We start from the raw sequence: 57671 nt of genomic DNA on the forward strand, positions 1-57671 counted from the left end.
GAATTATATTGGCATGTTTCTTGTTAACTATTTGATTGTGAATACTGCATATGATGAGGCAGTAGCACGAACACTGCCACCAAAATATGCCTATATACCAATAGGGGGCATGGATAAATTATTCCCTAGATCATCATTAAATATAGGAATCATAATTGCGGTGATTGTAGCAATCCTTATTTATATCATTTTAAATAAGACAACCTTTGGGTATGAACTGCGGGCTGTTGGATTGAACAGACATGCAGGTAAATATGCAGGAATTAATGAGAAAAAAGCAATAATATCCTCCATGTTGATTGCAGGGGCCTTAGCTGGACTTGGTGGCGGTCTTTTGTATTTGTCAGATGTAGGGAAATATATGTCAACTCAAAATGTTTTGTTAGGGGAAGGATTTGATGGAATATCCGTTGCTTTACTTGCACAAAGTAATCCTATTGGAATTATATTTTCTTCTCTATTTATTTCACATATAAGTTATGGTGGAAATAATTTACAGGTTTTTGGAATGGAACCTGAAATTATCCAAGTCATTACGGCAGCAATAATATATATGTCAGCTTTATCATTGCTATTAAGAAAATTAATAGAATGGATTCTTAAAAAAACGAATAAGAAAGGGGAGAAATCAATATGACTCTAAATATTTTGTTTCATATATTCCAACAAATGCTTTATATAGCAATTCCTCTTTTAATTGTTGCTTTGGGAGGGCTTTTCTCAGAGCGTGGTGGAGTTGTTAATATTGCCCTTGAGGGAATCATGGTGTTTGGACAATTCTTTGGTGTATTAACAATGTTCTTACTGCAAGATACTCTAAGTGGGCAGCCATTATATTTTGTTGCGATGTTGGTTGCTTCTTTGGCGGGAATGGTTATTTCGATTGTTCATGCCTATGCATCAATCAATATGAATGCGGACCAAACTATTTCAGGGACTGCGATTAATATGTTTGCACCGGCATTTACAGTCTTTGTTGCAAGATTGTTTTATAGTGTCAAAGAAATCCCTTTTAAAAATACTTTTTTGATTCGTAAGATTCCTGTGTTAGGAGATATCCCTATTATTGGTCCAATGTTTTTCCAACGAGTTTATCTCTCTACTTTTGTTGGCTTAGGAATTTTGGTAGCTGCAATTTTTGTAATCTATAAAACGCGTTTTGGACTACGTCTTAGGGCGGCTGGTGAAAATCCACAGGCTCTTGATGCGGCTGGAGTTAATGTTTATAAAATTAGATGGATCGGTGTGTTAATCTCTGGGGCTTTGGCAGGACTTGGTGGCATTATGATTCTAGTTCCAATTAGCATTGCGTTTTCTGGAACAGCGAACGGATATGGTTTCTTGGCACTTGCTATTTTGATATTTGGTCAATGGAAGCCGTTGAATCTGTTATTCACATCATTATTCTTTGCGTTTGCATTAACCATCGCGAATACATATTCAGTAATTCCTGTTTTAGTAAAATTAGGAATTCCTGATCAATTCTTTAAAATGTTGCCTTACATTGCAACTCTTGTTGTTTTAGTCTTTACATCCAAAAAGACGGTTGCACCACGAGCAGCAGGTAAACCTTATGATAAGGGACAACGATAATAAAATAAAACCAACGATCATAAACGATTGTTGGTCTTTTTTTATCTTAATCTTGGCCCAAGTCATGAAGTAAACTTAGTTTTAAATCATAAAGTTCTTGTGATAAATCAACATAGTATTGATGAGGGTAGTGAAGTCGTTTGACTTCTTCCCATATGGAATCCATTTCTTTCTTTGAATAATCACTGACTTCGGCGAGGGTAGGTGTTTCATAAACAGCTTCTCCCTTGATGAATATTGGAACTTGTAATTCTCTCACACGATAATTTGTGAGAGTTTTTCGTTTCCATGGTGCGTTTGATGAAAAAATTGTAATTTCGTCTTCTGGAATAATTTCATGAGCTAAAGCAATATAATCGGCTAAGGCTTTGTTTGTGTCCTTGTCATAGAAGCGATAGAGTCGTTTGTAGGATGGGTTGGTGATTTTCTCAATGTTATCACTAACTTTAATTTTTGGTGTAATGATACCGTCATGTTCTTGGGCAACAAGTTTGTAAACTCCTCCTAGAACAGGATCTGATTTGGAGGTGATGAGATTTTCACCGACTCCAAATTGATCGATTGCAGCTCCTTGGTAAATTAAATCATCGATGAGATGTTCATCTAATGAATTAGAAGCCATGATTTTACAATCCTTTAATCCAGCTTCATCAAGCATTTTTCGTGCTTCTTTGGATAAGTAAGCTAAGTCACCTGAATCTAATCGAATTGCTTTTAAACGGTGTCCGTTGGGAATGAGAAACTCTTTCGCGATTTTAATTGCGTTTGGAACACCTGACTTTAAGGTATCGTATGTATCGACCAGCAAAACAGAATTATCGGGGTTGTGTTTACAGAATGCTTGGAAGGCTTCGTATTCACTGTCGTGGAGTTGTATGTAGGAGTGAGCCATTGTACCAGACACTTGAGCCCCATATTTTTCGCCTGTTAGGGTATGAGATGTTCCATAACAACCGGCAATGATAGCAGCTCTTGCGCCATCTAAGGAAGCATCGTAGCCATGAGCACGACGTGCACCGAATTCTAAAACAGCACGGCCTCTAGCGGCATTCACGATACGACTTGCTTTACTTGTAACAAGTGTCGAATAGTTAACCGATAACAAAATAAGTGTTTCGACTAATTGAGCTTCAATTACAGTCCCTTTGACTGTAATAAGGGGTTCATGAGGAAAGACAACTGTGCCATCGGGAACAGCCCAGACATCTAAGTTTAAGGTCATGTTGAGTAAATAATCTAAAAAATCTTCATCGTCAAACCCTTGAGTTCTCAAGTAATCGATGTGCTTTTGCTCGAATTTAAAAAGTTTTAAGGATTCAATCATTTTTTCTAAACCGTTGAAAATTAAATACCCCCCTTGATTGGGTACTTTACGGGTAAACATATCAAAATAGACAATTTCTTCATGTCTATTTTCTTTAAAATAAGTATACGCCATCGTAAATTCATAAAGGTCTGTTAAAAAAACTAAATCATTTGTTTTTATCATTTTATCATTCTTTCTATTTTTAATTGTATGATGTACAATAGTATCACTTGATATTATATCACAATAAAGGTGGAGGTACATAATGCAACAACATGAATCAATTAACGTACAATGGATTGAGGATGAGAAATTTAATGACACACTCATCAACCTTAGACTCGCCATTCCAATGAAAGAAAAAGATCGGACAATGGTTAATTTACTCAGTAAAATGATGGGTGATCGTCTTGAAAACACAAAAACGAAAGAAGCAATGACACGTCGTTTAGATTATCTTTATGGTTTCAAGGTGAGATCAAGTACCTATGTTTTGGGGAAATATCTAATCTTGGATTTGCAAGGCTATGGGATTAGTCAACAATTTGTGGATGAGCCTTTATTGGAAAAACAAATTAAAATGCTTGTTGATATGCTAACTCAACCTTTATTAACTCATGAGTTACTCAATGAGGCAAAAAAGAAATTAATCATTCAACACCAACGACTTAAAGAAAATCATGCACGCCAAGCGGTTCAAAATGCCCTTGCTCATGCTGGAAAAGGTCAAGTTTTTTCTCTTTCAAGTATGGGTGATCTCAGTGATTTGGATTCGATTGACTTAGAAGAAATTAAAGAATTTCATCAAACAATGCTGAAAAATCATGCGAAAGTATTGACGATTGTTGGGAATGTTGAGCCGTTTGATTTAAGTGATTTGTTGGCAGGTTTAGGTACCAGTTCATTAGTGCCATCTTATCAACCAACTAAAATAGAACCATTAAAAATTGAAGAAACTCATAGTGGTTCGCAAACAGAGCTTATTTTACTGTATGAAGTTGATATCATTCCTAATTCAAAAGAATCAGTTGCAATGATGTTATATACCTCACAACTTGGGCAATTACCCACATCACTTCTCTTTCAAGAGTTGCGTGAAAAACACAGTTTATGCTATTCGATTTATGCCAATCGTTATGTCTTTGATGGTGTCTTAATGATTCATACTGGCATTGACCAGAAAAATATCGACCAAGCGCTAACTTTAATTGATGTCCAAATTGAAACGATGAAAAATGGCATTGAGAATCTTGAAGGATTGAAACAAACAATTATCACTCAATTGAACGGTAACACTGAAGAATTACAATCCCAAAGTGTGCGTGAATTCACAGGGCTTTTGAAAAATGAAGACCAAAGCATTGATGAATTGATAACAATTATTGAATCCATTGAAAATGACGATATCATTGCGGTAGCTAACAAAATAAACAATCCATTTATCTATATCTATAAAGGAGGTCACGATGAAGAAAATTAACAATGAATTTAATGAAGATATCTATCGTTTTCAAACTGATTCAGGACTGGATGTCATTTATCTTCACCGAGAAGGGTTTAAAAAATCAACAGGGGTTTTAGCGGTCCCTTTTGGAGCCATTCACTTGAATCAATCTCTTGATGGAAAACAAGTTAATCATCCTTCAGGGATTGCTCATTTTTTAGAGCATAAACTATTTGAAGATGAAGGCATTGATGTGTTTCAAATCTTTACAGACCTAGGAGCAAGCTCAAATGCTTTCACATCCTATGATTACACGATGTATTATTTTACACAAAATCACAAGTTACTAGAGAGTCTCGACGTATTATTAAAATTTGTCCGTCAATTTTCTATTTCCAACGCCAGTGTTGAAAAAGAAAAACCGATTATTGTCGAAGAAATCAAAATGTATGAGCAAATGCCTGATATGAAGTTGTTGATGGAAACGTATCGGAATGTTTTTCATACATATCCTTTTATTTATGATATTGCCGGAACAAAGGAGTCAGTCAATGCGAGTACATTGGATGATTTAGATACGGCGTTTGCATTGAATTATCATGATTCACGATTATTACTGGTGGTCATCGGACCTGAGGATCCGATGTTAATTAAGGAATTAGTCGATAAGCATCCTCAAAACTCGACCTCTGAGTTAGGGGTGGTTGAAAACATTGGCGTGAACGAACCTTTAACCGTAGTTCATAAAGAACGACACATTGAAGGGGATATTGCAATGGAAAAGATGTCTTACGCATTTAAATTTGCTTATGAAGGACAAGACAAGATGAAGGATCAATTTTTAATTCGTCGAATCCTAGACATGAATTTTTCAGAATTGAACCCTGATTATCAAAAATGGCTTGATGATGACATCATCACTGATTTTTTCTCATACGATGTTGACTTACGTGAAAATTTCGGAGTGGTTTATTTCTTTAATCAGTCAGATAAACAGGAAGAGTTTAAGTCTTTAATTTTTAAAATGATGAACAATTTGATTATTGATGCTGATCTTTTCGAACAAATTATGAAACGTAGTTATGGAGAAATTATTTTATCACTGTCTCAGTTTGATCGTTTAGCGTTCTCAATTGCTCAAGCAGAGTTTAATAACCAAGACTATTTCGAATCTGTGGCAAATCTTAGAAGGCTTACACTCGATGATGTTTTGACGATAAAATCAGTCCTTCAAGATTTTGATGATAGTTTCTTATTGATGAAAGGACAAGCCTAAAAACAAGTGTATCTAATAAAGATGCACTTTTTCCTTGTCAAAAAGGAAACTTGGGTTCATGATATTAGTAGGGGGTGTAAGTGTGAATCACGTAACTATCTATGGGAAAGTCATGTTGGTTTCCAATGATAATTGTAGTCAAACAGGTCGATATGATACATATATTACCGTTGAAAGTGATAACAATATTCTTAATCCATTTAGTAAACATGAGACAATTAAACTCAGAGTTTATTTATGGAAAGGCTTAAAGTCACTGGTTACAAATGCAAATGTGGTTGGATCATATGCTTTAATTCAAGGCAGAATTGACGTATCGAAGGGTGAAAATATTATCCTTGCCGAACAATTTAAACTAATCTAGAAAAGCGCTACTCAAGTAGCGCTTTCTTTAGTATAATAAACATAGGTGAGAAAATGAAAAACTATTTAGAAATGTGTCAATATGTCTTAGACCATGGTCAAGATAAAGATGATCGAACTGGAACAGGAACCATTAGTACCTTTGGATATCAACTTCGTTTTAATTTAGAAGAAGGATTTCCGCTTTTAACAACTAAAAAAGTTTACTTTCCAGCAGTCGCAAAAGAGCTGCTTTGGTTTATAAGCGGAGATACTAACATTCGTCCTTTAGTTCTTAATAATGTTAGAATATGGAATGAATGGCCTTATCAAACGTATCAGAAAAGCACGGATTATAAAGGCGAAACACTGGACGAATTTGTTGAGAAAATTAAGAATGATGAAGTGTTTGCTTTGAAACATGGTGATCTTGGTCCGGTTTATGGTAAACAATGGCGTGATTTTAATGGGGTGGATCAATTGCAAGAGGTTATTGATCAAATTAAATCCAATCCTTATTCACGTCGTCATATTGTGAGCGCTTGGAATCCTGTTGATGTGCCCAATATGGCATTACCACCATGTCATGCGTTTATGCAATTCTATGTTAGTCCTGATAATAAACTGAGTTTGCAGCTCTATCAACGCTCAGCCGATGTGTTTTTAGGCGTTCCGTTTAATATAGCGTCCTATGCTCTTTTAACTCATTTAGTTGCGGATGTCTGTGGTTTAGGGGTTGGTGAATTTGTGCATAGTTTTGGGGATGTTCATATTTACAAGGACCACCTAGAACAAGTTCATGAGCAACTTAGCCGAACATGTTTTGAACTGCCTATTATCAATATCAAAAAAACATATGCTAACATCGAAGATTACCGTTATGAAGATATAGAGTTGATTGATTACAAGTCACACCCGACGATTAAAGCGAAGGTCAGTGTGTAATGTTTAAAATAATTGTGGCTGTCAATAAAAAGAATGTCATTGGGAAAGATGGCAGTATGCCTTGGCATAATCCTGAAGATTTAAGTCATTTTAGAAAAACGACCTTAAATCAAACATTAATTATGGGAAGAAAAACACTTGAAGGTTTGCCTAAAAAACTAGATAAGCGTTCAATTTATGCGGTGAGTAGAAATCCACTTATTGAGAATAGAATTGCTGATATTTCAACGTTTTTAAAAGAACATGAAGATGACGAGCAAGTTTATTATGTTGCAGGGGGTGCGGAAATCTACCGATTAGCGTTACCCTATGTTCAAACAATTATTTTATCGAGAATCAATGATGAAAGTGATGGGGATACATATTTTCCTGCATCGTGGCTTGATGGTTTTAGTTTAGATAAGGTTGTTGAACATGAGACATTTGCGGTTGAATACTATAGTAGAAAGGAAGAGAAAGAATGAACATTGTAGAAATTATTGAAAAAAAACGAGACAATCAAAACTTAAGTTCTGATGAAATACAATTTTGGATTGAGGGGGTCACAGACTCATCAATTCCTGACTATCAAACATCTGCTTTATTAATGGCGATTGTGCTTAATGGTATGACACAAGATGAAACCAATGCCTTAACCAAAAGTATGTTGCATAGCGGTGATATCATTAATTTAGATGATATTGTTGGTAAAAAAGTTGATAAACACTCAACAGGTGGTGTCGGTGATAAAACAACGATGATTCTATCGCCTTTGGTTGCCGCATGTGGTGCAAAGGTTGCTAAGATGAGTGGTCGTGGCCTAGGTCATACAGGTGGGACACTTGATAAACTCGAATCCATTCCAAACTTTAACATTAATCTTGAAAGTCAAGCATTTATTGATCAAGTCAATGATATTAATGTTGCTGTGGTTGGACAAACTGGTAATTTAGTGTACGCAGATAAAGTCTTGTATTCTTTACGAGATGTCACTGGAACGGTTAATGCGATTCCGTTAATCGCATCATCGATTATGTCGAAAAAATTAGCCGGCGGTGCAAACTGTATTTTACTTGATGTAAAATATGGTGAAGGAGCTTTCATGAAAACGGTGGACGAAGCCAAAGAACTGGCCCAATCCATGATCTTAATTGGTGAAAGTATGGATCTAGAAATGAACGCAATGATTAGTAATATGAATCAACCCCTTGGGAAAACAATTGGGAATGCTTTGGAGGTTTACGAAGCTGTCTTAACCTTGAAAAATCAAGGTCCTAAAGAATTGGAAGAACTGTGTTTAATTGCATCGGGTATTATGCTACGCCAAGCAGGACTTGCGACGTCTGATGAGCAGGGTTATGAAATTGCACTTGAAAACTTACGAAATGGCAATGCTTATCGAACATTTTTAGAATGGATCGCAGCTCAAGGTGGCGATGTAACTATGTTTGATGATTTAGATCAATTTATTGAATCCAACCATGCAAAACAAGTGATTGCAAAGCAAGATGGTTTTATTCATGACATCCATGCTCTTGAACTGGGGATGGTATCCATGCATTTAGGTGCTGGACGACAAAAAGTTGAAGATACAATTGATTATAAAGCGGGTATAATTATTCAAAAAGAAATTGGCGACTCAGTAAAAAAGGGCGATGTTTTGTGTGAACTACTAAGCAGTAATCCTATAAAAATAAAAGAGGTTGACGATGCTGAAGCGTGCTTTATTATAACAAGTGATGAAAGAGAAAAACCACAGCTCATTGCAGATGTGTTATAATTGTTAATTGGGAGATACAAAAAATGAAATTTCAAGTTAGTATTGAGGAGTTTAATGGTCCATTGGACTTAATGTTATACCTTATCAAGGATCAAAAACTTGATCTTTTTGACTTGAATATTGTTGAATTGGCCGATCAATACATTGCCTTTATTAATCAAGCCCAAGATCAAAAATTTGAGGTTGCCACTGAATATCTAAGTGAGTTAGCTGGATTGATTGAATATAAATCAAAAAAATTACTTCCACGTGATAAAAGTGAATTTGATGCGAATGAGGTTGAAGATGAACAAGATCTTGTTCAACGACTCATTGAATATCAACGTTATAAAGAAGTGAGTATTGATTTAGCCCATCGTTTTGAAGAACGAATGCAGAGTTTTTCAAAACCGATTGAAACATCGTTATTTAAAGAAATACAAAGTGATTTGAAGCAACACGTTGTCTTTGAACACAATCCCTACGATTTAATGAAAGCAATGGATAAAGTGCTTAATCGCTATCGGTTAGCCAATCCGCAAGATGTTTCTTTTGAAAAAGTTGAATTATCAGTTGATGATATTATCGATGATTTACGAATAAGATTTACCCCTGATTATACGGTTAGTTTAGACAATCTGTTACTCGACTCGAGAAGTCTTCACCATTTAATTATTACTTTTTTAGCAATCCTTGATTTGTTACGGATGAATGAGATTGCAATGAGTGTCCAAGGGGAGATTGTCTACTTGAAAGGGGTTTTTTAACAGATGAAAAGTATTGCTAAGCTTGAAGGCCTTTTGTTTGCTTTTGGAGACGAAGGCTTGGATGCTGAACAAATTACAAAAGCGCTTGATTTGAATAATGAATCATTTGAACAGTTGATTTTGGATTATCAACAGCATTTAAAAGCAGATGATCGTGGATTAAAACTTGTTGACTATGGTGAAGTTTATAAATTGGTTACGAAACATGAACTTCACGATTTAATTGCAGAGATGATTGAATTTAATAAAACAAGAAACCTATCTCAAGCTGCTTTAGAGACGTTGGCGATTATTGCTTACAAACAACCGATCACACGCCTAGAAATTGAGGATATTAGAGGCGTTAACTCTGATATGATGTGTCGACGATTAGAAGCGATGGACTTAATTAAAGAAACAGGACGTGCTGAAACAGTGGGTCGTCCTAAATTATACGAGGTGACACCTTCCTTTATGGATGTGTTTAAACTCACGACATTAAAAGAATTACCAGAAATTAAACTAGAAATGATGGATGAAAAACATGACCTATTCGAATAAAAATAAAATGAGATTACAAAAATACATAGCACATGCAGGGTACTGCTCACGACGTAAAGCTGAAGAATTAATTGATCAAGGTAAAGTTAGTGTGAATGGCAACGTTATTAAAGAACAAGGAGTTCAAGTGGGTTCACAGGATGAAGTGAGAATTCATGGACAATTAATAGAGTTAAAGACAGAATTTGTTTATTATTTGATCAACAAACCTAAAGGTGTTTTATCAACCGTAGAAGATGGCTTTGATCGACAAACTGTTGTTGATCATATCAAGACATCCGAACGAGTCTATCCAGTTGGTCGATTAGATAAAGAAACCACAGGAGCACTCATTGTAACCAATGATGGTGAATTTACACATACCATGACACACCCTTCCTTCGATTTAGAAAAACAATACCGAGTTAGTTTGGATGGGATTATTTCGTATGATGTCATCAATGAACTCAAAGAAGGAGTAACCATTGATGGCGTTGAATATCAAGGTGTTGATATAAAGAATGTTAAAAAAGATGAAACTAAAAAACGAACACAGTTAACCATTACGTTATATGAAGGTAAAAACAGACAAATACGAAAAATGTTTGAACATTATAAATTACCAGTTCTAAAATTACACCGTTTTGCTCTTGGGCCTTTGGTCATGGACGACTTAAAAATTGGTCAATACCGTGAGTTAAAACCGTTTGAAATTAAGAAGTTAACATTGGCAGCTAAAGGGTTGTTATAATGCAACAGTTTTTTATTGAGTCGCTGGATGATCCACGCTTGAGTAAAGAACAGATTCATCAGTGTCAAAAAGTTTTGAGAATGAAGCCAGGGGATCGTGTTCGCCTCGTTGATAAGCAAGAACAGGGTCAAGTTGTCGAGTTTAAAGATGATACATACCAAAATTTCGAAGTGATCGAAACCCTGCAATTTCCTAAGAAAAAAATAAACAAAGTATTAATTGCATCACTAATTCGCTCAGAACGGTTAGAATGGCTGATTCAAAAAGCCTGTGAGTTGGGTGTTGATGCCATTTATCTCTATAAGTCTGATCATGGTGTTGTGCGTGATTTTGGCCAACGAACAGATCGCAAATTACAACGATTTAATGAGATTGCGAAAGAAGCGTCTGAACAATCATATCGCGAAAAAGCAGTGCCAGTCATTGGAATTCTTGATAAAGATACGATTACACAAGCAATGCAAAAAGCGAATTTCATCTTAGACATTGGAAAGCATCCGAATCTCTATGATGACTTAACAAAAGAGATGGAAAGCGTTAGTGTATTGATTGGTCCAGAGGGTGGTTTTTCAGATGATGAAAGACATCATTTTTGTGCAATGGGCTTTGAAAGTAAAAGCTTGTTACCAACAATTTTGAGAGCAGAAACAGCTGGTTTGACAGCCGTTACGTACTTATCGTTATTTGAGGTGATAGAATGATTAAGTTGGAAAAGTATCATAAACAAAAATGGTCAAAGAAACAGATTAATGAGTTAATGGTCTTGAATAAACGTTTCAAACTACCGTATAAAAAAACTGAGGTTTTTGATCTTTTATGCTTACAAGTGTTTCAAACTTCCCTTTACAATAAAGAAAAGTTTGAAACAAGTTATGATTTATTCAGGCGCGAACACTTAGATATGTGGGAGAACATGACCTTTAATGAACGGAATTTTTTCATTAGTCAAGACCTAAACAAAACAAAACAATCGTTGAAATCGTTTGAGTTTGAAGGGGCTAGGATTTATATTCCTTTTTTTAATCGTTTAATGAATGTCTTGTATGATCAAGAAACAGCGATTTTAGAGTTACCGCAATTTTTAAAACTGTATGAAAATTTTGAGTCTGAATTAGTACCGATCACCACTTATGGTACCTTGCCATTTAAAGCAAACATGAGTTTTGCGCATTTTGTCTATGAATCAAACGATCAGATTGTTCTGTTTGATTCAACCATTAAAACTTTTTTTAAACTTGATGCCAACCAATCAGTTGAATCGATTCCACTCTTTGTAAAAAGTCAGATTGATGCTGAAAAAATTGATGCGGTTGCGAAAGAGATTGCACAAAACAATCAAGGTGCAGTTTATCAAATCATGCATGATGAAGATTTAATGGCACCACGACTCAAGAAAAAATACTTAAAAATGATGAAAAGAGGAAAGTTATGAAATTAAACCAACTCATAGACAATGAAAGTTCACGTGATATTCAATCTATTATGCTTGATTCTAGAGAAAAACAAGCCAATAGTATTTTCTTTTGTCTTGAAGGCTTAAGTCATGATGCCCATGGTTTTGTTCAACAAGCGATTGAAAATGGTGCGGTTGCGATTGTACACCGACATGATGATATTTATCGGGATGATGCTGTAGTCTATCATCAAGTAAACGATGTGATGAGTACCTTACATGATGTCTCAAATCGTTTTTATGATTATCCTTCACAAAAATTAACGATGATTGGTATAACAGGGACTAATGGTAAAAGTACCGTTATGAAAACCGTTCGTAATATTTTATTGAGGTTTGGTGTCAATGCTGGTTATATTGGAACGATTTCGGTTGAATATGGGGATAAAGTTTTAGCGCCCAGTTTGACCACACCTGATATCGTGGAATTGAATGCTTATCTAAAAGATATGGTTGATAGTGGCGTGAGTGATGTGTGTTTAGAGGTATCCAGTCAAGGCTTAGCCTTGCGCCGTGTTGAAGGGATTGAATTTGATAGTGCAAGTTTTACAAACTTGAGTCATGATCATCTTGATTATCACAAAACAATGGAAGATTACTTTGCGGCAAAGGAAATTCTCTTTGATTCATTGAAAAAAGATGCACCCTTTTACATCAACCAAGACGATCCCTATGGAAAACGATTGTTAAATAAACATGCACAACGATCAGTGACCTATGGACTGCAAGGAGATGCTGATTATCGTGCAAAAGATATCGAACTTTATTCCGATAAGACGGAATTTATCTTAGTTCATAAAGGAATTGAATATCCTGTGGTGACTAATTTCGTTGCGATGTTCAATGTTTATAATTGTTTAAATGTGATTGCAATCCTTCATGGACAAGGGTATGCTCTTGAAAGCATTATTGCACAACTTGTTGACATTGAGCATGTTGATGGTCGTTTAACTCGAATTGAAGAAGGTCAAGACTTTGATGTCTATGTTGATTTTGGTCATGCACCTGATAGCATGGAAAAAGTCTACCAATTTGTTCGTTCGACACTTCCCAAAGAGGGGCGTTTGATCACAGTTTTTGGGGCAGCGGGTGCTCGTGACCATTTAAAAAGACCCATCATGGGAAAAGTGAGCAGTCAAAACTGTGATTGGGTTATTTTAACAGAACATGATAACCGTAACGAAAAAGTTATTGATATTACTCAAGATATTATTTCTGGTATGCCAGAAGATAATTATGAATTTGTACCCATTCGGATCGATGCCATTACAAAGGCATTGTCCATGGCCAAGTCAGGCGATGCGGTTGTATTAATTGGTAAAGGTGAAGAAAAGTTCATTTATCGTGAATTTGGAAAAGAAGAGTGGATGGGCGATGATGAAGCAGCACGTAAGGTGCTTAGGAGGATGAAATGAAAATTAATAAATTAATTGATCATACATTACTAAAACAAGATGCACGTTTAGAGCAAATTCAAGAGCTTTGTAAGGAAGCAATTACTTATGACTTTATGTCGGTTTGCATTAATCCAGGATTTGTTAAAGCGGCAGCAGATGCATTAAAAGGAAGTGGTGTCCTAGTTTGTACAGTGATTGGCTTTCCTTTGGGTGCTAACACTGAGAGTGTTAAAGTGTTTGAAGCACAACAAGCCATCGCTGATGGTGCGGATGAATTAGATATGGTTATCAATGTCAGTGATTTAAAAGATGGCCGTTATGAGACGATTCTTCATGAGATTAAGGCATTGAAACAGGTTGCAGGTGAGAAAACTTTAAAGGTGATCATTGAAACGTGTTTATTAACAGATGATGAGATCGTGAAGGCTTGCGAACTTTCAAAAGAAGCAGGAGCCGATTTTGTTAAAACATCAACTGGTTTTTCTAGCGGTGGGGCAACACCAGAAGATGTCGCGCTAATGAGACAAACTGTCGGTTTAGATATGGGTGTAAAAGCTTCAGGTGGGGTTCGTTCACTTGCAGATTTACAAACGATGGTTGATCGTGGTGCGACACGCATTGGTGCATCATCTGGCGTTGCAATCATGGAAGGATTAAGTTCTAAGGAAGATTATTAATCTTGCGTAGGAAGCGTGTTTACGTTGAAATAGCATTGTGAAAAATAATTGAAGAAATGTTAAATTTTTTCTTGCTATTTAGTCTTACTTTGGTATAATTATAATGCTTGCATCAGAAGGGAGGTTTGTCATGTCGAAAGTCGTATTAAAAGATAACGAAGGTTTAGATGACGCACTACGTCGATTTAAACGCCAAGTATCGCGAAATGGTACCCTTGCTGAGGCTCGCAAAAGAGAGTATTATGTAAAACCAGGCGTCCGTAAAAAATTAAAACAGGAAGCAGCGAGAAAAGCTCGTAATAAAAAACGTCGTTAATCGATTATAACCAACAGAGAGAAATCTCTGTTTTTTTTTATCCAAAATCTTGCATGTTTAATAAATTACGTTATGATTATGAGTAGGTAGGAGGGATGAGTTTGGAAGAGATTATGATTCAACTCAATCAATTAGAAACAAACCTACAAGATTTAGTAGGTGTTAACAATGAAAATTTTTTATATTTAGAAGAAAAGTATGGCGTTGAAATTCGTTACCGAGATAATACCTTGCTGATTAAAGGTGAGCACAACGGTGAGAAAGTCAAATCAGTCATTGAATTAATGGACAAAAGTATGAAGCAATATGGTCGTTTATCAAAAAATGATTTGCCACATTTAGTTGCATCAGTCAACTCAAATCGAGAAGAACGCTATCTAGAAATGATGAGTGATGTTTTAACACGGACATTTTCAGGGAAACCGATTAAAGCAAGGACATTTGGACAGAAAATGTTGATTGATGAAATCAAAAATCATGATCTTTGTTTTGCAATCGGCCCTGCTGGAACAGGAAAAACATTTTTAGCGGTTGCATATGCTGTAGACCTCTTGAAAAAAAATGAAATTAGTAAAATTATTTTAACAAGACCTGCCGTTGAAGCGGGCGAGAATTTAGGTTTTTTACCCGGTGATTTAAAAGAGAAGGTGGATCCATATTTAAGACCGTTATATGACGCATTGGATGACTTGTTGTCACAAGAAAGAACCGAACGATATATTGAAAAGGGAATTATAGAAATTGCTCCTTTAGCCTATATGCGTGGTCGAACACTAGACAATGCCGTTGTAATTTTAGATGAAGCCCAAAATACCACTAAATCACAAATGATGATGTTTTTATCACGCTTAGGTGAGAACTCTAAAATGATTGTGAATGGTGATATTCAACAGATTGACCTACCATATAATCAAGAATCAGGCCTAGTCATTGCAAAAAGATATTTGAAAGATATTAAAGAAATATCATTTGTACAATTATCAACATCAGATATTGTAAGACACCCATTGGTCAGTAAAATATTAAAAGGGTTTGAAAAAGGAGCGATCGAAGATGAGAAAAATTCTAATAATCGAAGATGAGGACGGTATTCGACGTTTACTTCGATATGATCTACGTCAACTAGGGTTTGAAGTCGATTCAGCAAAAGATGGTGCCGAAGCGATTGAGTACGTTAATGAAAACGACTATGATGTGATTGTTATTGATTGGATGTTACCAGTTTATGATGGTATTACACTTGTTGAACGATTTAGAAATGATGGAAATATGGCGATCATTGTGATGTTAACAGCCAAAGATGAAGAAAGTGATATTTTAGAAGCGTTTGAAGCAGGTGTGGATGACTATCTGAGTAAACCCTTTTCTCCTAGAGAATTAACAGCAAGAATCAATGCTCACCTAAAACGTGTTGTGCCCAAAGAAAACAATGACAAGGTTGTCGTTGGAAATGTTGTCTTGTTCCCTCAACAACATAAAGTAGAAGTCGATGAGCTTGAAGTTGAATTAACAAAAAAAGAGTATGATTTGCTTGTGTATTTTATGGATAATTTAAATCTTGTGTTATCAAGAGATCAAATTCTAACTGAAATTTGGAATTTTGATTATGACGGTGATACCCGTATTGTTGATGTGCATGTCTTCAAATTAAGACAAAAATTAAAGTACGCTGATATAAAAATAGACTCGTTAAGGGGGGTTGGCTATGTCGCAAAAGGATAATAAGGTTTTTTATGTCGTTGCCATTATTATTGCAAGCTTAGGTATTTATTTCCAAAACGCCTACATGATTCTTGTGTTGCTTGTCTTTTCAATGGGGTCATGGTTTATGCGTGATTATAAAATAAAATTAGAATTAAAAGATGCGAAACAAGCCTTACACACCAAACGCAAGGAAGCTGACGGATTGGTAGAGGATGCCTCAAGCAAATTAACGCAACTCATCGATGCGATCCCATCACCACTTGTGTATATTAATCAACGCGGTGATTTTGAGGTTATTAACGTTTATTTTAAACAAATGATTGAAGTCATGCCTGATAATGTTTATGATGTTTCAATTGATTCGCCGCTACGTCAAATAATGTTGGATGCATTTTTAAATGAAAAACAATTTATTCGTCAATTTAGTTATCATGGTCAAGATTTTCAAGTTCATTCAATTCCAATCATCAACGATAACCGTTATACAGGTTGCATGCTCATTTTCCAAGATGTGACACGAGTGACTGAAGGCGAAAAAATGCAAAAACGCTTTATTGCAGATGCAAGTCATGAACTTAGAACACCCATTGCTTCTATTAAAGGCATGGCCGAAATTCTCAACCGTCCAGGGTTTAATGATCCTGAAACATTGAAAGAATTCTTGGAGCAAATTGAAAAAGAAACCGGACGTCTTGATCTTATTGTCAAAGACCTCTTATTACAATCAAGATTAAAAGCAAATAAAGTCTATCTTGAAAAATCAGTCTTTAATCTACGACAATTCTTTGACGGCCTAGTTTATGAACGTCGACAAGAACTTCATCAAGCTAATATTAAAGTGAAAATTAATTGTCCTTCTGATATCACCGTCTTTGCTGATCAGTTTAGGTTGAGTCAAGTGTATTTAAACCTCATTAACAATTCAATTAATTATGCTAAAAACGGAACCATTGAAATTGATTGCAGTAAAAAACGTGATGAAGTCACGATTAGTTTTAGTGATGATGGCAAAGGAATTAAAAAGGAACTCTTACCTCATATTTTTGACAGGTTCTATCGAGGTGAAAGTGATCGTAATCGTGAACAAGGTGGCAGTGGATTAGGTTTAGCAATCTCCAAGTCAATTATTGAAGCGCACAACGGAAGCTTAGAAGTTGATAGTATTTATGGCAAAGGTACAACATTTATAACAAAGTTAACACAGATTTAACATTCTATTATTAGTTTCTTTATTTAAATCTCTTATGATAGCACTACAGAAGGTAAGTTCTGTGTGGAGGAGAATTTAAATGAAGAAACTTTTTTCAAGTTTATTAATCTTAGGTTTACTTGTTGCTTGTTCACCAGCAGGTGGAAGTGGCGATGAAACAATTAAAGTTTATACCCGTGATGGCGCATCAGGGACACGTGAAGCATTTGAATCAATTATTGGTTTAGAAAGTCTTACAGATGAAAGTGCTGAAACAAGTGGTAATGGCGATATGGCCAAACAAGTTGGTGCTAACAAAAATGCAATTGGTTATGTATCATTAACAACTGATTTTGAAGCCAATAACTTAAAAGCACTTCAGTACGAAGGGGTTGAAGCAACGATTGATTCAGTCAATAAATCAGACTATCAACTTGCCCGTCCATTTTCATATGTAACACGTGCTCAAGGAGATTTTGGTAGTCAAGAAAAAGAAGACTTAGTGCTTGCGCTTATCGATTACATTGAAAACTCTAAAGAAGGACGTGAAGTAGTCTTAGCAGCTGGTGGAATTGTTGATGTTGATGCAGGAACACCTTGGGATGAATTAAAGAAAAACCATCCAATCGTTGATCAAGATAATTCAGCAATTGTTATTAAAACTGGCGGATCAACCTCTGTTGAAAAAACACTCAATGAAGCTGTCGCATCATTTATTCCAATGGCAGGAAATTTCAAGTTTGAACCAAATCATACCGGTTCAGGTGATGGGTTTAAGCGAACTTTAGGTAGTGAAAAAGATGGTGCCAATACAATTGATATCGGATTTGCATCTCGAGAATTTAAAGCGGAAGAAACCGTGGATGCTGGATTAAAAACTGGTGTATACAGTAAAGATGCGGTTGTCGTTGTTGCTCATAAAGACAATGAAGCAGTTACTAATTTAACAGCATCACAACTCGTTGATATCTTCGGTGGTAAATTAACCAAATGGTCTGATATTAAATAATGATGATTGAAGCTTAGCTTTTGCTAAGCTTTTAAAGCTTGGAGGAAATGATTATGGATTATCAAAAAAGAAAAAAACTGAATGATAGTTTTTTTCATGTCTTATTTACATTGGCGGCAATCATTGCAGCGTCAATGATATTTTTTATCTTTGTGTTCATTATTAAAAGAGGGGTCTCAGTTTTCATGCCATCATACCCTGGTCGATTGAATTTAGGTGAGTTTTTAACCGGCTTAACATGGCGTGCTGACCAAGGGAAATACGGTGTATTTTTTATTGTTGTTAATACATTATTCACGGCATTCTTCGCAATTTTAATCTCGTTCCCTGTCTCAGTTCTTACCGCACTTTTTATTGTTAAAATTGCACCGAAACCAATTCGAAATGTTTTAACAACCGTTATAGAGTTACTGGCTGCAGTTCCTTCGGTTGTCTATGGTGTCTTTGCATCTGGAGTGATTGTTCAAGGTGTTGATAAATTAGCGGCAGCTTTTAATTATTCAACCTTTGGGGGACGCTCTGTGATGGCCGTAAGTATTTTGCTGGCAATTATGATCTTACCAACAATGACCTCATTGAGCATTGTTGCCATTAAATCAGTGAAACAAGATTTGGAACACGCTAGCTTAGCACTCGGTGCTTCTCAAACACAAACAAATTTTAAAGTGGTTTTAACCGCTGCAAAGTCTGGAATTTTTGCAGGATTAATATTAGGTTTAGCCCGTGCATTTGGTGAGGCAACTGCGGTTTCAATGGTCGCTGGGAACCGACCAATCGGACCCTCTTTCCATCCCTTTGATATCACTCGAACCCTAACTTCAACCATGTTGTCGGGGCTCAATGAAACAAGTGGTGTTGATTATGATGTTCGATACTCAGTTGGGATTGTATTGATGATTACCATTTTGATTTCAAATCTAGCAATCCATTTTATTAAAAAGAAAGTGGGGAATGAAGGAAAATGACAAAGGAAAGAAAAATTAAAGACTTTATATATAATGCGATCACTTATATTGCCTCGTCATTTTCAATATTGATTTTGATCGCAATCTTTTCATTTGTTGTGGTGAAAGGAAAAGACAGTTTGAGTTTTGATATGATTCGAAATGATTATTGGTCACAAAATTATTTAGTTAGTTTTGATTCCAAGAGTCCTCATGAATTCCCGGCACCAGACAATATGAGTGAAGGGCATGCTTATTCATCTCAATACGGAATTGAAGTTAAAGACTTCATTAATCATGAAAAACAAAAACAGGTTGTTATTGTTAAGGTTGAAGAAGATTCTATTTTCAATCATTCAGTTAATGCCAGTGCGGGTCCTGATAAAGGAAAAACACAACGTGTTCAAGCAGGGGACCAAATCGAAAAAATGACGTTAGTGAATGACGATGGAAGCAAAAAAAATATCGGTATGATTTATAAATCGAATGCTGAAGATGTCGTCAATGCACTTGAAGAAAGTCAATCGGTTGAAAGTCTCTATTATAAAACGCCAGGAGGTGGTATATGGGGGTCATTAGTCGCAACCCTAATGTTAATCGCCATTTCCTTGCTTATTGCCTTACCGTTAGGAATGTTTGCGGCAATTTATCTTAATGAAATTTCAAACAAAGGTAAAATTGCTCGATTGATTGAATATTCCATTGACTTATTGGCAGGTGTTCCAAGTATTATTTTTGGTTTAATGGGTGTCATTGTTCTTTATCCCATTACATCATTATTTAAAATTGAGGGATTAAGCATTTTGTTAGGAGCCTTAACAATGTCGGTTATTTTGTTACCGGTGATTATTCGTTCCATTCAAGAGTCTTTGAAAGTTGTACCAGATGGTCTTCGCATGGCTTCTTTATCCTTAGGTGCAACAAAAACACAGACAATCTTTAAAATTATCTTACCTTCAGCACTTCCTGGCATTTTATCAGCAGTACTTTTAGCAATATCACGTGTAATTGGTGAATCAGCTGCTTTAATTTATACAATGGGAACCTTTGTAAACGATGCTCCACAAATCGGACAAGGTGCAACAAGTTTAGCGGTTCATATTTGGTCAGTCATGAGTCAAGAACAACCAAATTTTGAATTGGCTTCAGCCATATCCATCATTATTTTAGCGATTGTCTTAGTGCTGAATTTAAGCGTTAAGTTTTTCTCGAATCGATTAGAAAGAAAGTTAGGTCATTAGAAATGAAAACATTTAAAATAGAAGATTTGAATTTATATTACGGTGATAACCACGCATTAAAAGACATAAATTTAGAGATTAAACAGCAAAAAGTGACAGCGCTTATCGGTCCATCTGGTTGTGGGAAATCAACATTTTTACGATGCTTTAATCGAATGAACGATTTAGTAGCAAATTGTAAGATTGAAGGAACAATGACGTTTGAAGGCAGTGATATCTATGCGAAAGATACCGATGTTGTTGATTTGAGAACGAAAGTTGGAATGGTCTTTCAAAATCCCAACCCATTTCCAATGTCCATCTTTGACAATGTTGCTTATGGATTACGTGTGCAAGGGATTAAAGATAAAAAGTTGATTGAAGAAACAGTTGTTGAATCGTTAAAATCAGCAGCATTGTATGAGGAAGTGGCGGATCGTTTACATACATCTGCACTACGCTTATCGGGTGGTCAGCAACAAAGACTGTGTATTGCACGTGCGATTGCCCTTAAACCTAAAGTGATTCTGATGGATGAGCCAACATCGGCCCTTGATCCAATTGCAACAGCAAAGATCGAAGAGTTAATTTTGGAATTAAAGAAAGATTATACAATTATTATTGTCACTCACTCAATGCAACAAGCTGCACGTATTAGTGATATGACAGCGTACTTTCTTTTAGGTGAATTAATTGAGTATTCTGAAACAAAGGTCTTATTCCACACACCTAAAGATAAACGTACTGAAGATTACATTACCGGACGATTCGGATAGGAGGATATCACAATGATGAGAATAGAAAATAGAATGCAATCCTTTGACAAAGAATTACAAGATATGGGCCTTAGAACTCGACACGCCATGGCCAAAGCGATGGAAGCATTCATGAAAGATGACAAAGAATTAGCGTTAGCGGTTGTTGAAGGAGATGACTTCATTAACTATGCTGATGAAAGCATCAATGATCAAGCGATTGAAATATTGACCTTAATGCAGCCCGTTGCAAAAGATTTACGGATGTTGATTGGCGGTATAAAAATTGCAAATGACTTAGAACGGATTGGTGACTATGCAAAAAATATCGGCCGTTTTGTTATTAAATCAAAAACTGTGGATCCGCGATTCAGAGAAGAAATTGTTAATTTAACCAATATATTTCTTAATAATTTTGATGAAGTTTTGGATGTTATGGAGAAAAGAAATGTGAAAGAAGCCTATCGAGTCGCATCATTAGATGATGATCTGGATATGGAGTTTAAAGCATTTACACATTTATTAGCAGATAATGCAGAGAAAAATGATGGATTTCCTTTCGAATTAACGACAATTGCTCGAAATATTGAACGAGCAGGGGACCACTCAAAAAATATCTGTGAACAAATCATTTATATCGTAAAAGGACAACATATTGATTTTGGATAAGAGCAAGACCTTGCTCTTTTTTATTCGTTCAAATATGGGAATTGATATGATATAATGATATCGGATGTGATAAGATGCAAATAAATTTTATAAACGAGATTGAGCCAGCGTTTGAAGCCTATGAAATAGATCTCAAAACTATTTTAGAAAAGACGCTAAGTCACCTCAATCAAAGTATGGAAGTTTCTGTCAATGTTGTCATGGTCGATGATGAAACAATGCAAAACTACAATCGCGATTATCGAGATATTGACAAAACAACAGATGTCCTAAGTTTTGTGGATGGTGAAACAATGGATGGCTTGACCCATCTTGGTGATTTGCTTATTTCAACAGGTGCTGTTGTTCGTCAAGCTGAAGAATATGGTCATTCAATTCGCCGAGAATTTTGTTTTTTAGTGACACATGGTTATCTTCATTTACTAGGGTATGACCATATGACACCAGATGATGAAAAGGAAATGTTTGGACTTCAAAACGAAATCCTTTCTGGCATTGCTGAAAGACTATGATAACGCAAATAATTCAAAAGTTTGCAAATGCTTTTGAAGGCTTAAAAACAGCGTTGAAAAACGACCCTAGTATCATTTTACAATTTATCATTGCATCAATTACAATGATATTTTTTGTTTTTATAAAGATATCGTGGTTAGAATGGCTCTTTGTATTAACTGCAATTTTTATTGTATTGATTACTGAATTTATTAATTCAACCTTAGAAGATATGTGTGACTTGCTTGTTAATCGTTATGATCTACAAGTCAAAGGGATTAAAGATATGGCGGCAGCTGCAGTACTGTTAGCAGCTGTTTATGCACTTATCGTTGCAGGAGTTATAATTTTAAGGAGACTACTATGAAAGAAAAACTATTAGAAAAAGCTTTTGAAGCGATGGGGAATGCCTATGCACCGTATTCAAATTATCATGTTGGATCAGCGTTTTTATTAAATGATGGAACAATCGTGATTGGTGCAAACATTGAAAATGCATCGTTTGGCGCGACAAACTGTGCCGAACGTTCTGCAGTTTACGCAGCCTACTCACAAGGATATCGTCAAAACGATATTCAAGCCGTCGCAATCGTAACGGATGGAAAAATTTTAGCGGGACCTTGCGGAATATGTCGTCAAGTGTTGAGTGAGTTAATTCCAGGCGATTGCCCCATATATCTATCAAATAAAAAAGAAAGCAAAGATACAACAATTAATGAATTGATGCCATTTCAATTTGGAAAGAAGGACTTAGATGAGCTTTAAATCAGGATTTATATCAATTGTTGGCCGACCCAATGCTGGTAAGTCAACCCTTATTAACCAATTAGTAAAACAAAAAGTTGCGATTATTAGTGACAAACCACAAACAACTCGTGATGCAATTATCGCGGTACGGACAACGCCAAATGATCAAATGATTTTTATTGATACACCAGGAATTCATAAACCTAAACATCGTTTAGGTGATCGAATGAATCAAACGTCTTTTTCTCACTTTAAAGGGGTCGATGTCATTTATTATGTCATGGATGGAAGTGAAGAGATTGGTAAAGGTGACGAATTTGTCATCAAACGTTTAGAAAGTACTAAGCTTCCCGTTTTTCTAATAATCAACAAAATCGATAAAATGAGTCAAGATGAGCTCTTGCTGAGAATTGAAACACTAAAAGATCGCGGGTTTAAAGAAATCATTCCAATTTCAGCAAGCGATCATAAAAACCTTGATACCTTGGTTGATGTGACGCTTCAATATTTAGAAGAAGGACCGATGTATTATCCAGAAGATCAAGTCAGTGCTTATCCAGAGCAATTTATCATGGCAGAAATTATTCGAGAAAAAGTGATTCGATTGACTGAAGAGGAAATTCCCCATTCAGTCGCTGTTGCCATTGAAAAAATAGTACGCAAAAAAAATACAACGGTGGTCTCAGCGGTCATTATGGTTGAAAGACCATCACAAAAAGGAATTATCATTGGTAAGCAAGGCCAAATGATTCGAAAAATTGGTCAATACGCTCGCGAGGAACTTGAGACGTTATTACAAATGCCAATATTCTTAGAGACCCATGTTAAAGTTGAAAAAGATTGGCGAAACAAAGCGAAGATGTTGAATCAACTTGGATACATCGAACCTGAAGATGAATAATGAGGTAACTGGTTATGTATTAAGTGTTCAAGAGTATAAAGAACATGATGCAATGATAAAGTTCTTGTCTTATGATTTAGGTCTCTTGAATCTTGTCTTGCCAGGTTATTACAAAGCAAATACGAAACAATCTCGATTAGGTTTGGAATTTTCAAATGTAACGTATACAATGAATTATCGAGAAAATCGCTTGAATCGAATTGTCGGCGGACAGTTAAACGAAGGTTTTTTTAAACAAAGAGATGATTATGATTGGTTGATTGAGGCTTCAATTCTAAGTGAGTTGGTGATTAAACTCTATCACCAGGATAATGCTCATGGTATTTATGATTGGTATGAAGCCATAATCAATGAAAAATATAGAGCGAAAGAACTATGTAAAATGATATACTATTTTTCGAAGGTTCATGGAATAACACCGAATTTATCAGGGTGTAGCATTTGTGATTCAAAAGCAATCAATAGTTTTTCAATCAGAGATGCTGGTTTTCTATGTCAAATTCATAGTCGAGTGAAAGACGACAAAGATGAATTAGCCTTTCTATATAGTTTAGCGCTTGATAAAGATGTAAAAATGTCACAAGAGGTCTATGAAAATGTGTTGAATCGTTTAATTCAGTACATTTCATACTATGCGGATCTAAATATCCATAGTTGGAAATTGAAAACTCGTGTATAATAGAAAGAGTTATGAAAGGTGATTGAATGAAAAAGTTTGAATTTGAGACGATTGTAAGTCATGTTAGAGTAAGTGGTTTTGTTTATCAGGGATCTGAAATTTACGGAGGCCTTGCGAACACATGGGACTTTGGTCCTTTAGGGGTAGAATTAAAAGAAAATGTTAAACGATTATGGTGGGATGCATTTGTTTCACGCAACCCTTATAATGTTGGGATTCAATCAGCAATTTTAATGAATCCAAAGGTGTGGGAAGCAAGTGGGCACCTTGATACATTTAATGATCCATTGATGGATTGTCGTCAATGTAAAACTCGTCATCGCGCAGATAAATTAATTGAAGCGTTTGATGCAAGTGTTAATGCTGGTGCAATGTCAATTGAAGCAATGCAAGATTATATTAAAGAAAAAGAAATCAAGTGTCCAAATTGTGGGTCTGGTGATTTTACGGATATCCGTCAATTCAACTTAATGTTTAAAACATTTCAAGGTGTAATTGAAGATAAAGCTAATGCTGTTTACTTAAGACCAGAAACAGCACAAGGGATGTTTGTGAATTATCGTAATGTCCAACGCTCAATGCGTAAAAAATTACCATTTGGAATTGCACAAATTGGAAAATCATTTAGAAATGAGATTACACCAGGTAATTTTATTTTTAGAACCCGTGAATTTGAACAAATGGAATTAGAGTTCTTTGTTAAGCCGGGTGAAGATTTAAAATGGTACAACTATTGGAAAGAATTTAGTATGGATTTCCTCTATGATTTAGGTTTATCGAAAGAAAATTTAATGTTTAGAGACCATGATGAGGAAGAGTTATCTCACTATTCTGTTGCGACTGCGGATATAGAATATCAATTCCCTTGGGGCTTTGATGAATTATGGGGAATTGCTGATCGAACTGATTTTGATCTAAAACAACATCAAGAGCATTCCAAAGTTAATATGGAGTATCACGATCCTGAAACAAATGAAAAATACATTCCGTATTGTGTTGAACCTTCTTTAGGTGTTGAACGTCTCATGCTCGCACTGATTTGTGAGGCATATGATGAAGAAGAATTAGAAAAAGGTAAACGAATTGTGATGCGATTCTCACCGAAAGTGGCTCCAATTAAGGTTGCTGTTTTACCACTTTCCAAAAAACTTGGCGATACAGCGCATGACATATTGGGCGAATTCATGAAAGAATTCACCAGTGATTATGATGAAACGGGTTCAATAGGTAAACGTTACCGTCGTCAAGATGAAGTCGGAACACCATTTTGTGTTACAGTTGATTTTGATACACTAGAAGATCAACAAGTTACATTAAGATACCGTGATTCAATGGAACAAGTTCGTGTATCTGTAGAAGAAGCAAAAGAAATCATAAGAAAAGAAATTAATGGGTGATTAGATGAAAAGGATTCCTGAATCCTTAATTCAAGATATTAGAAATAAGACTGACATTGTTGATTTTATTTCTCGTTATCTTCCTTTAAATCGAAAGGGCAAAAATTATTGGGGTGTTTGCCCTTTTCATGATGACAATGACCCTTCAATGTCTGTCTCACAAGATAAGCAAATCTATAAGTGTTTTGTTTGTAACCATGGTGGCAATGTTTTTCAATTTGTTCAAGACTATGAAAAAATTAATTTTATTGATGCTGTGATTAAAGTAGGGGAATCAATCAACCTTGATTTGTCGGAATATCAAGGAAGCACACCTGAAGTCGACCCTAAACTTGCACAATACTACACGATTATGGAAGAAGCACAAAGTTTTTTACAATATCAATTAAGAAGTGAGCAAGGCAAAGAAGCTCTTAATCTTCTTTATGAGCGGGGTTATAATGATGACATTCTTGAACATTTTGGTGTTGGTGTCGCTTTAACATCGGTTTCATTAAGTAAGTTTTTACTTGCGAAATCATATACTAGCGATGATCTTGTTGATGTGAACTTAAGTCGATGGATGGATGAAGATTTAAGAGATGTATTTTTTGATCGTTTGATGTTTCCAATTCACAATAAGCATGGAAAAATTGTCGCTTATTCTGGACGAGCGATTGCTCGTGAATCAACGATAAAATACATTAATACAAGCAATACACCCATTTATGTCAAGGGTGAGGTTGTTTACAATAGTCACCGTGCTAAAAATCCTGCTCGCCATCAACAATCAATTATTGTTTGTGAAGGGGTAACGGATGTATTTGCTTTCACAATCGCTGGACATGATAATGTTGTTTCGTTGCTTGGTGTCGCTGGCACAGACCAACAGATTCAAGAGGTCTCTCAACTGAATAAATCGGTTATTTTAGCCTTTGATGGTGATGGAGCGGGTCAAGCGGCGACATTTGCGATTGGTAAGAAATTCAAAAGAATGCACTGTGAAGTGCATATATGGTATAATGACAGTGGATTGGATCCTGATGATTTACTTAGAGAACATGGTCAATCTGCGATAAGTGATGGTCTTGAAAATAAGATTGCTTGGCTAGATTATGTTATGTACTACGCCATTGGGACCTATGGTTTAAATTCTTTTGAAAATAAAAAGAAAGTCGCTGAATTTGTTTTAGAAGAATTAAAACATGAAGATCACTTAGCTCAAGATTATTATATGAATCTCATCGCAGATAAAACCAATTTAGATGTTAGCATTTTATCAGGTATGCTCCATAACAAGCAACAAAAACAAGAACGAAAAATTAGCGTTGTTCAAACGCATAAACAACGTCGAATCAGTGCGACAATTCCTGAACAGACGTTGTTGAAACAGATGCTCGGATCTAAGGAAGCGGCCTATCGATATCGCGATGCCTTGGGTTTCTTTATTGATGATTCAGCTCAAAATCTAGGGCTACTGATTCTTGATGCATATCGTATAGAAAGCCAAATTCAGGCTGCAGATTTATTATCCAAATCAATGGATGAAGAAGTTAGAGATCTACTCTTTCATATTGAAGCCAGTACAATACCGAGTGATTTTGATCAAAAAGTTTTTGATGAAAACATTAGAATAATAAAACGTAGGCTCGATAATATGGGAATGGATCAATTAAAACAAGATTCTATCAACCAGTTTGATATTGGTAATAAAGCTGAAATACTTGTAAAAGCAATCCTAAAGAAAAGAGAAGGAGAGAATAAATGACACGTAAAAAAGTCCTTACTTTGGATGAAGTAAAAGAAAATTTCTTAAAAGAATTTAATGATAAGCAGTATTTAACAAATGAGGAGATTGAAAAAGGGATTAAACATCTTCGTTTATCCGATGATGACTCAGAAGCTTTATTTGAGTGGTTTAGCGATAATGACATTATTATAAGTGATGATGGGGTGATTGATGAGGAACCTGTAGACGATGTCGAAGACGTCGGTGATGAATTCTTAGTTGAAGATGGAGAAATTCCATTTGATGATTCAGAGAACAAGGTTGATTTATCTTCTTATGAAAATGAATTAACAAGTGCTCATCTCGTTAGAATTAATGATCCTGTGAAAATGTATTTGAAAGAAATTGGTCGTGTTAATCTACTAGATGCAAAAGATGAACCAGAAATTGCTCGTCGTTATCAAGAAGGGGAACAAGCTAAGGAATTAGTTTATAATCTCTATAAAGAACATGTCTTGGAAGATATGACCGAGGAAGAGTTCGCTGAACGAGAAATTGAAGATATATTTGGTGAATTAACAGATTTATTCCAAGATGATGAGAATAACTTTAATTATTTACAAAACTGTATCACAACTTATTATGATGGTGCTGAAGCTCGTAGGATTTTGATTTCAGCAAACCTTCGATTAGTTGTATCCATTGCAAAAAAATATGTTGGTCGTGGGATGTTATTCTTGGATTTAATTCAAGAAGGAAATATGGGATTAGTAAAAGCTGTCGAGAAATTTGATTATACAAAAGGATTTAAATTTTCAACCTATGCAACTTGGTGGATTCGTCAAGCAATTACACGCGCAATTGCTGACCAAGCCCGTACAATTCGTATTCCAGTGCACATGGTTGAGACGATTAATAAGTTAACCCGTATCCAACGTTCATTAGTTCAAACCTTAGGGCGTGAACCAACACCTGAAGAAATTGCAGCTGAAATGGAAAATATGACACCTGAAAAAGTACTTGAAATTCAAAAAATCGCATTGGATCCAGTGTCATTAGAAACGCCGATTGGTGAAGAAGATGATTCACACCTTGGTGATTTCATTGAAGATAAAGAAGCTTTATCACCGAGTGATTTCGCAAATAATGAACTTTTAAAACAAGAAATCGATATGGTTCTTGAGGGTCTAACTGAACGCGAAGAAAAAGTCTTGCGTTTACGTTTTGGACTTGAAGATGGCCGCACTAGAACGTTAGAAGAAGTTGGACGTGAGTTTGATGTTACGCGTGAGCGTATCCGTCAGATCGAAGCGAAAGCCCTTCGCAAATTAAAACATCCAACACGTTCAAAACGTTTACGTGATTTTATGGACAAACAATGATAAAGATTTCAAATAGACTGCAAGCCATCGGAGCACTCGTACCCGATGGCTCTGTTTTGGTTGATATTGGGACTGATCATGGGTTGTTGATGCTGCATCTATTAGAAGAAGAAAAAATACAGTTTGCATATGGTTTGGATATTGCCAAAGAACCATTAGAATCTGCAGCACAAAATTTGAAGGCCTATCCAATGTACAGTGATAAAGTTCATTTAATCTTGAGTGATGGTTTAAAATCGTTTGATAATGATGCTAATTGCTTTGTTATGGCAGGCATGGGTGGCGAAACGATTCGAGATATTATTCAGGCGTATGACTTCAAAGCGAATGATACTTTGATTATACAAGCCAATTCAAAATTATTTCTATTGAGAAAGTTTTTGAATCGTCATAATTTCGACATCATAGACGAAGTGTTTATCGAAGATAATGGTAAGTACTATACATTTATCAAAGCAATCAAAGATAATTGTGGCGGATTATCTGAGGAGAGTTTGGTATTAGGACCCGTTTTGACTGAAAAAAAAGAGCCGCTTTATCTCGACTATCTTAATCAAAGGCAAAAACATCTCCAAACTATCACACAATTTAATAAAGAAGTCAAACACGAATATGATATAATAAAAAAGTACTTAAAGAGGTGTAATTATGAATGAATTTAATCAACAATTTAGAAAAACAATGAATTTTGTTAAGTTAACAAAAGTTCAAGAAGAAGTTTTGGAGAAAGTAACACTGAAACGAGACATGGTGGTACGATCAGATACTGGAACAGGAAAGACCCATGCTTTCCTTTTTGCAATTGGAGAGCGTATTGACCTCGAATTGAAGCAAACTCAAGCTATCATTCTTGCGCCAACACGTGAGTTAGCAATGCAGATTTATGATTTTGCAAAAGATATGCAGAAAGTTGACGATGCGCTAACCATTGATCTAGCGATAGGTGGGATGGATAACAATCGTCTTCAAACAAAATTAGAAAAACAACCCCATATTATCATTAGTACGCCTGGTAAATTCTTAGATATATTATCAATGAAACTGATCCGCTTGGATTATGTTCAATTGTTAATTTTAGATGAGATGGATATGATGCTCGATTATGGGTTCATTGAAGATGTTAATAGCATCGCAAATCATTTTAAAAATGATACCAATCTGTACCTTTTTTCAGCAACTCTACCTCATGGTTTACGAAGTTTCATTAAACGTTATTTACGAAATCATCTTGAAATTACGGTGGAAAAAGATGAAATGATGAAGCCTCAGATCGACCATATTTTAATTAATCATCGCCACCGTGACATTCACGAAGAATTGTTGAATTTGATAACAAGTATTAATCCATTATTAGGAATTATATTTGTTAATACCAAAGATCAAGCGCAAGAAATCGCTCGTTTCCTTCAAGAATACGGCATTAATTGTGTTGAAATTCATGGTGGACTTCAAGACCGTCGTCGTAAACAAGTGTTGCGTGAAATCAAGAACTCTAAAGTTGAATTCATTGTAGCATCTGATTTAGCGGCGAGAGGGATCGATTTACCTGAAATTTCTCATGTCATAAACATAGGGTTGCCAAGTCATGATTTGTCGTTTTATACACACCGTTCAGGTCGTACAGGGCGTTCTGGAAGGCAAGGTTATGCGATAAGTCTAGTTTCTGACAAAGATGAGTCAGCAATTCGTCGTTTGATGAAGGAAGGGATTCACTTTGAATATAAACGCGTTACTGAGGATGGGCTTGTTGATGCACGACCATTTATCCACACAAGAACTCGTCAAAAATCCGTTGATCCTGAAGTTGTGAAAATTTTAAATAGAAAAAACAAAAAAGTAAAACCAGGCTATAAAAAGAAACGACAACAAGAAATTCAAAGAATTCAAAGTCAAAATCGACGCGCAAAAATTAGAGAAGATATCCGTAAACAGAAAAAAGAGAGAGCCAAACAAAAACAACGCGAATTTGATGTATAAGGAGTATGGGCATGAAGAATTTATTCAAAAAAACTGATGTCACCAACTACGACGGAAGCAGTGAACATTTAAAAAAAGAACAGAGTCTTAAGAAAACAATTGATATTCGACTCAAGATTTTTATGATGGTTCTCGTTGGTTTGGCCAGTGTTCTGGTCTATCGACTTTATCAAATTCAAATTGTCGATGCCGATCATTACATTGATTTGTTGGAAAAATCTCACATCCCAAGTATTGGTATGGCGACGATGCGAGGCGAGTTTTTTGACCGTAACGGTGAGGTCCTCGTTTCAAATAAACCTATTAATTCTATTACATACTATCCTCCTAGCGGTGTTGATGCTGAAGAACGTTGGAAAGTTGCTCAAAACATTGTTAAAAGTTTCAAAGTTGAGGACGATTTAACAGAAGGGGATTTAAAAAATCTTTGGCTTTATTTGAATGAAAACGGAAAATCATTAATTACGGATAAAGAAGTTGAAGAGTATAAAGATAACAAACTCTCAGAAAAAGACATTGATTATTTGAAACAATCACGAATAACCAAAGAAATGATGGATTCTTTGTCAGAGAATGATCGAAAAACCTTTAAAATATTCTATGCAATGGGAACATCAACAGCATCTCAGTCAGCGATTGTTTTGGAAGAAGCAACAGAGAAAGATATTGCATATTTATCTGAAAACAAAGATTTATTTCCAGGCTTCTCTTTTATTACCAACTGGGAGCGCGAACACAATAAGAAAATCGGTCTTTCTTCACTGATTGGAAACGTCAGTGATATTTCATCTGAAAAACTAGATTACTATTTAGCAGACGGATATCAACTAAACGATAAAGTTGGAAGTTATGGTTTGGAATACCAATATGAAGACTTATTATCAGGTGTGAAGAGTCATTACTCAATCGACGGTAGTGATCGTCAATTAAATATGATCAAAGAAGGCCGTAAAGGGTATGATTTAAACATGAGTCTTGATTTTAAGCTACAACAAGACATTGAAAAAGTACTCCAGGAAACAATGGAGTCGGTTAAAAACGACCCACGTAGAAAGCCGTTTAAAGAGATGCAGATGGTTGTAAGTGATCCAAGGACAGGAGATGTCTTAGGGTTAGCGGCAATGAAACGTGATGATAAAGGGAAATACTATAATGATCCCCAAACACTCATGCTTGATGGTTTTCCATTAGGATCTACCATCAAAGGCGCTACAGTTTATATGGGGCTTGATCAAGGGGTTATGAAACAAGGCGAAATCATTAATGATACACCTATGTATATCGCCGGAACACCACCCCGACACTCTTTTATGAACTTAGGTCCTGTTGATGACATAAAATCATTACAATTATCAAGTAATATTTATATGTTTGAGGTTGCAATGCGTCTAGGAGGCTATCGTTATGTCCCCAATGCGCCATTGAGAATTGAAAATCCTGATGATACTTATCAACTCATGAGAAATTACTATAGTCAATTTGGATTGGGTGTTAAAACACAAATTGACTATCCTAGAGAAGAACTTGCTTTTAAAGGTTCGACTGAACAAGCGGGATCACTTTTAGATTTTTCAATTGGCCAATTTGATAACTACAATGCAATGCAATTAAACCAATATATCGCAACCCTTGCGAATGGTGGATATCGTTTAAAACCAAGGCTTGTTCGTGAAGCTGTATCACGCGATAACCAGTCGGTTGTTTATGAAAATCAAGTTGAGATTTTGAATACCTTAGAAAATGAAGAAGCGACACAAAGAGTACGAGAAGGAATGAGACGTTGTGTTATCACAGGAAACTGTGGACCTATTATGTCTGCATCTTATACCTCTGGTGCAAAAACAGGAACGGCACAAGATTACCTTGCTGAGTATAATGGCGTTGTCCGTCATAATACATTTGTCGCTTTTGCACCATTTGATAATCCTGAGATTGCTGTAAGTTGTATTGCGCCCTATACTTATCTTGAAAGTGGAGGTGGAGCACTGACGAACCTTTGCTCTGTAGCAACGAAGAAAGTTATGGATAACTATATGAATTCTAGATAATCTGTGTTATAATGTTTAAGCAAATTAGAAAATGAACAAATGGAGGTAAGACATGAGAGCACAAGCTATTTTAAAATGTACAGAATGTGGAATGGAAAACTACCACACAAGTCGTAATAAATCAATTCATCAAGAACGTATGGAAGTTACAAAATACTGTCCAAAAGATCGTAAACATACGCTTCATAAAGAAAAAAAATAAGCCCATGGCTTATTTTTAATATCTAAACTATGAAAATAGAAACCTTAAGTATGGGCTATGCGGGCAGTAATACTTATTTGCTTAGTATTCAAGAGAAGATGATTGTCATTGATCCTTGCCTTGATCCTGGCAATAATAGTGATACTTTACTCAAAGCGATTGGGAATAAAAACGTTTTAGCCGTATTACTAACCCATGCACATTTTGATCACATTTCGGCAGTAGATGTGATTTGTGAAACATATAATTGTGATGTTTATTTAAACGAACATGAACACGATTTTCTTGCAAACCCTGAACTAAATCTTTCAACCATGACGCCTGATCGTGTTGCATTAGAAACGAAGGCTAAGAAAATGGTAGTTGGAAACCATTCAATTGGACCATTTAACTTTGAAGCAATGATGACAACTGGTCATACAGCCCATTCAATGTCTTACAGATTTGATAAAAAGATTTTTGATGGTGACTTTATTTTTGCAGGTTCAATTGGCCGATGTGATTTACCAAGTGGGGACATGAACACAATGATTGCTTCCGTTAAAAAATTCGATGAAAAATATAAAGATAAATCGATTATTTTATATCCTGGACATGGACCCAAGACAGAGTATGGTTTTGAGCGTTTAAATAATCCTTATGTCAAACAATTTATCAAGTAAAGATCACCGTGTGTGGTCTTTTTTTTAGGAATTTAGAAGAAGTGACCATACTTTAAATCATGAAACATACACATATTCAATTTAATGAATTACTAAATCATATGATTAAGCAAAAAATTAGTGATTGTCATTTTAATTTTTCTAAATCAAAGCAAACCGTAACACTTCGTCGACACAAGAAACGTATAGAAGGGGATACAAATGAGTGGGGTTTGAAAGTATTTGACTTTTTAAAATTCAAAAGTAAGCTTGATTTAAACATTAATGAAAAACCACAAACAGGCGTCTTTGAATACTATCATGACAATCATGTATATTTTTGTCGTTTTGCATTGCTAGAAAGCTATTATCGAAAATCAGCTGTACTAAGGATTTTGAATCTAAAACACTTCGATTCTTTTGAGAGTTTAACAAAAGGGCAGTTAACGATGCAAACACTTCAGAAAATTCAACACGGTATTATTTTATTTTGTGGTATTACTGGCAGTGGTAAATCGACAACTCAATTCTATTTTTTAAAATCCCTAAAAGAGAAACAGTGTTATATCATTGAAAACCCAATTGAAATAGTCGATGAACAACTTACTCAAATTGACCTACAAACACAAAGTTTGAGTATTGACGAAATTGTCAGCCAATTACTAAGGCATGATCCTGATGTGATTAGTTTGGGTGAAGTTCGTTCAAGTCATGAATTAGGTTCACTCATCCGAGCTGGATTATCAGGTCACATGGTAACAACGACACTTCATAGCGGATCAATTGAGCAGACAATTGCGCGTTTACTCGATTTAGGAGCAAAGCCCTATGAAATAGAACATGTACTCCAAGCCATTGTATTTCAAACACTTACAATAAATCAAAAAGGGGAGGTTATTGTTGACTTTAAAGTCTATCGTCAAAAAGAAATTAAACAAAAACTACAATCAAAAGGTTTTATCTAGAGTTTGCCTTTATGTTAATACCGGCTATCCTTTTAGACATATTTGCAATCGATTGAAATTAAATGTTGAGAATTTAACAGATTATCTCTTGAGCATCAATCAACAAAGTGAAGATTTACTCAAGGTTCTTGATGCTTTAACGCTTTTACACTTTTATCAGTGGAAGCAATCATTTCATGAAAAGCTTCAAAAAGAATATTTACTTAAGGGGCTTTATCCCAGTCTTTTGCTGTTTGCATATTTGCTTTTAATTTTAGTTTATAAGCTAAGTTTTTTTCCAAAAGTCCTCGATATATTAGGACAAGACATTAATGGTTCTTTCATGGTCACAAGACTCAACTGTCGAGCGAACCTTCACATACTTAATTTAGTGTTCATCACGGTGATATTAGGCTGTCTTATTTATATTTCAAAGGCAAAGGATTTAAGGGTTATGCTCTACATACGCTTTCATAAGACTAAGCTATATCAATCGGTTAAGAGCTATTGGTCATTTACCTTCACGCTCTATTATTTAAGTCTTTATCGCAGCGGTTTAGACAGTACAACCATATATCAAGTCTTATCAATGATGGCAATTCCGCTTCCTGCACAGTGGTTAAATTCACAGTTAGAACATTCTTATTTGAAAGGAAAACCATGGGATATTGAGTATCTTGATGATTTTCTTCGTTATACCATTGAACAATCAAATACTAAAAAAGAACTCATACAAAATTTAGAAAAATACTTAGATACAACCATCGTTGTTTTAAATAAAAAATTCAGCCGATGCATTCTATTCTTGAAAGGAGTTATAATATTTTGGATTATCGCACTCATAAGCATATATTATCAAAGCATTTATTTACCCCTGCAAATATTACAGACTTTGTAGGTGAAGCTTTTACCATGATGGAAATGATTTTAGTCATGTCTGTTATCGTTGTTTTATTTCTTTTAACTATCCCAAACATCCAATCAACCATGACCGTTGTGAATGATAAAGGATGCAACGCACAAAAAAAGGTTGTTGATGCAGCGATTTTACAATACAAATTGAAATACGATGAGATTCCAAGTTCAGTTCAACAATTAATTGAAGCAGGATTTATACGAGAACGACAAGCAAAATGTCACGATGGAAAAGGGATCAGTGTTGTGAATGGTCAAGCACAATGATGGCTATACTCTTTTAGAGATGATAATAGTGTTAAGCATTGTGTCTATATTGAGCACGGTGATGCTAATTTACCCAATCGATTTAAACCCATTCCATGAATCTCAGATTTTATATCAACAATCACTTGCCATGCGCCATCAAATAACGAAAAGAATTAACGAACGCATATCCTTTAATCATAACGGTAACATAAACCACGCGTGTACCCAGGATTTCAATCATAAAACATTAAAATTTCAATTAGGGTTTGGACGTTTTTATGAATAAAGGTTATGGACTTATTGGAGTTTTGATTTCATTGTTGATTCTATTTATCTGTGTTGAACTTATCCATGGATTGGCCTTATTATCAAAATGAAAAAATCAGGATTCACTTTAATCGAAGTTCTTTTAACGTGTTTATTGTTGCCGCTTATATTTGTGTTGATAAGTGCGATTCTGGGTTTTATGGTTAACTACCAATTTCCTAAATTATCTCAAAACGACCTTTTTAAAGTACAGTTGTACCAATTGTTATCACGCGCAAAGATTACCGACTGTTCAGAACGTCTACTTTATACATACGATAAGAAAGAGTATGAAATCAAAGAAGATCGAGATCGAATCATTAAGACTCCTGGCTATGAAATATTAATGTTTGATGTTAATGATGTTTATTTTGAAGATGGCAATGGTTATTGTTCAATTTTTTATCATTACAACGGTATTGAAGAGGTGGTTGATATTGAAACAGAATAATGGTTCTATAACACTTTTTTCCCTTAGTTTTTTAATTTTCTTTTTTCTTTGGTTTACTTTCGTACTAGAAACGCATCACAATATCTACAAGACTCACCAGAACATTGAAAAGATACACCATCGTCTTGAAACTGAAAATGCAATCTTTAATATGGTGAGAAGTGGTATAAAAAAAGGATTGTATTACAAACGTGCCCATTTCGAGGTTCATGAAAACCATTTAAAAATTATTCATGAAGGCAATTCACTTAGTATCCGTGAATATGATATAATAGAAGACGGAAGTTTTAAAATGGAGGAATGATTATGATTCAATCAAATGATTTACGTTCGGGTATGTCGATTTTGCACGAAGGTAACTTATATCAAGTGCTCGATACATCCCAAAATAAAACTGCGCAACGCCAAATGATTATCAAAGCTAAGGTAAAAAACATGCGCACAGGTAGTGTCGTTGAATTAACATTTATTGGTGGCGATAAATTACAACCAGCTCATATTGATAAACGAGACATGCAGTTCTTGTACGATGCAGGAGAAGCAATTGTATTCATGGATGAAGAAAGCTATGAACAAATTGAAATTCCAAAAAGTCAATTAGAGTGGGAATTAAACTTTATGAAAGAAAACAGTATTGTTACCGTTGTTTTCTATGAATCAGAAGTTTTAGGGGTAAATTTACCAGAGAAAATTTCACTCGAAGTTACTGAAGCTGAACCTGCTGTTAAAGGTGATACAGCTACAAATGCTCAGAAAAACGCTAAATTAGAAACTGGTTTTGACATTCGTGTGCCTTTGTTTATTGAGCAAGGACAAATTGTTATTGTCAATACAACAGATGGTAAATATGCAGGACGTGAACAAAAACGCTAATCTTAGCGTTTTTTTTATGTATATCGCTTAACTTATAATTCATATCATGTATAATTAATACGTAATACTTCAGGGCAGGGTGAGATTCCCGACCGGCGGTACACTCCGCAACCCACAATGTGGTGGAACTGGTTAGATTCCAGTAGCGACAGTAAAGTCTGGATGGAAGAAGTAATTTTTTTCATGTGCCTTGATGTTGATATTATTATCATTCAAAGGAGGACACAATGAAAAATAATACACGTCAAATGGTTCAAATCGCTTTACTGAGTGCAATTTCAATTATCTTTTTTGCTTTTGCATTTAGAGTTTTACCAGGAATTCCTTTAAAAGTTGATTTAAGTGATTATCCTGTATTAATTGCAGCATACACAATGGGGCCGATTCCAGGTCTGATGGTTGCGCTGATCAAGAATATTATGCATGTTTTGTTTCTATCAAGTGATGGTACCTTTGTTGGAGAAATGGTGAATTTTGTTTTTGCAGTTTTATTAATGTATCCCGTTTCTAAAATCAAGACCCATGATTCTAAAAAGAATTTTATTATTTTATTTACAGGGTTACTGATTGCGTTGATAGGTATCCATTTATTTAATTATTATGTTTCATTCCCAATGTACGGAATGGCAAATGAAGAGAGTTTAAAAATGTTGTTAACTGTATTTTTACCCTTTAATATTGTTAAAGGAAGTATTCTATATTTAGTCTTCATTCTATCTCGACCTTATTTAGATAGAATTCATCAATAGCCTTATGGTATAATAGATAATAAGGGGTGAATATACATATGAAATCTCGTGTAAAAAAATATTCCAATTTGCATCAAGAAATAGCTTCTGATGCTGAAAGCAGTGTAGAAAACTCAGATTTATCTCATTTCGCAAACCGTTTAAACGATATTGACGATCAATTTGAGCGTGTTCAAACATCAACACAAACAATGAGTGATATCCCTAGTCGTGCTAGAAAAAATGTAGAGCAAGACTTTGAAAAAGAACAAAAAGCTGATGAACTTGTTGATACGTTTGAAAATCATTATTTAAAAGACTTTTTAGCTGAAGTTAAAGAATACAACGTTAAGAAAGGCTATCGTGATGTCAGTGACACACAAGCGAATATCTTGAGTGATTTACAAGAACAACTCGATCGTCCTTATAAAAAACGTAACTTGCAAGAAGAAAAACAAGTTTATCAAGAGCGCCCTCAAAAATTAAATCAGGAAGTTTATGATGGTGAAGAATTAGGACAACTTGCACGTGAGTTGATGAACGACCATACCAAAGAAGAAAAGGTTTTGGCATCTCAAATTGAAGATGAGCCCGTGGAAAAACCATTGGATGACTTTCAAGATGATACGCTCGTCTTTGGTCAACAAGTTTTACAAGATGAGCCTCAAGAATCTTTAGATGATGAAACTATTGCCATGGCTGTTTTAGGGATGGCTAATCAAGATGAACGTGACCAAGCGTTAAGTGAGGAAGCAACTGATGAAACGGTTGAAGAAAATCTTGATGAGGTGCATGTTGAGGAGAGTGACGTTGATCTAAAGGAACAAAATTATCCTAAAATTGATCATCAAAACTTTTTAGAACAAACTCAAACACTTCAACACAAAGTCATTGATTTAGAAAAAGATTTAGATAAAATGAGTAATACAACGGCTCGTACAAATCAGTTGTTACATGTGGTATTATCGTTATTGTTGTTTGCAATCATTGTTGTTGCATTATTGCTTGTTGCACAACTACCACAGTTTAGAAGGTGAAATTATGTTTAATATTGCAATAGATGGTCCCAGTGCTTCTGGGAAAAGTAGTATTGCTAAGGGATTAGCAAAGCGTTTAAATCTAATTCATATTGATACAGGAGCAATGTATAGAACCATTGCTTTTGCATGTTTGCGGGAGGGTGTTTCATTAGATAATGAACATTATTGTACTAAGGTTGCTGAATCGAGTGCGATCTCCTTTGATGTGAATGGAAATGTATTTTTAAATGGTGAAGATGTTTCTGAAAAAATACGTCATGATAAAATATCTCAAGCAGCATCGATTGTTTCCCAACATTCAGATGTTCGAGAAATACTTGTTAAAAAACAACAGGAAATGGCCAATGAAAAAGGCTTCGTAATGGACGGTAGAGACATTACTTCTGTTGTACTACCTGATGCGGAACTAAAAATTTATCAAACTGCGGATGTGACAGTTCGTGCTGAACGTCGTTATAAGCAGTTTCTTGAACAAGGTTTAAGTGTTGAGTTTGATGATATTTTAGAAGATTTAATAGCTCGAGATTATCGTGACATGAATCGCGATAATTCGCCATTAATTAAAGTTGATGATGCATTTGAAATTGATACTACATTCTTAAGTGTTAATGAAGTAATTGATTTAGTCATTAATCAGTTGGAAAGTAGGAATATAAAATGATCGATGGAATTGTAGCAATTGTAGGAAGACCCAACGTTGGAAAATCTTCCTTATTTAATCGTATAATCGGTGAACGAAAGTCAATCGTTCATGATGAACCTGGTGTTACTCGTGATAGAATTTACGGAAAAGCATCGTGGTTGACCAAAAACTTGCGTTTAATAGACACGGGTGGATTACAAATGGAAGGACAAGCGTTTGACGAAGAAATTCAAATGCAAGTTGAACTTGCGCTTGATGAAGCAGATGTTATCTTATTTGTAGTAAGTGCTCTTGAAGGTATGACACGTGATGATGAACATATTGCACGTCTATTACGTCAAAGTAATAAAAAAATATTATTAGTGGCGAATAAGGTCGATGATCAACACTTGGTTAATAATATTTATGAATTTTACTCTTTAGGTTATGGTGAACCGTTTCCAGTGAGTACAGCGCATGGTATTGGTACTGGTGATGTTTTGGATTGGATAATTCAAAACTTACCTGAACAAGGCCCTAAAGAATATGATTCTGCACTAACATTTGCAGTTATCGGAATGCCAAACGTTGGTAAATCATCCCTTGTTAATAGTGTATTAAATCAAGAAAGAGTTATTGTTTCTGATGTAGAAGGGACAACTCGTGATGCAATTGATACGCCGTTTCGATTTGAAAAGCAAGACTATGTCATCGTCGATACTGCCGGTATTCGAAAACGCGGAAAAGTTTATGAGGACGTCGAAAAGTACTCTGTCTTGCGCGCATTGGGTGCGATTGACCGTGCGGATGTTGTTTTATTTGTACTTGATGGGGAGAAGGGGATCATTGCTCAAGATAAAAATGTCGCTGGTTTAGCTCATGATGCAGGCAAACCTATTATAATTATTTATAATAAGTGGGATGTTGTTGATAAAGAAGAGCATCGACAAGAGGAAGTTGAGAAAATGATTCGTAATGAATTTCAGTATCTTTCCTATGCACCAATTTTGTTTGTTTCAGCAAAAACACGTCGTCGAGTTCATACAATTTTGCCCCTAGTTGAAGAAGTGCATTTTAACAGTATCCGTCGAATCAGTACATCTGTTATTAATGAGGTTATTCATGATGCGACCTTAAGAACACCGCCGCCTTCACACAATGGCAAACGTTTAAAAATATTTTATGCATCACAAGTTGCTGTTGCACCACCAACATTTGTTATTTTTGTTAATGATCCTGATTTATGTCATTTTTCATATAAGAGGTACTTGGAAAATCAATTACGTGAAGCGTTTGAATTTACAGGTACACCAATTCGAATTCTGTTAAGAAAGAGAGGCGCTTAGATGAGTGAGAAAATTGCAATTATTGGTTCAGGAAGCTGGGGAACTGCCTTAGCACAGGTTCTGGCCGATAACAATCATGATGTTTTGGTTTGGGGAAGAAATATGAGTGAAGTCGTTGATATCAGAGATTATCATAAAAACACACTGTATTTTAATGATTTGATATTAAACGAAAATATTAAAGCGTCCATTAATATTGAATCAATTAAAGGCTATGATTACATTTTACTGGCCGTACCAACTGCTGCAGTTGAATCAATCTGTGAAGAATTAAATTATGTACTGGATGCTCCGGTGACCATCATTAATGTTGCGAAAGGGTTTCATCCAACAACTCATCAATTATTATCTGATGTCATTAAAACAACCGTTGAAGCTAAGTATTTGAAAGCTGTGGTTAGTCTTATTGGCCCATCTCATGCTGAAAATGTTGTTTTAAGGCAACATACTGCTGTGAACTCCGTTTCAGACAACGAACAAGCTGCAAAAGATGTTCAATTTATGTTTTCAAATGATTACTTTAGAGTTTATCGTACGACGGATGTCATTGGTGCCCAAATTGGTGTAGCCATCAAGAATATCATTGCTGTTGCTTCAGGAATAGCGGAAGGCTTAAACCTAGGTGACAATGCCCGCGCCGCTTTAATAACGCGTGGTCTGGCTGAAATGAGTCGATTTGGCGTTTCGCATGGTGGATTACCAGAAACCTTTATTGGCTTATGCGGAGTTGGTGATTTAGTCGTAACCGCTTCTAGTTTTCACTCTCGAAATTTCCAAGCAGGATTGCAAATTGGTGAGGAAGATTCAGCGAAACGATTCTTAGAAACGAACACAAAAACTGTTGAAGGTATTCATGCTGCAAAAGTTGTTCATGAGTTGTCAATTGAAGAAAACATTTCAATGCCAATTACAGAACAAGTCTATAAAATAGTTTATGAAAATAAAAAACCGTCATTAGCAATCGAAGAATTAATGATGAGAGATTTAAAGCAAGAGTCCATTTAACTTGTAATATAGTGAGTTTAATGGTATTATTTTAATAGAATGGAGGTTTCAATATGAGTGAAACATACAACAAAAAGTTACTTGGTGAAATGATCGCTGAGGAAATGGATGTAAGTAAAAAACAAGCGAATGAATTTATCGAAACATTCTTAACACAAGTTAAAGGTATCTTAGAAGATAAAGGTACAGTTGATTTAGCAGGATTTGGTAAATTTGAAGTTCGCTACCGCGCTGCACGTGATGGATTCAACCCACAAACAAAGGAAAAAATCCGTATCGCTGCATCTCATAACGTTGGCTTCCGACCAGCTAAAGCTTTAAAAGACGCAGTTAAGTAAAACAACCAAAGGAGCGGATGCTCCTTTTTTATTATTGGAGGGATTTTAAATGAGATCATATCTATATTTCACCTATGCTGGATATGGATTTATAATTATTGCTGGACTCGCATCGATGTTTTCACAAATGTTTGTTAGATCATCGTATAGTAAATATAGCAAGATTTCCACGATTTCAGGGAAAACTGGCGCTGATGTTGCAAGACAAATACTCAACAATAAAGGAATTAATGATGTTGAGGTCATTCAATCACGTGGGGGAACGTTAAGTGATCACTACGACCCAACGAAAAAGGTTGTCGCTTTGTCACCTAAGGTTTATGCAGACGATTCTATCGCATCCGTTTCAGTTGCAGCCCATGAAGTGGGACATGCAATTCAACATGCAGAATCATATGGCTTTATTGCCTTAAGGAATAAGGTACTCCCACTTGCGATTATTTCTAGTAAATTTAGTTTTATACCGTTGTTCTTTGGCTTTATGGCTGACAATCAACAGATGTTCAACATTGGAATTCTCTTATTGTCAATCATCGCGATTTTCCAGTTAGTAACCTTACCTGTTGAATTTGATGCTTCAAATCGAGCCATTAAAATTCTAAGACAAGAACAAATTTTAACAAGCAGTGAACTTGCAGGTTCAAAAAAGATGCTTACAGCTGCTGCTTTAACCTATGTTGCTGCTTTATTTGGCACAATCATGTCGATTTTACGATATGTCGCAATTTTTAATAATAGAAATCGTGATTAAAAGAAGCTGTGCTTCTTTTTTTTAGGAATAAACGAATCATTTCACTAATTTAAAACGGGTGATGATTTTGAAAAAAACAATGATACTAATATCTATGTCAACTATCTTCTTTTTTTTACAGTTAAATACGATCCAAGCTAAGTCCGTATTAACCAATGATCGTTCTTTATTTACATACGAAATTAACAATCTCCAGTTTAGTCATGACAAATTAAACATAACAGGGTGGGGGTTGTTACAAAACACAGCACATTTCAATGGACAATCCGATCACCAATATTCCTTAACACTTGATTCAGGTGATCACCAAGTCAAAATCAACTTAAAAAAGAAAAGGAAAAATCTGAATCGTTTAATTCATTACCGTGGTTACAAGCGATGTTTGGATCATAGTAGCAACCGTAAATCATGCAATTACGATTTCACTCATGTTGGTTTTGAAGGGGTAATTCCTCTAAATTCTCTAAAAACGAATAGACATTATAAAGTTTTCTTAACTTTATCAAGTAAAAAAATGAAAACAAACTATCAAACATCAATATTTTATCCAAATGATCGACAAGTGACTAAGTCAGTGTACGACAAGACGTACACCTTAAAAGAACTATCGAAAACAAAAACAGTGATTGTTGTAACACATGATACTGATAACTTAGAGCGATTTGATAAGGTCGTGCAGCTATAAACGTCTGAATACAAAATCAAGACGTTTATTTTGTTTGTCTCACTTACTTCGCATAATGTATATTATGTAATTTATAGAATTGAGATTATTATGGTGTTTTTTGATATAATTGTCTTGGAGGTTAATTATGACTGAAAAAGAACGTATGTTGGCGGGTTTACTTTATAAAGCGAATGATTTGGAATTAGAGGCTGATGCCTATCGTTGTCGCTTATTTAATGAAAAATATAATAACACAAGCATTAAAGATATTGATAAAAGATCTAAAATATTGGGCGACTGGCTTGGTGAAGTTGGTGAAGATGTGGTTCTTGTCCCCCCTGTTTATTTTGACTATGGTTCGAATACCACAATCGGTAATCATTTCTTTTCTAATACTGATTTAATTATTCTCGATGTGGCCAAGGTACAGATTGGGACTGGTGTTATGTTTGGTCCACGGGTTTCACTCTATACTGCAGGTCACCCAATTGATGCATTGGTTCGTGCTGAACAATTGGAGTTTGGCTTACCCATTGTAATTGAAGATGATGTTTGGCTTGGAGGTAATGTTGTCGTTAATCCTGGAGTAACGATTGGAGCTCGTTCTGTCATTGCCTCTGGTTCGATTGTGACTAAGGACATTCCAGCTGATGTTGTTGCAGGTGGTAATCCTTGCAAAATAATTCGTGAAATAACAAGTGTTGATAAAGACTATTGGAACAAAGAAAGAGAAAAATATCTAAAATTAGAATGAGTGAAGCAAATGCACCCCTAGTTGGAACAGTCAATTAGTAGAGTGCATTTTTAAATAATTTAAATTAAAAGGATTGATCTCTGTACATAACAGAAATCAATCCTATTTATAGTAAAAACTAATAGTTTCAAGAGAACCCATTATTGTGATCCCTTCAAAGTACTTATTTTAGATATTCCAGAACTGAGTGGCCATTTTCAGTCATTTCAACAGCAAATATATCGGTAATAGTAGCACCTAAATCTGCAAACGTATCAGATTTAGGTAGGTTTTGAACAGCAGTAAATTGCGGTGAGTAATATAAGACAGGTACTTCCTCACGTGTGTGATCTGTACCGGTGTGTGTTGGATCATTACCATGATCTGCTGTAATAATTAAAAGATCCCTTTCGCCAATGTATGGAATTAATTGCCCTAATTGACCATCAAATTCTTCTAACGCTTTCGCATACCCTTGAGGATTTCTGCGATGCCCATATAAAGCATCAAAATCAACTAGATTTACGAACATAAATCCATTGAATTTGTGATCCTTAACGATACGAATAGTTTCTTCCATTCCATGATGGTTACTTGTGGTTCGGTACGCCTCTGTTATTCCTTCGCCATCAAATATATCAACTATTTTTCCAACGCTGATAACGTCCAATCCTTTTTCTTTTAATGAGTCAAGTGCAGTTTTTCCAAATGGTTTCAATGCATAATCATGACGATTTGAGGTTCTTTCAAACTGTCCTTTTCCAGGTCCAATAAATGGTCGAGCAATAACTCTACCAACCTTCCACTCATCTTTCATCGTAAGTTCTCTAGCAATTTCACAGACTCTGTAAAGTTCATCAAGACCAAAAACTTCTTCATGAGCTGCAATTTGTAAAACTGAATCAGCGGATGTATAGACAATCATATCTTTTGTTTTCATATGTTCTTCGCCTAATTCATCAAGTATTTCAGTTCCACTTGCGGATTTATTTCCTATAATGCCATAACCAGTTCGTTTCGATAATTCATCAAGTAATTCTTTGGGGAATCCCGTTTCAGTAAACGTAATAAATGGCTTTTGGATATTAAGTCCCATCATTTCCCAATGTCCTGTCATCGTGTCTTTACCATTGGATGCTTCAACCATCTTCCCACGATATGCACGAGGATAAGCAATGGCTGAAACCCCTTCTATGTCATGAATATTACCAAGACCTAACATTTCAAGGTTGGGTAGGTCTAAGCCCCCCACCGCCTGAGCAATATGACCTAATGTATCAGTTCCTTCATCACCGAATTTTTCAGCATCATGAGCAGCACCTGCACCAACTGAATCCATTACAATTGTTATTACACGATCGAATCTATTATTCATTGTCTTCTAATCCTCCATCATTGTTTGTTAAATCTAAATCACTAAAAAATTGATCATATTCATTTCTCATTGTTTTAGTGTCTACATGTGTGTAAATTTGTGTTGTGGCAATATCTGAGTGTCCAAGTAATTCTTGGATATAGCGAAGATCTACCCCCTCTTCAAGAAAACTTGTTGCAAATCGATGACGTAGACTATGAGCCGAGATATTTTCTTTAATACCTTGTATTTGACACCTATATTTTATCATAGTGTGGACATATTGTCGTGAAATTGATTTACATTTAGCGTTAATAAAAATATAATCGCTATGGCAAACATCCCATCTTGGACGAATTACCCTTAGATAATGTTCTAAATCTTTTTTTGATTGGTGTGAAATTGGGACCATCCGTTCTTTTCCGCCTTTCCCAAGAATTCGGATCCATTGCTCGTCCAGGTAGACTTGTGTAAATGTCAAAGAGCACAACTCAGAGACCCTTAAACCTGAATGGTAGAGTAGGCTAAGTATTGCTTGATCCAAATAATCTTTATCTTTTTCTAAAGGAAATTTAAACAACGATTGAATGGCAGTTTGCGAAACAATTTTTGGGAGTGTTGAACCCTTCCTTTTAGCATTTAAATACTGACTTGGGTCGAGTTTAGTATGACCCATTTGAAGCAAATAGCCATGAAATTGACGGATACTAACAGCTTTATGCTGAATACTTGATAAAGCATAGTCATCACTTAAACTTTTTAAAAAATTATTGATATCATTCAAATTGACGTCTTTAAAATCATTGATTCCACATCTTTGAAGGTATGAACTATATTGCTTAAGATCGTTATGATATGAATCAACAGTTTTATGGGATTTTGGTTCGACATAACGTATATAGTGTATGTAATCGTCCAGTTTATGATTCATTTTTTAATAAATCTCCTGCAGATTTAAATGCCTTTAGATTTAATTCTTTATTTAATCGTTCAATTATGAGCGGAACATCAGGGTTTTCTACATCATTAAAAAGATTCAACTGTTCAAAGCTTTCATCTTTATTCACGAGATTTGCAACTGTAATCGATAAAAATGTGACCCCTGCCCCATCTGTGAATTCATCAAGCATGAGCATAGTTTTTTCAAAAATTTCATCCGCATCCTCTAAAATTTCTTGATAAGTTTGTGAACGGGCTGCGGTCGTATAATCATCCAAACGAATTGAGAATTGCAAAGTCCGCCCTGCTAATCCTGACTTTTTTAGTCGTCTTGACAACTCAACAACTTCAATCATTAAGGCATCTCGTATATCATCTTCACTATGCAAAGCAGTGGAATAGGTTTTAGATTGTCCCATTGATTTTGCAGTTGTAATGAGCTCAATAGGAGATTGATCATGCCCGTTTGCCTTTTGAATAAAAGTATAAGCTGAGTTGCCTAAAACTGGCTTTAAGCTGTCTAAACTACTTGTTGCAAGATCTCTAATCGTATGAATATTAATCTTTTTTAGTCGTGGTACAGTCTTTTTACCAATGCCATGCATGTCTTCGATTGGGAGTGGCCACAGTTTTTCTTCAACTTCTCTAATTCTAAGAACTGTAATTCCCATCGGTTTTTTCATATCGGATGCCATTTTAGCTAAAAATTTGTTAGGGGCAACGCCAATAGAAATTGGAAGTTGTAGTTCTTGCATAACTCGTTGTTGAATTTCAACAGCAAGGTCCAAGGGTTTGTCATAGTTTTTGATTATTTCGCCAACTTCGACATAACATTCATCGATACTTGCCGGTTGCATGTAAGGAGAATATGAACGAATAATGGCCATAAATTCTGCTGAAAGCTCTTGATAAAGATTAAAATCAATATCAACAACACTTAGATTGGGACATAATTGTTTTGCTTGGACCAGTGGCATTGCACTGTGAACTCCATAAGCCCTTGCTTCATAGGACGCTGTTGTAACCACTGATGAGCGGTTATTAGAACAAACAACTATCGGCTTATCTTTTAATTCAGGGTTTTCTGTTTGATGTGCAGATGCAAAAAATGCATTAATATCGATATGAAATATGACTTGTGCCATTAATTATTCTGACCTTCTTCTAATAATAATTGTGCTGCAGCGATACTGGATGGATTTGTATTACCAGCCATCATCATTGCTAATTCCGCAATTCTTTGTTTTTTTGTTAGCTGAGTTAAAGCGCTTGTACTTTGCTTATCATCATCACTTTTTGTAATGAGGTAATGAACATCCGCATACGCTGCTACTGAGCTTAAGTGGGTTATAGTAAGAACTTGAGCATTGTTTGATAATTGCTTCATTTTATGTGCAATGGCTAAACCAGCTTTTCCACTCACACCTGTATCAATTTCGTCAAACACTATTGTAGTAATGCCAAATATATCAGAGAAGATAACTTTCAATCCTAACATAAGGCGTGATAATTCCCCACCACTTGCTACTTTAGCTAAGGGTTGTAATTCGCTTCCTTTATTCATAGCTACTTCAAAATAAACAGAGTCCTGCCCAAAAACATCGAGCTCTTTCTGACGTATATTTACTTTAAATATTGCATTTTCAAGCAATAAATCGTTCAGTTGTTCGAGAATTTTCCGTTCCAAGCGCGCTTTATTCTTATTTCTTTTCTGAGATAAATTTCGTGCTTTCTCTAGTGTTTTAATCTCTTGTTGTTCGATTTTCTTATCAAGTATTTGGTTTAAATAGTCGAAATCTTCTGATTGATTAATCACCGTTTGAAATGATTCAATTTTATCAATTAAGTTTTCTAAACTACCATATTTCCGGATTAACTTACTGTATTCAAACATACGTTTGTTCAGTTGATCAAATTCAAATTCATCAAACACCATTGAATCGGATACTTTGTTGTACTCAAGATTAAAATCATCAAGACGATAATAAAGGTCTTTAAATTCTTGATTATACTCACTCAACCTTGAGGTTTCAAATGCTTCAAGAACAGGATATAAACTTTCCATCGCTTGAGAAAGACCTTTTTTAATTTGTGCATCATTTTGAGAGTGTTTTTCAAAGTTTTTCATAATGTTAAGTGAGTTTTCAAGTTCTTCATAATCTTTAAGGCTTGGATTAAGAGTTTCTATTTCTTTTAATTGAAACTTAGCAAACTCAATCGCTTCCGGACCGTTATTACTTTCTAATAATTCTTTTTTCTCTTTGATTAAGTCTTGCAATTTTTTGTATTCATTTTGATATTCACTTAGCTCTTGCTGATTTTTTGAAAAAAGATCCAATAACCGCAAGTGATTGTTCTGTTTAAGTAGATATTGAGTTTCGTGTTGTGAATGGATGTCAATCATCAATGAAGAAATTTCTTTTAAAACGGATAAGTTTACAAGTCGGCCATTAATTCTGGCTGTACTTCTTCCATCCTGTGTCATTTCTCGACTTAAAATCAATGAATCAGCTTCATATAGGTCATAATCATGTAATTTATTAACAACCTCATGTGTTGAAGGGAGTCTAAAAACAGCTTCAACACGCGTCGTTTCAGAATGTGGACCCACAACACTTGCACTACTTCTTTGTCCAGTTACAAAATTTAATGCATCCACAAGCAAGGATTTCCCAGCTCCTGTTTCACCTGTAAACACGTTAAAATTATTGGATAAAGTAATTTCATTTTCTTTAATTAGAACATAGTTTTGAACTTTGAGGTGATCGAGCATTGGTTTATTTCCTTTCTATAATTGTGATTGCATCTTCGATGTGAAGATGATTTTTTGTTTTGATATCTTTACTACTGCCTTCAAATGTAAGTCCTGATAAATTCATTTCAATCAATGGGAAATTACTTTGAATGCTTAGGAGATATTGTCTGATAGTATAAGAGAGCAAATCAAACTCCCCTTCAATGTTATAAACTAGAGTTGGCACATCTGCATCGATGATTTTTTGTAATAATTCTTCATCAACTTGATTAAGTATTTGCGCATCAATCAAAGCAATATTCAAATTATTTGTTGTGATTTTCTTTTTAAATGAGTGGATAGCAGGTCCAAAACTGATAATAATGCCTTCTGTTTTTTCGTTGATTTCTAGTGTTTCTTTCCATATATGTGGTTCATCTTTAGCATCTTCATGATTATCAATGGTTTGTGCAATCCTTAAAACTGTAAATCCATCTTGATTAAAATGGTGGTCTATAATTGTTTTCATTGCCCCTATCGTTGAAGGCATGAAGATGGGTGTATCTGAAAGTTGTAGGTATGAAGCCAAGTCATAAACTGCTGAATGCAATAAACGATCATGACGTGCAAGTCCTGCTTCATATACAACAAGAAGCACTTTATAGTTTTCACGATCAAAGTGATGACGTAATCGATCCATAACTTGGGAAACCCTAAAGGCAGAAATTAAAAGCACAACCTTTTTCCCTTCTTTCGCAAAGCCATATGCCATGTCAACCAGTGCTGATGTTGATGAATTAACAGCAAAGTATTGTCGTGGTCTGAATTGAGAATAATGGATTAGATGCTCTGAAACGCTTAACCCATCAGACAATATAAACAAGTCATCTTCTTTGTGGTTAGTGACAAAATATTCATCCAATGCTTCGATATATGTTTTGTAATAGGCTGGAATTGTTTGGTCGAGTTTGTAATTAGGGAACTCTAATTTACGTCGTTTTTTATTTCTTAGTCGCGTTTGAGTATGAATCACATACGGACCAATAAATTTTTCCGACAACTTTAAGACTCGGACACACTCGTTCATGTTTTGACCATCAATTGGACCATGATAATTAATGTTAAACTGTGTAAAAATAGATGGTTCTAAAACAGTTTCTTTCACCTGATCACGGATCCATGTTAATGAGTCCAAGAGTGGTTTTGAAACAGGATTGTTTAAAACAGATTTCATATCACTCTTAAGAGATGTGTATGCTTTTGATATTCGTACTGACTTAATAATCGCGTCAATTGAACTATAGTGCCGTAATAAGGAATGTTGTTCATCCATCATAATGATAACCAAACTTGGGTTTTCTTTTGCAATCTCAACAAGCGATTCGTAGGTCGAACCCTTGCTAAGAGCGTGGTCATTAATAATAACAAATGTTTTACCCTCTGTATAAACTAAGGACTGAGCAAGCGCTTCTCCTAAAGCCCATCCGGCTTCACTTGGCCCGGTATAATGAATCTGTTTCCCCAAAAGAATTTGATGGACAAGACTTTGTTCCTCTTGATCAAAAATCACTCGGTTTGAATCCATATCAAAAAGGTGATGAAGAGCTACTGTCATTTCTAAAACATTGATGTTTTGCATCACAGTTTCCACATCATAAGGACTTTCTTTTGCTAGATAAAGTGCAATATCGTCTGAGAGTTTTTCTAACTCTTCCAACGTCATTGATTGAATGTTTTGAATATCCACACTTAACGCTCCTTTTTATTAGTTTTAATAATTTCTTTTTACAATCTCATCAATTAAATTTTTAACTGTATTGCCGGTTCCGCCCAACAACTCTAAATCATCATAAAATGATTGAACAAGTTTTTCTTTATAATTAATGGCTTCGTCCAAACCCAATAAAGTTACGACTGTGACTTTTTCTTCTAAAACGTCACTTTTAACATCTTTGCCAATTTCTTCAAAACTTTTCGTATATTCTAATAAGTCATCTTGAACCTGGAATAGTACTCCAAGCTTATGACCTAAAGTAGACGCTAACTCTTGTTTATCTTTCTTTCCTGCAATGACAACAGCCATTTCAAAGGCAGCTGCGAAAAGTTTCCCTGTTTTATGTTCGTAAGAAACGATTAGATCATCCAGAGTTTTCATTTGATTATCAATATCGAGTTCCTGTCCGAGAATCATTCCGTAAATACCTGCATTTCGAGATAGGATTTCAATACACGTTAACACAATCCCATCTGACAAGGATGACTGTAAACAATTTTGAAAGGAATAGGTGAGCAGAGCATCACCAGCTAAAATTGCCATCCCTTCGCCATAAACTTTATGATTTGTTAAGCGATGACGACGGTAATCATCGTCATCCATTGCCGGTAAATCATCATGAACAAGAGAATATGTGTGAATCATTTCCAATGATGATGCAAAAGGAAGTCCTTTTGTGACATCCACTTCAAAGTCTTTCAGAAGACTAAGGAGCAATTGTGACCGTAAGCGTTTTCCATCACCTAAAAGTGAATAAGCCATTGCCTCCTTGACAATTGAATTCGGAATGAGATCCATAGTTTCTTGTAAATTATTATTGATTAAGTCTTTCATTCATTGCCTCCTTGATGTTTTTTCACGAGTTGGTTAACCTTTGTTTCATAATCATTTAATTTTTTTTGACACTGAGCCGACAGTTCGAGCCCTTCCTCAAAAAGTTTAAGTGCTGTATCCATTTCAATAGTATCATTTGCTAATTCTTCAGAAATTACATTTAAGCGTTGCATTGCTTTATCAAAGTTAAATTCATTCATCATATTCAATCCCTTCTTAGCGTTTATTCACTTATATTATAGCATTTAATACTCATTATAATAAGTGTTCTAACCCATAAATCTTGATATGTTATGTTTTATACAAAAAACTTTAAAATATCAATTAACACAACGATATTCTAAATAATTAAATAACATATTAACAGCATCATAGTAAAAAACACTCGATGCAAAAGAGTGTTTTTAATTATAATCAAAATTTTCTGATATTCTTCATTTTTAAGATTTGTTTTTGCTAACAGATTGAACTTTAGCACGCAAATGACCATCTGTTAATTTTACGACAATTTCATCGTTCTCGTCAACATCATCAACCGTTGTAATCACTTTATTTTCAATTGATGCAATGGAATATCCTTTTGCCATGATTGTGAGTGGCGATAAATGATGAAGTGTTTCGAGTTGGTTTTTAAAATAGAGCTGTTTAACCCGAAGGTTTTCATGCATTCGTTGTTGAATAACATCAACATGACTTTTTAGCGTTAATGATAGCATTTTACTTCGGTTCATGATTGCTTGCTCATCGAATGTGAAGCCCTTGAGCTGTAATTGTTTATGTTTAAGAACTTGATTAATTAGAGCTGTTTGGTTGGTTGTTTGCCTATCTAATTGATAAACAGATTGATTTTGTAAGTGTTCCATTGAATTAACAAGAGACTGACTTATTTGTCCAATCTTTGTGTTGACGCGTTGAAATCGACTCATTACTTGTGTGAATTCTACATTAACATGGTCTAAGCCTTGTTGTTTTAATCCAAAAAAATGCTCAGAATTGTTCAAATAAGAATGTTTCATTATTTCTGTGTATGTATTTTTATAACTTAATTCTTTCCGTTTAATTTGCACATAAAAGAAATTCATTCGATCTTTAATGGTTTTGCGAACCACATGTTGGTCAGGACATGCAGCGACAACGGCTGCGGTTGGTGTTGCTGCACGATAATCTGCGGCAAGTTCTGAAAGTGTTGTATCACTTTCATGGCCAATCGCACAGATAACAGGTTTCTTTGATTGAATGATCGCAACGACAACGGCTTCCTCATTAAAAGCCCACAAATCTTCGATTGAACCACCACCACGCGATAAAATGATTGTATCAACAGCTTCATCGTCATTCGCTTGTTGAATCGCTTGAATTAAACTAGGCGCAGCGTACTCGCCTTGAACATAGGCAAATAAATCCAATTGGGTCGCTTGTGGCCATCTATTTTGCAAGGTTTTTGTAATGTCTGCATGAGCTGCAGAATTTTGACCTGTAATGACCGCTATTTTCTCTGGATATTCTGGGATTGCTTTTTTTAATTCCGGATTAAAATAACCTAATTCATAGCATTTTTTCTTGAGTTCTTCATACCGAAGGTGAAGGTCTCCTAAACCATCTAACATCATCGTTTTAGCATAAAATTGCACTTTACCACTGGCTAAATAGACATCACAAAAACCAGTGACTAATACTTTATCACCGTCTTTTGGTTTAAATTTTATTTTGGAGGAATACGAAGCAAACATGACACAATCAATCCGTGACTTGTCGTCTTTCATCGTAAAATAAAAATGCCCACTACGATGCGAGTTAAAATTAGATAGCTCTCCCATTAGCGCGACATTTTTTAGTGATTCACTATGGTTAACGGTTTGCTTCAATTGATGAACTAATTGGGAAACTGTTACATGGTCTTGAATCATAGTGCATCCAAGACTCCATTTATTAAACGATACGAATCATCATCTGCATAAATTTTTGAAATTCGAACTGCCTCATTAACAATGATTGCTTTATCTTGTAAACCAATCTCTAATTCCGAGCAAGCAAGAATAAGAATTGCTTGTTCCATATAACCTAAACGATCAAATCGCCAATGATTCAAAAACTGATTAAGAGCAAGGCCATACGTTTCTTTACGAAGTGCTGCACGTTTGATAACCGCCAACATTTCGTCATCTATGGTTAAAGGTTCAATAAAATCGCCGACAGTACTAACGAATTCCAAATCATCCACTATTTCTTCAATCTTCTTTTCTTCTCGTATTAAATGAATATACAAGATTTTCAATGCATTTTCTCTTATAATTAATCGCGACATATAAACCTCCACACTAAAAGAAGCAGTGAATCTGCTTCTAAACTAATTAAATTTAAAACCAACGACAGCAATGTTAACTTCTGCGTTTTTCTTATCAATCATTAACTCTAAGCTCGTCTGTAAACGATCTTGTAATTGATGACAGACTTTTTCTACATCTTGTCCATACTGCACTCTTACTTCTAAAAATACAGATAGAACATTTTTATTTTCCTCAATACGTACTGCTTTTTTATGAGCTAGAAAAATATTTTTATCTTCGTGAACTGTAATTGAAACAATGTGATCAACTACAGAACGTGCAACAGCAATTTGGCCAAGACCTAAGTCTTTGTCTTGAATTAAAACATATTCATTTGTCATATTATCACCTACTAATGTCATTATATCAAATTCAATCTAAAAACAAAAGAATAAGTCATCAATTCCTAAGAAATCGTCTTAGTAACTTAAATCCTATTGACTTTACCTTTGTTATTCTCTAGAAAATTCATATTTTCATCCACATACCTGAAGTATTTGTATATATCAAAAACAATACTTATAACGAATAATTCAAAAATCTATTTCTTAATTGCTTGGGGTAACGATTGTTGATGTGTTTACCATTTCCTTTACCTAACCCAAGTACTAGACCCTTATAGCTCATAACACAGTATCCTTTAAGTTCACTCGCCACTGTTTGGCCATTAAGATAATGGTAAGCTTGTGAATGGGTGCAGTTATGAATTGGAAAGTTTGTTTGGAAATAAAGTGATTGACTAACGTTATGATGGAAGTCGAATCTATTTTTTTTAATGCTTGCTATTTCGGTTCCGTCTTGAGTTATGGCTAAAGGCTCATCCAGGAACCCTCTTGTTTTCAAGCCATAAAGTTTTTGATTACGTTCTTCAAAACATGCTTCAAATTCGATGGCTTCAATGAGCCTTTTTTCTTCTTTTCCCGGTTTGAAATGTAATTCTTGAGATGATTCATTCTTATAAATTTTTATTTTTGCCATGAACTGCCCTTCTCCATGCTGTGATGGAAAAAAACGGGCCGCTTGATGAAATCCATTCAAGCCTGGTTCCTTAAAAGGATGTTCAATTGGTTCTAGTTTACATTCAGGGTGAAGTGTCAGAAATTGCTTGAGGACATCTTCATTTTCAATGGCGTTAAGTGTACAAGTTGAATAAACGATCGTTGCTTGGTTTTTAGCGAGTTGGTATGCTGATTCAAGTAATTCCTGTTGCAGGTTGGCAAAAGCTTGAACACGCTTTTCATCATAGCTAAATGTATAGTCTTTTTTGCGACGAATCAAGCCTTCACCGCTACAAGGTGCATCAAGAAGTATTTTATCAAAGCAATTGTTAAGTTTTAAACTTAATGAGCGTCCATCTTCTTGAGTCACAACATAATTTTCAACTCCCCATCGCCCTAAATTTGTCTGGAGTTTTTTATTTCGCTTCGAATCTATTTCATTAGCAATAAGAAACCCATTAGGAATTGATGATAAGATTTGTGAACTTTTACCACCAGGCGCAGCACACATGTCTAAAACGACATCATTAGGTTTTAAATCAAGATATTCGACAGGAAGGCTTGACGAAGGGTCTTGAATATAATATGCACCCGCATGATGGTAAGGATGGTGTACCATTGGTTTGTATTCTTTGGGAATGAATACATTTTCATTTAAAAGGGACAATTCCCCTTCGATATCGTCTATTTGGATGACCTTATAAGGATTTAAACGTACTCCATAAATTGCAGGTCTTTCTAAATCAAATTTGAGTTGGTCAAGGCGATCTTTAGAAAATGTTTGTTCAATCATATCAAAGAGTGAATCCTCAATCACTTAAGGACCTCTAAAGCAATTTTAACATCTTCTTCCATTTGTTTGATCAACGCTTCAACTGAAGGAAATTCAATTTCATCACGGATTCGATAGACAAAACTCTGTTTCAATAACTCACCGTAAATAATATCGTTATAATCAAGAATATGAGTTTCGATGGATAATTCTTTTGAATGATTAAAGGTAGGATTATGACCGATATTTAAAACCGATTTATGTTTTTCACCTTTTACTTCGACATACCCGGCATAGACACCCTTTGGTGGAAGAACATATTCATCAACAACATCAAGATTGGCTGTTGGAAATCCAATACGAGTTCCTTCACGATTCCCCTGTTTTACATACCCTGAAAGAGTATATGCACGTCCTAACATTTCATTGGCACGATCAAAATCACCCTTTAAAATAGCTTGACTAATAAGGGTCGTTCCTATTTTTTTATCATCTTGTTCTTTAAAAGTCAAAACATGAGTATGAAAGAAAATCGCAGCATGTTCTTGAAGATAGGCTACATTCCCTGCACCTTTAAACCCAAATTTAAAGTCTTCGCCGACAATTAAATCAGAAACACGGAGCGGAATGAGAATTTGCTCAATGAAAACTTGTGGTTCAAGTTTAGAGACTTCTTTATTAAACTGTACAATAATTAACTCATCGATACCCAAACTTGCAATGAGACGCATTTTTTCTTTAATTGGCGTGATATGATTAACTTTGTTTTTATTGTGAATGACT

The 57671-nt window shown here is 35.2% G+C and carries 66 protein-coding genes and 1 riboswitch (2 of these 67 cut by a window edge); of the genes, 53 read left to right on the top strand and 13 right to left on the bottom strand.

Annotation, left to right across the window (positions count from 1 at the left end):
• Both GVV10_RS02565 and GVV10_RS02570 read left to right on the top strand, forming a co-directional pair.
• Positions 1-637, top strand: the 3' portion of a protein-coding gene (locus GVV10_RS02565) for an ABC transporter permease (RefSeq protein ID WP_201289971.1). Its footprint begins 458 nt before the window's first position; the window shows 637 of its 1095 coding nt (coding positions 459-1095); its start codon lies off the left edge, out of view; its stop codon occupies positions 635-637.
• Positions 634-1593 carry an ABC transporter permease gene (locus tag GVV10_RS02570; RefSeq protein ID WP_159519294.1) on the top strand — a complete coding sequence of 320 codons (960 nt, stop codon included), beginning with the start codon at positions 634-636 and terminating at the stop codon, positions 1591-1593. The genes GVV10_RS02565 and GVV10_RS02570 overlap by 4 nt, the downstream gene beginning before the upstream one ends.
• Positions 1594-1639: 46 nt before the next feature.
• On the opposite strand, the gene GVV10_RS02575 is transcribed toward GVV10_RS02570, so the two are convergent.
• Entirely contained in the window at positions 1640-3082 is a 1443-nt protein-coding gene (locus GVV10_RS02575; RefSeq protein WP_159519296.1) for a nicotinate phosphoribosyltransferase, read from the bottom strand.
• An 82-nt stretch (positions 3083-3164) separates the two neighbouring features.
• On the opposite strand from GVV10_RS02575, the gene GVV10_RS02580 reads away from it, so the two are divergent.
• The 51 genes from GVV10_RS02580 (at position 3165) to GVV10_RS02830 (ending at position 45177) form a co-directional block, all read left to right on the top strand.
• Entirely contained in the window at positions 3165-4379 is a 1215-nt protein-coding gene (locus tag GVV10_RS02580; RefSeq protein WP_159519298.1) for a M16 family metallopeptidase, read from the top strand.
• Complete coding sequence (gene yfmH / locus GVV10_RS02585) at positions 4366-5619, top strand: EF-P 5-aminopentanol modification-associated protein YfmH (protein ID WP_159519300.1); 1254 nt, start codon at positions 4366-4368, stop codon at positions 5617-5619. Before GVV10_RS02580 ends, yfmH begins: the two co-directional genes overlap by 14 nt.
• An 82-nt stretch (positions 5620-5701) precedes the next feature.
• Positions 5702-5983: a single-stranded DNA-binding protein gene (locus tag GVV10_RS02590; protein ID WP_159519302.1), complete on the top strand. Its 282-nt coding sequence runs from the start codon at positions 5702-5704 to the stop codon at positions 5981-5983.
• 53 nt (positions 5984-6036) lie between these two features.
• Entirely contained in the window at positions 6037-6906 is an 870-nt protein-coding gene (locus GVV10_RS02595) for a thymidylate synthase (protein WP_159519304.1), read from the top strand.
• Positions 6906-7370, top strand: a complete 465-nt coding sequence (locus tag GVV10_RS02600) for a dihydrofolate reductase (RefSeq protein ID WP_159519306.1) — start codon at positions 6906-6908, stop codon at positions 7368-7370. Before GVV10_RS02595 ends, GVV10_RS02600 begins: the two co-directional genes overlap by 1 nt.
• Positions 7367-8665, top strand: coding sequence for a thymidine phosphorylase (locus GVV10_RS02605; RefSeq protein ID WP_159519308.1), 1299 nt, complete (start codon positions 7367-7369; stop codon positions 8663-8665). Before GVV10_RS02600 ends, GVV10_RS02605 begins: the two co-directional genes overlap by 4 nt.
• Before the next feature lie 23 nt (positions 8666-8688).
• The gene (locus tag GVV10_RS02610) at positions 8689-9411 is read left to right on the top strand and encodes a segregation and condensation protein A (RefSeq protein WP_159519310.1); all 723 of its coding nucleotides are present in this window, start codon (positions 8689-8691) and stop codon (positions 9409-9411) included.
• Positions 9412-9414: 3 nt separating this feature from the next.
• Positions 9415-9951: an SMC-Scp complex subunit ScpB gene (scpB, locus tag GVV10_RS02615; protein WP_159519312.1), complete on the top strand. Its 537-nt coding sequence runs from the start codon at positions 9415-9417 to the stop codon at positions 9949-9951.
• On the top strand, positions 9926-10681 hold the full coding sequence (locus tag GVV10_RS02620; protein ID WP_236261851.1) for a pseudouridine synthase: 756 nt from the start codon (positions 9926-9928) through the stop codon (positions 10679-10681). The genes scpB and GVV10_RS02620 overlap by 26 nt, the downstream gene beginning before the upstream one ends.
• Complete coding sequence (locus tag GVV10_RS02625; protein ID WP_159519314.1) at positions 10681-11382, top strand: 16S rRNA (uracil(1498)-N(3))-methyltransferase; 702 nt, start codon at positions 10681-10683, stop codon at positions 11380-11382. The genes GVV10_RS02620 and GVV10_RS02625 overlap by 1 nt, the downstream gene beginning before the upstream one ends.
• Positions 11379-12113 carry a hypothetical protein gene (locus tag GVV10_RS02630; protein ID WP_159519316.1) on the top strand — a complete coding sequence of 245 codons (735 nt, stop codon included), beginning with the start codon at positions 11379-11381 and terminating at the stop codon, positions 12111-12113. Before GVV10_RS02625 ends, GVV10_RS02630 begins: the two co-directional genes overlap by 4 nt.
• Complete coding sequence (locus GVV10_RS02635; RefSeq protein WP_159519318.1) at positions 12110-13549, top strand: UDP-N-acetylmuramoyl-L-alanyl-D-glutamate--2,6-diaminopimelate ligase; 1440 nt, start codon at positions 12110-12112, stop codon at positions 13547-13549. The genes GVV10_RS02630 and GVV10_RS02635 overlap by 4 nt, the downstream gene beginning before the upstream one ends.
• The gene (gene deoC, locus GVV10_RS02640) at positions 13546-14208 is read left to right on the top strand and encodes a deoxyribose-phosphate aldolase (RefSeq protein ID WP_159519320.1); all 663 of its coding nucleotides are present in this window, start codon (positions 13546-13548) and stop codon (positions 14206-14208) included. Before GVV10_RS02635 ends, deoC begins: the two co-directional genes overlap by 4 nt.
• A 130-nt stretch (positions 14209-14338) precedes the next feature.
• Positions 14339-14524, top strand: coding sequence for a 30S ribosomal protein S21 (rpsU, locus tag GVV10_RS02645; RefSeq protein ID WP_159519322.1), 186 nt, complete (start codon positions 14339-14341; stop codon positions 14522-14524).
• 95 nt (positions 14525-14619) lie between these two features.
• Positions 14620-15606, top strand: a complete 987-nt coding sequence (locus GVV10_RS02650) for a PhoH family protein (protein WP_159519324.1) — start codon at positions 14620-14622, stop codon at positions 15604-15606.
• On the top strand, positions 15578-16246 hold the full coding sequence (locus tag GVV10_RS02655) for a response regulator transcription factor (protein WP_159519326.1): 669 nt from the start codon (positions 15578-15580) through the stop codon (positions 16244-16246). Before GVV10_RS02650 ends, GVV10_RS02655 begins: the two co-directional genes overlap by 29 nt.
• Positions 16230-17438, top strand: coding sequence for a sensor histidine kinase (locus tag GVV10_RS02660; protein ID WP_159519328.1), 1209 nt, complete (start codon positions 16230-16232; stop codon positions 17436-17438). The genes GVV10_RS02655 and GVV10_RS02660 overlap by 17 nt, the downstream gene beginning before the upstream one ends.
• A 79-nt stretch (positions 17439-17517) precedes the next feature.
• Positions 17518-18426, top strand: a complete 909-nt coding sequence (locus GVV10_RS02665) for a substrate-binding domain-containing protein (RefSeq protein ID WP_159519330.1) — start codon at positions 17518-17520, stop codon at positions 18424-18426.
• Positions 18427-18479: 53 nt separating this feature from the next.
• Positions 18480-19391 carry a phosphate ABC transporter permease subunit PstC gene (gene pstC / locus GVV10_RS02670; RefSeq protein WP_236261852.1) on the top strand — a complete coding sequence of 304 codons (912 nt, stop codon included), beginning with the start codon at positions 18480-18482 and terminating at the stop codon, positions 19389-19391.
• The gene (pstA, locus tag GVV10_RS02675) at positions 19388-20611 is read left to right on the top strand and encodes a phosphate ABC transporter permease PstA (RefSeq protein WP_159519334.1); all 1224 of its coding nucleotides are present in this window, start codon (positions 19388-19390) and stop codon (positions 20609-20611) included. The genes pstC and pstA overlap by 4 nt, the downstream gene beginning before the upstream one ends.
• Positions 20612-20613: 2 nt before the next feature.
• The gene (pstB, locus tag GVV10_RS02680) at positions 20614-21366 is read left to right on the top strand and encodes a phosphate ABC transporter ATP-binding protein PstB (protein ID WP_159519336.1); all 753 of its coding nucleotides are present in this window, start codon (positions 20614-20616) and stop codon (positions 21364-21366) included.
• A gap of 12 nt (positions 21367-21378) precedes the next feature.
• A complete protein-coding gene (phoU, locus tag GVV10_RS02685; protein WP_236261853.1) occupies positions 21379-22014 on the top strand; it encodes a phosphate signaling complex protein PhoU in 636 nt (211 codons plus the stop codon).
• 74 nt (positions 22015-22088) lie between these two features.
• Positions 22089-22526 (top strand): rRNA maturation RNase YbeY, encoded by a 438-nt coding sequence (gene ybeY / locus GVV10_RS02690; protein WP_159519338.1) that lies wholly within the window; start codon positions 22089-22091, stop codon positions 22524-22526.
• Positions 22523-22873 carry a diacylglycerol kinase gene (locus GVV10_RS02695; RefSeq protein WP_159519340.1) on the top strand — a complete coding sequence of 117 codons (351 nt, stop codon included), beginning with the start codon at positions 22523-22525 and terminating at the stop codon, positions 22871-22873. The genes ybeY and GVV10_RS02695 overlap by 4 nt, the downstream gene beginning before the upstream one ends.
• Entirely contained in the window at positions 22870-23271 is a 402-nt protein-coding gene (cdd, locus tag GVV10_RS02700) for a cytidine deaminase (protein ID WP_159519342.1), read from the top strand. Before GVV10_RS02695 ends, cdd begins: the two co-directional genes overlap by 4 nt.
• The gene (gene era, locus GVV10_RS02705) at positions 23261-24154 is read left to right on the top strand and encodes a GTPase Era (RefSeq protein WP_159519344.1); all 894 of its coding nucleotides are present in this window, start codon (positions 23261-23263) and stop codon (positions 24152-24154) included. Before cdd ends, era begins: the two co-directional genes overlap by 11 nt.
• Positions 24147-24833: a DNA repair protein RecO gene (gene recO / locus GVV10_RS02710; protein WP_159519346.1), complete on the top strand. Its 687-nt coding sequence runs from the start codon at positions 24147-24149 to the stop codon at positions 24831-24833. The genes era and recO overlap by 8 nt, the downstream gene beginning before the upstream one ends.
• Before the next feature lie 26 nt (positions 24834-24859).
• Positions 24860-26230 carry a glycine--tRNA ligase gene (locus GVV10_RS02715; RefSeq protein WP_159519348.1) on the top strand — a complete coding sequence of 457 codons (1371 nt, stop codon included), beginning with the start codon at positions 24860-24862 and terminating at the stop codon, positions 26228-26230.
• A 4-nt stretch (positions 26231-26234) separates the two neighbouring features.
• Positions 26235-27977 (top strand): DNA primase, encoded by a 1743-nt coding sequence (gene dnaG, locus GVV10_RS02720; RefSeq protein ID WP_159519350.1) that lies wholly within the window; start codon positions 26235-26237, stop codon positions 27975-27977.
• On the top strand, positions 27974-29320 hold the full coding sequence (rpoD, locus tag GVV10_RS02725) for an RNA polymerase sigma factor RpoD (protein WP_159519352.1): 1347 nt from the start codon (positions 27974-27976) through the stop codon (positions 29318-29320). The genes dnaG and rpoD overlap by 4 nt, the downstream gene beginning before the upstream one ends.
• Positions 29317-29976, top strand: coding sequence for a tRNA (adenine(22)-N(1))-methyltransferase (locus tag GVV10_RS02730; protein WP_159519354.1), 660 nt, complete (start codon positions 29317-29319; stop codon positions 29974-29976). The genes rpoD and GVV10_RS02730 overlap by 4 nt, the downstream gene beginning before the upstream one ends.
• Positions 29969-31297 carry a DEAD/DEAH box helicase gene (locus GVV10_RS02735; protein WP_236261854.1) on the top strand — a complete coding sequence of 443 codons (1329 nt, stop codon included), beginning with the start codon at positions 29969-29971 and terminating at the stop codon, positions 31295-31297. Before GVV10_RS02730 ends, GVV10_RS02735 begins: the two co-directional genes overlap by 8 nt.
• An 11-nt stretch (positions 31298-31308) precedes the next feature.
• On the top strand, positions 31309-33345 hold the full coding sequence (locus GVV10_RS02740) for a peptidoglycan D,D-transpeptidase FtsI family protein (RefSeq protein WP_236261855.1): 2037 nt from the start codon (positions 31309-31311) through the stop codon (positions 33343-33345).
• A gap of 52 nt (positions 33346-33397) precedes the next feature.
• Complete coding sequence (rpmG, locus tag GVV10_RS02745) at positions 33398-33547, top strand: 50S ribosomal protein L33 (RefSeq protein ID WP_159519358.1); 150 nt, start codon at positions 33398-33400, stop codon at positions 33545-33547.
• 29 nt (positions 33548-33576) lie between these two features.
• Positions 33577-34209, top strand: coding sequence for an MBL fold metallo-hydrolase (locus GVV10_RS02750; protein ID WP_159519360.1), 633 nt, complete (start codon positions 33577-33579; stop codon positions 34207-34209).
• A 59-nt stretch (positions 34210-34268) separates the two neighbouring features.
• Positions 34269-35153, top strand: a complete 885-nt coding sequence (locus GVV10_RS02755; protein WP_159519362.1) for an ATPase, T2SS/T4P/T4SS family — start codon at positions 34269-34271, stop codon at positions 35151-35153.
• 52 nt (positions 35154-35205) lie between these two features.
• The gene (locus GVV10_RS02760; protein WP_159519364.1) at positions 35206-36030 is read left to right on the top strand and encodes a hypothetical protein; all 825 of its coding nucleotides are present in this window, start codon (positions 35206-35208) and stop codon (positions 36028-36030) included.
• 14 nt (positions 36031-36044) lie between these two features.
• A complete protein-coding gene (locus GVV10_RS02765) occupies positions 36045-36314 on the top strand; it encodes a competence type IV pilus major pilin ComGC (protein WP_159519366.1) in 270 nt (89 codons plus the stop codon).
• Entirely contained in the window at positions 36298-36582 is a 285-nt protein-coding gene (locus tag GVV10_RS09595; RefSeq protein WP_407925651.1) for a prepilin-type N-terminal cleavage/methylation domain-containing protein, read from the top strand. The genes GVV10_RS02765 and GVV10_RS09595 overlap by 17 nt, the downstream gene beginning before the upstream one ends.
• 87 nt (positions 36583-36669) lie before the next feature.
• Positions 36670-37053, top strand: a complete 384-nt coding sequence (locus tag GVV10_RS02775; RefSeq protein WP_159519370.1) for a hypothetical protein — start codon at positions 36670-36672, stop codon at positions 37051-37053.
• A complete protein-coding gene (locus tag GVV10_RS02780; protein ID WP_159519372.1) occupies positions 37040-37357 on the top strand; it encodes a hypothetical protein in 318 nt (105 codons plus the stop codon). Before GVV10_RS02775 ends, GVV10_RS02780 begins: the two co-directional genes overlap by 14 nt.
• Before the next feature lie 2 nt (positions 37358-37359).
• Positions 37360-37926 carry an elongation factor P gene (gene efp, locus GVV10_RS02785; RefSeq protein ID WP_159519374.1) on the top strand — a complete coding sequence of 189 codons (567 nt, stop codon included), beginning with the start codon at positions 37360-37362 and terminating at the stop codon, positions 37924-37926.
• A gap of 61 nt (positions 37927-37987) precedes the next feature.
• Positions 37988-38104, top strand: a riboswitch (FMN riboswitch).
• 49 nt (positions 38105-38153) lie between these two features.
• A complete protein-coding gene (locus tag GVV10_RS02790) occupies positions 38154-38675 on the top strand; it encodes an ECF transporter S component (RefSeq protein WP_159519377.1) in 522 nt (173 codons plus the stop codon).
• 38 nt (positions 38676-38713) lie between these two features.
• A complete protein-coding gene (locus tag GVV10_RS02795; protein WP_159519379.1) occupies positions 38714-39691 on the top strand; it encodes a hypothetical protein in 978 nt (325 codons plus the stop codon).
• Between the two features lie 4 nt (positions 39692-39695).
• On the top strand, positions 39696-40355 hold the full coding sequence (gene cmk / locus GVV10_RS02800) for a (d)CMP kinase (RefSeq protein ID WP_159519381.1): 660 nt from the start codon (positions 39696-39698) through the stop codon (positions 40353-40355).
• A complete protein-coding gene (gene der / locus GVV10_RS02805) occupies positions 40352-41662 on the top strand; it encodes a ribosome biogenesis GTPase Der (protein ID WP_159519383.1) in 1311 nt (436 codons plus the stop codon). Before cmk ends, der begins: the two co-directional genes overlap by 4 nt.
• On the top strand, positions 41663-42667 hold the full coding sequence (locus tag GVV10_RS02810; protein WP_159519385.1) for an NAD(P)H-dependent glycerol-3-phosphate dehydrogenase: 1005 nt from the start codon (positions 41663-41665) through the stop codon (positions 42665-42667).
• 53 nt (positions 42668-42720) lie between these two features.
• On the top strand, positions 42721-43005 hold the full coding sequence (locus tag GVV10_RS02815) for an HU family DNA-binding protein (protein ID WP_159519387.1): 285 nt from the start codon (positions 42721-42723) through the stop codon (positions 43003-43005).
• Between the two features lie 49 nt (positions 43006-43054).
• Positions 43055-43756: a zinc metallopeptidase gene (locus GVV10_RS02820; protein ID WP_159519389.1), complete on the top strand. Its 702-nt coding sequence runs from the start codon at positions 43055-43057 to the stop codon at positions 43754-43756.
• Positions 43757-43850: 94 nt separating this feature from the next.
• Positions 43851-44441, top strand: a complete 591-nt coding sequence (locus tag GVV10_RS02825) for a hypothetical protein (protein WP_159519391.1) — start codon at positions 43851-43853, stop codon at positions 44439-44441.
• Between the two features lie 127 nt (positions 44442-44568).
• Positions 44569-45177 (top strand): sugar O-acetyltransferase, encoded by a 609-nt coding sequence (locus tag GVV10_RS02830; RefSeq protein WP_201289972.1) that lies wholly within the window; start codon positions 44569-44571, stop codon positions 45175-45177.
• A gap of 163 nt (positions 45178-45340) precedes the next feature.
• Here GVV10_RS02830 and GVV10_RS02835 read toward each other — a convergent pair whose 3' ends face one another.
• The 12 genes from GVV10_RS02835 to ribF all read right to left on the bottom strand — a co-directional run.
• On the bottom strand, positions 45341-46531 hold the full coding sequence (locus GVV10_RS02835) for a phosphopentomutase (RefSeq protein ID WP_159519393.1): 1191 nt from the start codon (positions 46529-46531) through the stop codon (positions 45341-45343).
• Complete coding sequence (locus GVV10_RS02840) at positions 46524-47441, bottom strand: tyrosine-type recombinase/integrase (RefSeq protein ID WP_159519395.1); 918 nt, start codon at positions 47439-47441, stop codon at positions 46524-46526. Before GVV10_RS02840 ends, GVV10_RS02835 begins: the two co-directional genes overlap by 8 nt.
• The gene (gene dinB, locus GVV10_RS02845) at positions 47431-48594 is read right to left on the bottom strand and encodes a DNA polymerase IV (protein ID WP_159519397.1); all 1164 of its coding nucleotides are present in this window, start codon (positions 48592-48594) and stop codon (positions 47431-47433) included. Before dinB ends, GVV10_RS02840 begins: the two co-directional genes overlap by 11 nt.
• Positions 48594-50222 (bottom strand): DNA repair protein RecN, encoded by a 1629-nt coding sequence (gene recN, locus GVV10_RS02850; protein ID WP_159519399.1) that lies wholly within the window; start codon positions 50220-50222, stop codon positions 48594-48596. The genes dinB and recN overlap by 1 nt, the downstream gene beginning before the upstream one ends.
• A 4-nt stretch (positions 50223-50226) precedes the next feature.
• A complete protein-coding gene (locus tag GVV10_RS02855; RefSeq protein WP_159519401.1) occupies positions 50227-51930 on the bottom strand; it encodes a 1-deoxy-D-xylulose-5-phosphate synthase N-terminal domain-containing protein in 1704 nt (567 codons plus the stop codon).
• Positions 51931-51954: 24 nt separating this feature from the next.
• Positions 51955-52791, bottom strand: a complete 837-nt coding sequence (locus GVV10_RS02860; protein WP_159519403.1) for a polyprenyl synthetase family protein — start codon at positions 52789-52791, stop codon at positions 51955-51957.
• The gene (xseB, locus tag GVV10_RS02865; RefSeq protein WP_159519405.1) at positions 52788-52994 is read right to left on the bottom strand and encodes an exodeoxyribonuclease VII small subunit; all 207 of its coding nucleotides are present in this window, start codon (positions 52992-52994) and stop codon (positions 52788-52790) included. The genes GVV10_RS02860 and xseB overlap by 4 nt, the downstream gene beginning before the upstream one ends.
• Positions 52995-53231: 237 nt before the next feature.
• Entirely contained in the window at positions 53232-54698 is a 1467-nt protein-coding gene (xseA, locus tag GVV10_RS02870; protein ID WP_159519407.1) for an exodeoxyribonuclease VII large subunit, read from the bottom strand.
• Positions 54695-55096: a transcription antitermination factor NusB gene (locus tag GVV10_RS02875; RefSeq protein ID WP_159519408.1), complete on the bottom strand. Its 402-nt coding sequence runs from the start codon at positions 55094-55096 to the stop codon at positions 54695-54697. The genes xseA and GVV10_RS02875 overlap by 4 nt, the downstream gene beginning before the upstream one ends.
• A 42-nt stretch (positions 55097-55138) precedes the next feature.
• Positions 55139-55459, bottom strand: coding sequence for an Asp23/Gls24 family envelope stress response protein (locus tag GVV10_RS02880; protein ID WP_159519410.1), 321 nt, complete (start codon positions 55457-55459; stop codon positions 55139-55141).
• A 178-nt stretch (positions 55460-55637) separates the two neighbouring features.
• On the bottom strand, positions 55638-56933 hold the full coding sequence (locus GVV10_RS02885) for a methyltransferase RsmF C-terminal domain-like protein (RefSeq protein ID WP_159519412.1): 1296 nt from the start codon (positions 56931-56933) through the stop codon (positions 55638-55640).
• Positions 56930-57671, bottom strand: the 3' portion of a protein-coding gene (ribF, locus tag GVV10_RS02890) for a riboflavin biosynthesis protein RibF (RefSeq protein WP_159519414.1). 185 nt of this gene lie beyond the right edge of the window; the window shows 742 of its 927 coding nt (coding positions 186-927); the start codon falls outside the window, past its right edge; its stop codon occupies positions 56930-56932. Before ribF ends, GVV10_RS02885 begins: the two co-directional genes overlap by 4 nt.

Origin of the sequence: Erysipelothrix urinaevulpis (genome assembly GCF_009828835.1) — a bacterium.
GTDB lineage: Bacteria > Bacillota_I > Bacilli_A > Erysipelotrichales > Erysipelotrichaceae > Erysipelothrix > Erysipelothrix urinaevulpis.

What these genes read in the sequence shown, in the direction of transcription:
- GVV10_RS02575 (WP_159519296.1), bottom strand. Translation starts at nt 3,082, where the DNA reads ATGATAAAAACAAATGATTTAGTTTTTTTAACAGACCTTTATGAATTT.
- GVV10_RS02630 (WP_159519316.1), top strand. Translation starts at nt 11,379, where the DNA reads ATGATTAAGTTGGAAAAGTATCATAAACAAAAATGGTCAAAGAAACAG.
- GVV10_RS02880 (WP_159519410.1), bottom strand. Translation starts at nt 55,459, where the DNA reads ATGACAAATGAATATGTTTTAATTCAAGACAAAGACTTAGGTCTTGGC.
- GVV10_RS02815 (WP_159519387.1), top strand. Translation starts at nt 42,721, where the DNA reads ATGAGTGAAACATACAACAAAAAGTTACTTGGTGAAATGATCGCTGAG.
- GVV10_RS02790 (WP_159519377.1), top strand. Translation starts at nt 38,154, where the DNA reads ATGAAAAATAATACACGTCAAATGGTTCAAATCGCTTTACTGAGTGCA.
- GVV10_RS02610 (WP_159519310.1), top strand. Translation starts at nt 8,689, where the DNA reads ATGAAATTTCAAGTTAGTATTGAGGAGTTTAATGGTCCATTGGACTTA.
- scpB (WP_159519312.1), top strand. Translation starts at nt 9,415, where the DNA reads ATGAAAAGTATTGCTAAGCTTGAAGGCCTTTTGTTTGCTTTTGGAGAC.
- xseB (WP_159519405.1), bottom strand. Translation starts at nt 52,994, where the DNA reads ATGATGAATGAATTTAACTTTGATAAAGCAATGCAACGCTTAAATGTA.
- GVV10_RS02775 (WP_159519370.1), top strand. Translation starts at nt 36,670, where the DNA reads ATGAAAAAATCAGGATTCACTTTAATCGAAGTTCTTTTAACGTGTTTA.
- GVV10_RS02625 (WP_159519314.1), top strand. Translation starts at nt 10,681, where the DNA reads ATGCAACAGTTTTTTATTGAGTCGCTGGATGATCCACGCTTGAGTAAA.
- rpmG (WP_159519358.1), top strand. Translation starts at nt 33,398, where the DNA reads ATGAGAGCACAAGCTATTTTAAAATGTACAGAATGTGGAATGGAAAAC.
- pstC (WP_236261852.1), top strand. Translation starts at nt 18,480, where the DNA reads ATGGATTATCAAAAAAGAAAAAAACTGAATGATAGTTTTTTTCATGTC.
- GVV10_RS02570 (WP_159519294.1), top strand. Translation starts at nt 634, where the DNA reads ATGACTCTAAATATTTTGTTTCATATATTCCAACAAATGCTTTATATA.
- GVV10_RS02795 (WP_159519379.1), top strand. Translation starts at nt 38,714, where the DNA reads ATGAAATCTCGTGTAAAAAAATATTCCAATTTGCATCAAGAAATAGCT.
- GVV10_RS02600 (WP_159519306.1), top strand. Translation starts at nt 6,906, where the DNA reads ATGTTTAAAATAATTGTGGCTGTCAATAAAAAGAATGTCATTGGGAAA.
- GVV10_RS02655 (WP_159519326.1), top strand. Translation starts at nt 15,578, where the DNA reads ATGAGAAAAATTCTAATAATCGAAGATGAGGACGGTATTCGACGTTTA.
- GVV10_RS02875 (WP_159519408.1), bottom strand. Translation starts at nt 55,096, where the DNA reads ATGTCGCGATTAATTATAAGAGAAAATGCATTGAAAATCTTGTATATT.
- dinB (WP_159519397.1), bottom strand. Translation starts at nt 48,594, where the DNA reads ATGGCACAAGTCATATTTCATATCGATATTAATGCATTTTTTGCATCT.
- rpoD (WP_159519352.1), top strand. Translation starts at nt 27,974, where the DNA reads ATGACACGTAAAAAAGTCCTTACTTTGGATGAAGTAAAAGAAAATTTC.
- GVV10_RS02840 (WP_159519395.1), bottom strand. Translation starts at nt 47,441, where the DNA reads ATGAATCATAAACTGGACGATTACATACACTATATACGTTATGTCGAA.
- der (WP_159519383.1), top strand. Translation starts at nt 40,352, where the DNA reads ATGATCGATGGAATTGTAGCAATTGTAGGAAGACCCAACGTTGGAAAA.
- GVV10_RS02665 (WP_159519330.1), top strand. Translation starts at nt 17,518, where the DNA reads ATGAAGAAACTTTTTTCAAGTTTATTAATCTTAGGTTTACTTGTTGCT.
- efp (WP_159519374.1), top strand. Translation starts at nt 37,360, where the DNA reads ATGATTCAATCAAATGATTTACGTTCGGGTATGTCGATTTTGCACGAA.
- dnaG (WP_159519350.1), top strand. Translation starts at nt 26,235, where the DNA reads ATGAAAAGGATTCCTGAATCCTTAATTCAAGATATTAGAAATAAGACT.
- cdd (WP_159519342.1), top strand. Translation starts at nt 22,870, where the DNA reads ATGAAAGAAAAACTATTAGAAAAAGCTTTTGAAGCGATGGGGAATGCC.
- rpsU (WP_159519322.1), top strand. Translation starts at nt 14,339, where the DNA reads ATGTCGAAAGTCGTATTAAAAGATAACGAAGGTTTAGATGACGCACTA.
- GVV10_RS02860 (WP_159519403.1), bottom strand. Translation starts at nt 52,791, where the DNA reads ATGAAAGACTTAATCAATAATAATTTACAAGAAACTATGGATCTCATT.
- GVV10_RS02620 (WP_236261851.1), top strand. Translation starts at nt 9,926, where the DNA reads ATGAAAAACATGACCTATTCGAATAAAAATAAAATGAGATTACAAAAA.
- GVV10_RS02765 (WP_159519366.1), top strand. Translation starts at nt 36,045, where the DNA reads ATGATGGAAATGATTTTAGTCATGTCTGTTATCGTTGTTTTATTTCTT.
- ybeY (WP_159519338.1), top strand. Translation starts at nt 22,089, where the DNA reads ATGCAAATAAATTTTATAAACGAGATTGAGCCAGCGTTTGAAGCCTAT.
- pstA (WP_159519334.1), top strand. Translation starts at nt 19,388, where the DNA reads ATGACAAAGGAAAGAAAAATTAAAGACTTTATATATAATGCGATCACT.
- yfmH (WP_159519300.1), top strand. Translation starts at nt 4,366, where the DNA reads ATGAAGAAAATTAACAATGAATTTAATGAAGATATCTATCGTTTTCAA.
- era (WP_159519344.1), top strand. Translation starts at nt 23,261, where the DNA reads ATGAGCTTTAAATCAGGATTTATATCAATTGTTGGCCGACCCAATGCT.
- GVV10_RS02755 (WP_159519362.1), top strand. Translation starts at nt 34,269, where the DNA reads ATGAAACATACACATATTCAATTTAATGAATTACTAAATCATATGATT.
- GVV10_RS02660 (WP_159519328.1), top strand. Translation starts at nt 16,230, where the DNA reads ATGTCGCAAAAGGATAATAAGGTTTTTTATGTCGTTGCCATTATTATT.
- GVV10_RS02595 (WP_159519304.1), top strand. Translation starts at nt 6,037, where the DNA reads ATGAAAAACTATTTAGAAATGTGTCAATATGTCTTAGACCATGGTCAA.
- GVV10_RS02605 (WP_159519308.1), top strand. Translation starts at nt 7,367, where the DNA reads ATGAACATTGTAGAAATTATTGAAAAAAAACGAGACAATCAAAACTTA.
- GVV10_RS02830 (WP_201289972.1), top strand. Translation starts at nt 44,569, where the DNA reads ATGACTGAAAAAGAACGTATGTTGGCGGGTTTACTTTATAAAGCGAAT.
- GVV10_RS02635 (WP_159519318.1), top strand. Translation starts at nt 12,110, where the DNA reads ATGAAATTAAACCAACTCATAGACAATGAAAGTTCACGTGATATTCAA.
- GVV10_RS02695 (WP_159519340.1), top strand. Translation starts at nt 22,523, where the DNA reads ATGATAACGCAAATAATTCAAAAGTTTGCAAATGCTTTTGAAGGCTTA.
- pstB (WP_159519336.1), top strand. Translation starts at nt 20,614, where the DNA reads ATGAAAACATTTAAAATAGAAGATTTGAATTTATATTACGGTGATAAC.
- cmk (WP_159519381.1), top strand. Translation starts at nt 39,696, where the DNA reads ATGTTTAATATTGCAATAGATGGTCCCAGTGCTTCTGGGAAAAGTAGT.
- GVV10_RS02580 (WP_159519298.1), top strand. Translation starts at nt 3,165, where the DNA reads ATGCAACAACATGAATCAATTAACGTACAATGGATTGAGGATGAGAAA.
- GVV10_RS02750 (WP_159519360.1), top strand. Translation starts at nt 33,577, where the DNA reads ATGAAAATAGAAACCTTAAGTATGGGCTATGCGGGCAGTAATACTTAT.
- GVV10_RS02650 (WP_159519324.1), top strand. Translation starts at nt 14,620, where the DNA reads ATGAGTTTGGAAGAGATTATGATTCAACTCAATCAATTAGAAACAAAC.
- GVV10_RS09595 (WP_407925651.1), top strand. Translation starts at nt 36,298, where the DNA reads ATGGTCAAGCACAATGATGGCTATACTCTTTTAGAGATGATAATAGTG.
- xseA (WP_159519407.1), bottom strand. Translation starts at nt 54,698, where the DNA reads ATGATTCAAGACCATGTAACAGTTTCCCAATTAGTTCATCAATTGAAG.
- GVV10_RS02835 (WP_159519393.1), bottom strand. Translation starts at nt 46,531, where the DNA reads ATGAATAATAGATTCGATCGTGTAATAACAATTGTAATGGATTCAGTT.
- GVV10_RS02715 (WP_159519348.1), top strand. Translation starts at nt 24,860, where the DNA reads ATGAAAAAGTTTGAATTTGAGACGATTGTAAGTCATGTTAGAGTAAGT.
- deoC (WP_159519320.1), top strand. Translation starts at nt 13,546, where the DNA reads ATGAAAATTAATAAATTAATTGATCATACATTACTAAAACAAGATGCA.
- GVV10_RS02730 (WP_159519354.1), top strand. Translation starts at nt 29,317, where the DNA reads ATGATAAAGATTTCAAATAGACTGCAAGCCATCGGAGCACTCGTACCC.
- GVV10_RS02740 (WP_236261855.1), top strand. Translation starts at nt 31,309, where the DNA reads ATGAAGAATTTATTCAAAAAAACTGATGTCACCAACTACGACGGAAGC.
- recN (WP_159519399.1), bottom strand. Translation starts at nt 50,222, where the DNA reads ATGCTCGATCACCTCAAAGTTCAAAACTATGTTCTAATTAAAGAAAAT.
- GVV10_RS02810 (WP_159519385.1), top strand. Translation starts at nt 41,663, where the DNA reads ATGAGTGAGAAAATTGCAATTATTGGTTCAGGAAGCTGGGGAACTGCC.
- GVV10_RS02735 (WP_236261854.1), top strand. Translation starts at nt 29,969, where the DNA reads ATGAATGAATTTAATCAACAATTTAGAAAAACAATGAATTTTGTTAAG.
- recO (WP_159519346.1), top strand. Translation starts at nt 24,147, where the DNA reads ATGAATAATGAGGTAACTGGTTATGTATTAAGTGTTCAAGAGTATAAA.
- GVV10_RS02825 (WP_159519391.1), top strand. Translation starts at nt 43,851, where the DNA reads ATGTCAACTATCTTCTTTTTTTTACAGTTAAATACGATCCAAGCTAAG.
- phoU (WP_236261853.1), top strand. Translation starts at nt 21,379, where the DNA reads ATGATGAGAATAGAAAATAGAATGCAATCCTTTGACAAAGAATTACAA.
- GVV10_RS02820 (WP_159519389.1), top strand. Translation starts at nt 43,055, where the DNA reads ATGAGATCATATCTATATTTCACCTATGCTGGATATGGATTTATAATT.